This is a genomic window from Streptomyces sp. 7R007 (assembly GCF_054850255.1).
Genome location: NZ_JBTWMV010000015.1, coordinates 165,862 through 217,696, shown reverse-complemented (window position 1 = coordinate 217,696; position 51,835 = coordinate 165,862). Strand labels below are relative to the sequence as shown.

Here is a 51,835-nt window from a genome sequence, read left to right as displayed (position 1 = left end):
CCGCCGAGAGCCGGTTGCGCAGCTCGACCGCGGTGAACAGGACGCCTCTCCCGTGGTGGTCCCTTCGGCCCTGTCTCACAGCGGGAGCTTGAATCCCACGTGTGAGGCCTCGAAGCCCAGTCGCTCGTAGAAGCGGTGAGCGTCGGTGCGGCTGTTGTCCGAGGTCAGCTGGACCAACTGGCAGTTCTGGCGCCGAGATTCGCCGATCGCCCATTCGATGAGCTGTGTGCCCAGTCCGCTGCCACGTTCGTCGGCGTGAACGCGTACGCCCTCGATGATCGAGCGGGTCGCCCCGCGGCGGGACAGTCCGGGAATGATCGTGAGCTGGAGCGTGCCCACGACCCGGCTCTGGCGGACGGCGACGACCAGGTGCTGGTTCGGGTCGGCCGAGAGACGTTCCAGGGCCGCCAGGTAGGGGTCCAGGTCGTCCGGTGACTCACGCCGGGCGCCCAGCGGGTCGTCGGCGAGCATCGCGACGATCGCGGGAACGTCGCCGGGTGTCGCGGGGCGTATCTCAAGATCTCCCATGACCCGCACCTTACGCACAGGACGAGTGAGGCGCCGGGTCGGCGTCAGGTCGCGGCCACTGTCACGGGAGCGAACCGCCTGGTCCAGTCACCGGGAAGCTCAGAGATGCCGTACGCCATCACCGCGTTGAGGGCGACCGATGCGAGGCCCCGTTCCTTCGCCCACGCCAGTAGTTCTTCGTGCCGTACGTCGATGTCGGTGCGCAGCGGACGGTCCGTGTGGGCGGCGAGCGATGTGACGAGTGCCTTGGCCGTCTCCGTGTCCCGAGCGATCAGCGGGCCGACGACATGGGTGTCCATGTTGGGCCAGGCGGCCGCGTAGCCGATGAGCCGGCCGTTCTCTTCCGCGACCCGCAGCCGGTCGGCGAAGGCAGGCAGCCGCGTGACGATATGGGTGCGGTCGACGCCCAGGACCTCCTCGTCGAGGCGGATGAGCGCGGGCAGGTCCTCGGCGGTGGCCGGACGGGTGGGGACCTTGGGGACCGAACCGTCGGGTGTGAAGCGACCAAGCAGCATCTCGGCCCGGCCGGTGAGCTTGAAGCCGAGTTCCTCGTAGAGAGGGCGTCCGTTGGGGGTTGCGTGCAGGGTCAGCGGGGTGGTGCCCATCTCCGCGACGACATGGCGCATCAGGCGGCGTCCGACGCCTCGGCGGGCGTGCCGCTCGGCGACCAGCACCATGCCGAGGGCGGCCAGTTCGGGCCGGTCCTGCGGCCCGTACTCGGTGACGACGCAGGCGCTGACGAGGCCGCCGGCCGGGTCGTCGATGCCGTATCCCTTGCCGGAGGTGAGGAGGAAGCCCCACTTGTGTTCCTCTCGCGCCCACCCCCGGTCCTGAGACAGGTCGGCGCAGGCGGTGAGGTCGCGGAGTGTCAGTCGGCGGATGGGCAGGGAGGCGAGGGCAGGAGTCGGCACGCAGGTCAGGCTGTCGGACCGGCGGCCTTGGCGTCCACCACTTTCCGCGGTGACGCACGAGCTTTTGGCCATGTCGTGGGGAAGAGCACAGCCTGAGGACAGGACGGGCCTGTTTCACGTGAAACATCTGCGGACGGCGACCGACCGGGGAGCTCTGCGCGGGGCCTTTTCCTCATCCCGCTAGCCTCTGGCGCATGCCCAGACTTCACCTCTTCGACCTCGACGGCACACTGCTGCACGGCACCACGGCGCCCGTGGAGATCTCCCGCCAAATCGGCCGGGAAGCCGAGACGGTGGCGCTGGATCGGGCGATCTCGGCGGGGCTGATCGACCCACCGGAGTACGCGACGAGGGTCTACACCCTCTGGGCGGAGCTCACCGAGGCCCATGTGACGGCGGCTTTCGAAGAGGCTCCCTGGCTGGAGCGGATCCGCGAGGTGTGGGCGGAGATCCGCCGGGCGGGGGACTTCTGCGCGGTCGTCTCGCTCTCACCGTCGTTCTTCGTCGAGCGCCTGGCGGACTGGGGCGCACACGCGGCGTACGGTTCGCGGTTCCCGGCCGTGCCGTTCAGCGAGCCGGTGGACCCGGCCGGGGTGCTGAGCGCGGCGGCCAAGGTGGAGATCGCCGACCGGCTGTGCGGGGAGTTCGGCGTGGCACGGACCGACTGTGTCGCCTATGGCGATTCGCTCTCCGACAAGGACTTGTTCGGTGCGGTCCCGGTCTCCGTGGCGGTCAACGCGGACCGTCATCTTGCCGGGCTCGCCACCCACTCGTATCTGGGCCGGGACCTGTGGGAAGCCTACGCGTTGGTGCGTGACGTCTGATCCTCTCCGCCGACCACTGAGAGTCAGCCCAGATCCGGAGCGTGCATGGCGCGTACGCCCTCGATGTTGCCGTCGAGGTAGTGCCGCAGCGACAGCGGTACGAGGTGGACGGAGGCGATCCCGACCCGGGTGAACGGCACGCGGACGATCTCGTACTCGCCGATGGGCTCGTCCACTTCCGGTCCGTGTCGCAGGGACGGGTCCATCGACTCCAGGCGGCAGACGAAGAAGTGCTGCACTTTCACGCCGGTCGCGCCGCCGTCCTCGCCGATGTGCTCGACGGTGTCGACGAAGCACGGGACCACGTCGGTGATCTTGGCGCCGAGTTCCTCGTACACCTCGCGGTGCAGGGCGTCGACGACGGTGGTGTCACCGGGTTCGACCCCGCCACCGGGAGTGACCCAGTAGGGATCGACACCGGGCTTGGTGCGCTTGATCAGGATCAAGTCGTCGCCGTCCAGGAGAACGGCACGGGCGGTGCGCTTGACCACGGGTCGGACGGTCATGGGGGGAATGTGGCCCGGATGGTTCCACGTGAAACATCGCATGACGTCATCGCCCGAGCTCACCCCGTGACGGCCGTAAAAGCCCTGCTCAGCACCAGTCCGTCGCAGCTCGCAGCAGCCATTCGTGGGCCCGTGCGATAGGGGGCATCGCCAGCGTGCCCGTCCGGACCACGAGGAAATACGTCCGCAGCGGCGGGACCGCCGGCTCGTGCAGGGCGACGACGTCCCCCCGGTCCAGGGCGGCCGCGCACAGATAGCGGGGCAGCACGGCGAGCCCCGCGCCCGCGATGGCGCAGGCAAGAACGGCACGTAAGTCGGGGACGATGACCGTGCCCGGGGCGGCCGGGCGGGAGTCGAAGACCGAGGCCCAGTAACGGGAGACGAAGGGCAGCGACTCGTGCACCTCGATGACGGGCACCTTCTCCAGTGCCGGTGCCCCCTTGCGATGCAGCTTGCCGAGGCCCGTCTGTTCGGCCCGGTGGGGGGCGGCGACCAGGACGTGCTCCTCGTCGCACAGCGCAGTCGCCGTGAGCAGGGCGCCGCGCGGCCTGGCCGTACTGATGGCCAGATCGTGATGCCCCGCGGCCAGCCCCTCCAGGGTCTCCTCGGCGTTCCCGAAGGAGGCACGCAAGGCGAATGCCTGACCGTCGTCGCCCGTCAGCTCGGTGAGGGCGGGCAGCGCCCGTTCGGCGGTGAACTCGGGGGGCCCGGCCAGATGGAGGGTCCGTAGCGAGGACTCGTCGTCGAGGCCGCTCTCGGCGATCTCGACGAGGGCGTCGAGGTGGGGAGCCGCCTTGTGCGCGAGTTCGTCGCCGATGGTCGTCGGGGTCACTCCACGGGCCTGGCGCAGGAAGAGAGGGCGGCCCAGTTGCCGTTCCAGGGTCCGGATCTGCGAGGTCACGGCAGGCTGGGACAGGCCGAGCAGGGCGGCGGCGCGGGTGAAGGAGCCGGCCCGGTGCACGGTCACGAAGGTCCGTAGCAAGGCCAGATCCATGGCACGCCCTCCCCTTTCCCTGCCCATGTCCCCGGCCGGCGAGGCGCCCTCGCCCCCGGCCGTCAGGGCACCTTTGCCCTGACCCCGGCAGAGCCCCCAACTATAAATAAGTCGATAGGTCTCTGTCGCTACTGTGATTGGACACTGACGCAGAGTCAACTAGCCTGGTTCGCGCGGTTCTTCGCGCGCGGAACCGAGGACGGTCCGAGCCACGAGGGGGGAGGCTCGGACCGTCCGTTGTGCGTACAGGACCCCTGCGGAGTGTTCGTAATCCGCTCACTCCGCCGACTCCCGCAGCGCGCGCAGCACATCGGCCACCAGGTCTTCCGCATCCTCGGCACCGACCGAGAGCCTGATGAAGCCCTCCGGCACCGCGTCCCCGCCCCAGCGCCCGCGCCGCTCGGCCGTCGACCGCACCCCGCCGAAGCTCGTGGCGTCGTCGACCAGCCGCAGCGCGTCGAGAAAACGGTCGGCACGCGCGCGCGTGGGCAGCGTGAAGGAGACCACGCACCCGTAGCGACGCATCTGCTGCGAGGCGACCTTGTGCGCCGGGTCGTCGGGCAGCCCCGGGTAGCGCAGCCCGGTCACCTCCGGCTGTCCGCGCAGGGCCTCGGCGACCGTCAGGGCGGTGGCGCACTGCCGGTCGACGCGCATCTGGAGGGTCGCGATCGAACGATGGGCGAGCCAGGCCTCCATCGGCCCCGGAATCGCGCCGACGATCTTTCGCCAGCGGCGTACGGCGGCCATGGCCTCCGCGTCGCGGCCGACGACGTAGCCGAGCAGCACGTCCCCGTGCCCGGTGAGCTGCTTGGTGCCACTGGCCACGGCGAAGTCGGCACCGAGCTCCAGCGGGCGCTGCCCGAGCGGCGTCGCGAGCGTGTTGTCGACGGCGACCAGCGCCCCACGCGCGTGTGCCGCCTCCGCGAGGCGCCGGACGTCGCACACGTCGAGCCCGGGGTTCGAGGGCGTCTCGATCAGCAGCAGCTTCGCGCCGTCGAGGGCGTCGAGCTGGGCGTCGCCGGCCGTCGGCGCCGTACGCACCCGGATGCCGTACGCCTCCAACTGCGCGCGCACCAGGGGCAGCGCCTGGTAGCCGTCGCTGGGCAGCACCACGGCGTCCCCGGCGCGCAGCTGGGAGAACAGCACCGAGGAGATGGCGGCCATCCCGGAGGCGAACGCGAGCGTCTGCACGCCGTCCTGCCCGGGAGCCTCCAGCTCGCCGATGGCGCGCTCCAGCAGGGTCCAGGTGGGGTTCTCGTCGCGGCCGTAGGTGTACGGACCCGTCGGTTCACCCGGCAGGTGGTAGTGGGCGGCGAAGACCGGACCGGGCAGGGTCGGCTCGTACTTGACCGGCTCGGGCAGTCCGGCCCGCACCGCGCGCGTGCCGTCGCCCGCGGCTCCCGTGGCGGAATCACTCATGCCGCCTGTCCTTCCACATGTTCACGCACGTCGGCGAGCAGGCCCTCGCTCGCCGCTTCCACCATCCCGAGGCACTCCTCGAAGCCGTCCATGCCGCCGTAGTACGGGTCGGGCACGTCCAGGTCGTCCCCGGCGGCCGGGTCGTACGAGCGCAGCAGCCGTACCTTCGCCGCGTCCTCCGGTGCGGGCGCGAGGCGGCGCAGGGCCCTGAGGTGGCCGGAGTCGAGGGCGATCACGAGGTCGAGCCGGGCGAACCACGACGGCTGGAACTGGCGGGCGGTGTGGTCGCACACGTAACCGCTCTCTTCCAGCACCGAGACGGTGCGCGGGTCGGCGCCGTCCCCCTCGTGCCAGCCGCCGGTGCCGGCGCTGTCGACCTCGACCAGCCCGTCGAGCCCGGCCTCCGCTATACGCGCGCGGAAGACGGACTCGGCCATCGGGGAACGGCAGATGTTGCCGGTGCACACGAAGCAGACGCGATACCTCACCACCCGCTCAGTCCTCGTCGGGCAGGACGACGTGCAGCGCCCAGGAGACGATCGAGATGATCAGGCCGCCGAGTACCGCGGTCCAGAAACCCTCGACGTGGAAGCTCAGGTCGAGCTTTCCGGCCAGCCACGAGGTCAGCATCAGCATCAGCGCGTTGACGACCAGGGTGAACAGACCGAGCGTGAGGATGAGCAGCGGCAGGCTGAGCAGCTTCACGACCGGCTTGACCAGGAAGTTCACGAAACCGAAGATCAACGCGACGATGATCAGGGTGCCGGCCTTCTTGCCCGTGCTGTCACCGGTCAGGGTGATCTTGTCGAGCAGCCATACGGCGACCGCCAGGGCACCCGCGTTGGCGATCGTCTTGACTACGAAATTCTTCATGTGTCTGATCGTGGCAGACCAGATCGACGATGAGCAGCGGGACGAGGGCGGCAAGAACGATGAAGGCTTTCCGGCTGGACGAACTGGAGGCGGAGCGCGCCGCCAACGACGGCGCCTACCTGCAGTTTCTGCGCGAGCGGAACATGTCGGTCGGGCTGTACGCGCTCGACGCCGGCGAGCATGACCCCCAGAAGCCGCACCACCAGGACGAGGTCTACTTCGTCGTCAGCGGCCGGGCCTCGATCACCGTCGGTCTGGAGACCACGCAGGTGGCGCGCGGCAGCGTGGTGTACGTGCCGGCCGGAGTCGCCCACAAGTTCCACCACATCAGCGAGGATCTGCGGGTTCTCGTGGTCTTCTCTCCACCGGAGAGCTGAGGCGCCGTCTCGGGGTTCCCTAGGGGATCAGTCAGGGGAGGACAAGGGATGCGAGGCCCCCGCCGGGGGCCTGGTGCGGCCTAGCATCGATGGCAGGACATCGAATGGGCCCACTGCGCGACAGCAGCGGGGCGGAGAGGTAAGGACGAGGGCGATGCGAGAGATCTTCGCGGGACTGCCGTGGTGGGTGAAGTGGGTCGCGGTGCCGGTCATCGCCCTGGTCGTGTTCGGCGGGCTGATAGCCAGCGTCGTCGGCTTCGTCGTCTACCTGCTGTTCAAGGTGCTGCTCTTCGTGGCGCTGGTCGGCGGACTGGTCTACGTGGTCCGGAAGTTCATGTCGAGCTCCTCCTCACGCAGCGACTGGTGAGGCCGCGGGAGGCCACCGACCGGTAACGGAAATCACCTGTTCCCTCGCGCGAGGGAAGTTTCCGGGACAGGCCGTCCGTCGGCGGTGACGGGCGGTTAGAGTCCGGAGTTCGACGCGGGGACCGCCCCGCGAGCGGCGTACACCCCCACCCGTGTTCCCCCGCACGGGCTGCCCCCTCGCGCTTCGGGAGTGACCCTTGGCCACGGTAGACACCGCACCCACAGACCCCCACGCACCTCCCGCTCCGGTATCACCGGCCCAGCGGCCCCGCGGCATCAGACCACCGGAACAACCCGGCCCCGACACGCAGGACCGCCCACCGCCCACCGCCAGGACATCCCGGCCGCCTTCTCCGGCATCCCCGGGTTCTCCCGCCGCCAGGATGTCGCGGCCGCCTTCACCGAATCCCCCGGCGTCCCCCGACGCCCCGGCTGCCCCCGCCGCCCCGGCCTCAAGGGCGCCGTCGAAACCGCCCGCCCCGGCCTCCCGGGCGCCCGCGCCCCCGACCGCCCCTGACACACAGCCGCAGTCGGCGACCCTCATCGGGTCCGTCCAGCGGGCGATGCGCCTGCTGGAGTGCGTCGCCGACCACGCGAGCGGAGCCCCGGCCAAGCAACTCGCCCGCGAGACCGGCCTGGCGTTGCCCACGGCCTACCACCTCCTGCGCACCCTCGTGCACGAGGGCTATCTGCACCGCGACAAGGGCCTGTTCTTCCTCGGTGACGCGGCCGAGCGGCTGAGCAGCAGCGGAGCACAGCAGAAACGTCGCAGCACGGTGGTCGAGGCGCTGGCCGGCTGGCGGGACGCGATCGGCGTGCCCGTCTACTACGCCGTCTACCGGGACGGCGAGATCGAGGTCCTGTGCGTCTCCGACACCCCGGGCACCCCGGCGGTGGAGGAGTGGGCCGACTTCCGTGAGACCGGGCACGCGCACGCGATCGGCCAGTGTCTGCTGTCCCAGCTGGACGAGGACGCCCGCCGCGACCACCTCGACCGCTATCCCGTGCAGTCCATCACGCCGTACACCGTACGCGACACCCACACACTCCTGCGTCGGCTCGAACGGACCCGTCGCATGGAGGCGGTGACAGAGCGTCAGGAATACGCCCTGGGCACGGTCTGTGCGGCGATCCCGATCACTCTGGGGACCACGGCCGCGACGATGGCCCTCTCCCTGCCCTGCCACCAGGCCGATCGGCTCTTGTCGGCCACACGGCAGCTGCAGAGCGAGATCGGACGGCTGCTGGGCTCGCTCGCGCTCTCTATCAGTATCTGAAAACTCACTCCTTGTGATCTGTTGTGTACGTTCAGCAAGATTCCATGAGGATCAGGGGGGTACATTCCCGGCCAACGGGCACCACAAGACGGGGTAGGCGATGCGCGAGACCGTACAGGCAGAGGTCATGATGAGCTTCCTCGTGTCCGAGGAGCTGTCCTTCCGTATCCCGGTGGAACTGCGGTACGAGACAGACGATCCCTATGCCGTGCGGCTGACCTTCCATCTGCCGGGCGATGCGCCGGTGACCTGGGCGTTCGGCCGTGAACTGCTGATCGACGGAGTGGGTCGGCCGTGCGGCGAGGGCGATGTGCGCATCGCGCCGGCCGACCCCGACTCGCTGAGCGACGTCCTGATCCGGCTGCAGGTCGGCGGCGACCAGGCCCTGTTCCGCTCGTCCACGGCTCCGCTCATCGCCTTCCTCGACCGCACCGACAAACTGGTGCCGCTGGGGCAGGAGGGAGCGCTGGCCGACTTCGACGCCCATCTCGACGAGGCGTTGGACCGGATCCTGGCGGAGGAGCAGAGCGCGGGCTGAGGGCGACGGTCGGCGTGAGTGGGGCCGAACGCTTCAGGAGCGGCCGAGGCTGTGCAGGAACGCTTCTCCCGTCCCCCTTCCCTCACCGCTTACGGCGTCGCCCCCGGCCCGTCCGTGTCGGCGCCGGCGCGGACGCCGTCGCCGCTTCCGGTGCGGGTCGGTCCGCCGCCACCACCAGGGCCGCCAGCGCCGTGGTGACCGGCACGGAGGCGACCAGGCCGATCGAGCCCACGAGGGTGCGTACGATCTCCTCCGCGACCAACTCGCTGTTGGCGACCGTCCCCACGCTGCTCTGCGCGATGGAGAAGAGCAGCAGCAGGGGCAGCGCGGCGCCCGCGTAGGCGAGGACGAGGGTGTTCACGACGGACGCGATGTGGTCACGGCCGATCCGGATGCCGGCGCGGTACAGCCCGCGCCAGCCCATCGACGGGTTGGCCTCGTGCAGTTCCCAGACCGCCGACGTCTGGGTGACCGTCACGTCGTCGAGGACGCCGAGGGAGCCGATGATGACGCCGGCCAGCAGCAGGCCGCTCATGTCGATCGACGGATACAGGCCGTGGATCAGGCCGGTGTTGTCGTCCGTGTTGCCGGTCAGCGCGGCCCAGCCGATGAACACCGAGCCCAGGATGCCGATCAGCACCAGCGAGAGCAGCGTGCCGAGCACGGCCACGGACGTGCGGGCCGACAGGCCGTGGCACATGTAGAGGGCGATCAGCATGATGGCGCTGGATCCGACCACCGCCACGACCAGCGGATTCGAGCCCTGCAGGATGGCGGGCAGGATGAAGAAGTTGAGGATCAGGAAGCTGATGGCGAGGGCGATCAGCGCCATGACGCCGCGCATCCGGCCCACCACCACGACGGCGAGCGCGAAGATGCCGGCGAGCAGTGCCATCGGGAACCGGCGGTTGACGTCGGTGACCGAGTACTGCAGGTCCTTGGGCGCCGAGGGTTCGTAGGCGGCCACCACCTTCTGTCCCTCGTGCAGTTGCCGCGACTGGTCCGGCTGCACGATCTCGGTGAAGGTGCGGCCCTTGTCCTTGCCGGTGTCGACGCGGACGGTCGCCTTCTTGCAGGTGTCGCTCGACTCCTGCTGTGTGGAAGAACTGTCGGTGGTCGATGTGCCGCCGCTCCCACCGGAGGCGTTCACCGACTTGCAGCTGACGCTGACGACCTTGGTGACCGTCGCCTGCTGGGTCTGCCGGTCGAAGCCGACGCCGCTGCGCTTGTGCCCCGGGGCGCCGCCGGGCCAGAGCACCACGAGCCCGACCAGCACGGCCGCGGTGAACGGGATGAGGATGGCCGCGATGACCTTGCGCAGGTGCTTGGAGACCGGGGCGGCAGGGCCGTGGCTGTGCGAATGCCCGTGCCCTCCGCCGGATCCGGAACCGGAACCGTGACCGTGCCCGTGATCGTCGCCACCGCCACCGCCACCGCCACCGCCACCGTTGCCGCTGCCGTGGCCGTCTCCATGACCGTGGCTGTGGCCGTCTCCGTAGCCGGGCACGCCGTCCCGTCTGCGCGGCGGTTCCGGTGGCGGATACGGGTACTGCGGTGTCGTGGTCACCGCCCGATCATCGCAAGAACGGCAGGGGCCCACTGTTCACCGCGCCACATATGACGCTAGCGTGGAGGCACCTTTGCACACGCGGGAGCTCGGAGCACCGGGCTGAGAGGGCGCTGACCTCCGTCCCAGCCATGTTTCACGTGGAACATCACCGGAGTCGAAAGACACCGAGTGATGTTCCGCACGAGACGTGGGCAGACGGAAACCGCTGCGTCGACCGCCGAACCTGTTACCGGGTAATGCCGGCGTAGGGAGTAGGTCTCATGACCAACAAGGACGCACGCACGCCTGCCTCCGACCAGCTCGACGGGGAGGCCGGGAAGTCCATCGGCTGGCACAAGGCGTACGTCGGGGGTTCACGCCCCGATCTGCGGGTGCCGGTCCGTCAGGTGCACCTCACCAACGGGCAGTCGGTCACGCTGTACGACACATCGGGCCCGTACACCGATCCACTCGTCGAAACCGATGTCCGCAGGGGTCTGCCGCCGCTGCGGGAGAGCTGGATCATCGCCCGCGGCGACACCGAGGAGTACGCGGGTCGTCCCGTCCGTCCCGAGGACGACGGCATCAAGCACACCTCGCCGCGAGGTGGCCTGCGCAACCTCGACGCCGTCTTCCCGGGGCGGCCGCGCCAGCCGCGCCGGAGCCGGGACGGCAGCGCGGTGACGCAACTGGCGTATGCCCGCCGGGGTGAGATCACTCCGGAGATGGAGTACGTGGCCATCCGGGAGAACGTCTCCCCCGAGGTGGTCCGCGAGGAGATCGCGGCGGGCCGGGCGGTCCTGCCCGCCAACGTCAACCATCCGGAGATCGAGCCGATGATCATCGGCAAACGGTTCCTGGTGAAGGTCAACGCCAACATCGGCAACTCCGCGGTGACGTCCTCCATCGAGGAGGAGGTCGAGAAGATGACCTGGGCGACCCGCTGGGGCGCCGACACGGTCATGGACCTGTCCACCGGCCGCAACATCCACACGACCCGCGAGTGGGTGCTGCGCAACTCCCCCGTGCCGATCGGCACGGTGCCGCTCTACCAGGCGCTGGAGAAGGTGGACGGCAGGGCCGAGGAGCTGACCTGGGAGATCTACAAGGACACGGTCATCGAACAGGCCGAGCAGGGCGTGGACTACATGACCGTCCACGCGGGGGTCCGCCTCCCGTACGTCCCGTTGACGGCGAACCGCAAGACGGGCATCGTCTCGCGCGGCGGCTCGATCATGGCGGCCTGGTGCCTCGCACACCACAAGGAATCGTTCCTGTACGAGAACTTCGAGGAACTCTGCGAGATCCTCGCCGCCTACGACGTGACGTACTCGCTGGGCGACGGTCTGCGCCCCGGTTCCATCGCCGACGCCAACGACGAGGCGCAGTTCGCGGAGTTGAGGACGCTCGGGGAACTCAACCGGATCGCGAAGCGTTTCAACGTACAGACCATGATCGAGGGCCCGGGACACGTCCCGATGCACAAGATCAAGGAGAACATCGACCTTCAGCAGGAGATCTGCGATGAAGCTCCGTTCTATACGCTCGGCCCGCTGACGACGGACGTCGCACCGGCGTACGACCACATCACCTCCGGCATCGGTGCCGCGATGATCGCCTGGTGGGGCACGGCCATGCTCTGCTACGTCACGCCCAAGGAACACCTGGGCCTGCCCAACCGTGACGACGTCAAGACCGGCGTCATCACCTACAAGATCGCCGCCCACGCAGCCGACCTCGCCAAGGGGCACCCCGGTGCGCAGGAATGGGACGACGCGCTGTCCGACGCCCGCTTCGAGTTCCGGTGGGAGGACCAGTTCAACCTCGCCCTGGACCCGGACACGGCACGCGAGTTCCACGACGAGACCCTGCCGGCGGAGCCGGCCAAGACGGCCCACTTCTGCTCTATGTGCGGGCCGAAATTCTGTTCGATGAAGATCTCCCAGGACATCCGCCGGGAGCACGGTGGGTCCCGGGAGGAGATCGAGGAGGGGATGGCGCAGAAGTCGAAGGAGTTCGCCGCGAGCGGGAACCGGGTGTATCTGCCGATCGCGGACTAGCGGTTCCGCGGGGTCTGGCGGACGAGGACTCAACCGTCGGTCGGCGGGCGGAACGGCTCGCGGCTCGTGGCTCGGCGCGAGTTGCGGGCCGTACTGCCCGGCCCGGGACGCGGCCGGCCGGCAGAGTCAGGGGACGAGGACGAGCTTTCCCGTCGTGCGCTTCGTCTCGATCGTGCGGTGGGCCTCCGCGGCCTCGGACAGTGGGTAGGTGCCCTGGACCAGGACCCGCAGGCGGCCCGCCTCGATGCGTTCGGTGATCTGCCGCAGCAGCGCGCCGGAGGGCTCCGCTGTGACCCAGGTGTAGCGCAGGCCGCGGGCGGTGGCCGTCGCCTCGTCCGTGCCGGGGTCGATCGAGGCCCCGATGAGCAGGCCGCCGGGGCGGAGGACGTCCAGGGAACGCGGGCCGTAGGCGCCGCCGACCAGGTCCAGGACGACGTCCACCCCGGCGACGGCGGTCCGGAAGTCGGTGGTGGTGTAGTCGATCAGCTCGTCGGCGCCGAGTTCGCGCAGGAGGGGGTGGTTGGCCGCCCGAGCCGTGGCCGTGACATGGGCCCCCGACTCCTTGGCCAGTTGCACCGCCACGTGACCCACACCGCCCGCGGCGGCGTGGATCAGCACCCGGTCGCCGGGCTGGACGTCTGCCAGCACGACCAGTGCCTGCCAGGCGGTGACCGCGACCAGGGGCACAGCCCCCGCGTGCGCCAGGTCGAGGTTCTTCGGGGCGAGGGCCAGCGCGTCGGCCGGCGCGGTGGTGAACTCGGCGTAGGCGCCGCGCCGGCTGACGGCCAGCATGCCGTACACCTCGTCCCCCGGCACGAACCTCGTCACGCCCTCGCCGACCCGCTCGACGACCCCGGACACGTCGTTGCCGGGCGTCCACGGCAGGGTGACCAACTCCGGTACCCGGCCTGCGCGGAGCACCGTGTCGCCCGGGTTGACGCCGGCGCCGGCGACCCGCAGCAGCACCTCCCCGGGGCCCGGTTCCGGTACGTCGGTCTCGCGGTACGCGAGCACCTCGGGACCGCCGAACGCGGACTGGATGATGGCGTGCATACGGCCGGACATCAGGAATCCCCGTCCTCGGCGGTGAGTTGCGGTGCGTGCGCTCCATGGTCGGGCCGGAGGAACGCCCCACGGAAGAAGGCACTTGTCTGATATCGAGGTACCTCATGGATACCGGCTTCGACCTGAGGAAATTCGGTGGCGTGGACGTCTTCCTGCGCGACTGCCCCACCCGTTCCGTGCTGGAACTGCTCGCCGGCAAGTGGACCATGCTGGTGCTGGTGGCGCTTGAGGACGGCCGGACCATGCGGTTCGCCGAGCTGCGGCGGCGGTTGGACGGTGTGACACCGAAGGTGCTGACGCAGACGCTGCGGGCGCTGGAGCGCGACGGTCTGCTGACCCGTACCGTCCATCCCACCGTGCCGCCCCGCGTGGAGTACCGGCTGACCGAGCTGGGCCGGCAGGTGGGCGGGCTGATGCAGAGCATCACCGACTGGTCGCAGGCGAACATCGCGGCGATCCAGGCAGCGAGAAAGGACTTCGACGAACGGACGTCCCCATGACCCCCGCTTCACGGCTCGCGCCCGGTGACCTTCGCTTGACGGTTCGCGTCCGGTGACCTTCGCTTGGCGGTTCGCGCCCGGTGATCCCCGTTTCACGGCCCGCGCCCCGTGATCCCGTTTCACGGCCCGTGCCGGTGGCTCTCCGCTCCGGAGCTCGCGCCTGGTGACCACCTATCTGCGCATCTCGGCCCGGCTCCCGGCGACCCCTCGCTTCGATGCTCGCCCCCGTGACCCCGCCACCATCCACAGCCCGCGCCCGTCACCGCCCCGTTCTCGGGGCGGTCGGCGCGGGGGCGGGGGTTACTCCGGCTGGTGTTCCGGGCCTCCGAAGTCCGGGCTGGTGTAGTCGGGGCTGGTGAAGCTCGGCCGTGGTCCGGCGGACGGGCCCGCCTCCGGGCTGCTGAAGCCCGGACGGTCGTAACCGAGGTTCGGCATGCGGCTCGTCGGCGTCGAAGGCGTCGGCTGGTGCAGTGCCGCCGCGGCCGACGGGTCGGCGAGGGCCTCCCGCAGAAACGGCAGGATGCCGCGCTCCAGAAGCGCCTCGCGCCAGGCCTCCCTGGCCCGCTCCACCTCCTCGCCGAGTTCGCCGTACGGACCGGTGTCCAGCGTGGGCCGGTTGTGCAGGGCGGTCAGCAGCAGCCCGACGGCGGCGACGAGGATCGCGGCCGCGGTCACGGCGCCGAACACCCAGCCCGCGGTGAGCATGGTCTGGGCGAACGCCGGCTCGGGGTCGAACATCTTGAGGATGTAGCCGACGAGCAGGAAGATCGCCGCGGCCGTTCCGGCGAGGACGGGCGCCAGGACCGCGAGGACGGCGACCGCGCCGGCGCCGGCGGTGGCCTCGCCGAGGGTGGTGGCGAGCCCCATCGCCTCCACGACCTGCTCCGCCGAGCCGGACTCGTGGTCGGAGGAGGACGTGGACGAGGGGGTGGACGGCGCCGGCCGGCGCAGTTCCTCGCGCACCTTCACGTAGTGCTGGTACTCGGTCGCCGCGGCCACCGTGATGAGCGCGGTGGCGTTCAGCGCCATGGTGCGCAGCTGTTCGGCGTTGAGCCGCTGTCCGACAGCGGCCAGTTCCGGGCGGTGTGGGGCGGAGCGCAGCGCCTCATCGAGGACCCGCTCGTACTCCTGGCGGTCCTCGCTCAGCAGGTGCTGCGGAACGCTGTTCATGTGCATCCCCCGATGCTCCGTAGGGCTTGGGGCTCGCATGCCAACGAGCCGTCGGGCAGAAACGGAGGGGAGCCTGCTACGGATAAACCGATGGTAGAGCGGCGACGGCACGAGGTGACAGGGGGTTTCCGGAAATTGGGCCCTGGCCTGCGCCGTTCCGCCCCCTTCCGCCGCGGGGGTACACCTGCCCCGCGAACGTTCAGATATCCAGCGGCAGTTGCTGGACCAGCAGCTTTCCGGCCATGGTCACGCCGCCGTCCATCGCGATGGCCAGTCCGTCGGCGTAGACGTGCGGTCCCTCGACCACGGGGCCGGCGTCGTCCTCGCCGTCCTCGGAGCCGACCTCGCCCAGGAGGTAGGGGATGGGGCTGTGGCCGTGAACGATGCGCGTGCCGCCGTACGTATCCAGCAGGGAGCGCACGTGGTCGGCGCCGCCCTCGTCGCGGAAGGAGAAGCGCTTGGTGAACTTGCGGAACAGCTCCCAGCACTCGTCCGCGTCGTTGCGCGTGAGCGTCTCGCGGACGGTGTCGTTGACCGCCTCGATCGAGTCACCGTAGTCGAGGTAGGCGGTGGTGTCGGAGTGGACGAGCAGGTAGCCGTCGACCTCCTCGACCGCGTCCAGGCGGGCCATCCACTGCAGATGGTGGTCCTGGAGGCGGTCCATGTCGGTCTTCTGGCCGCCGTTGAGCAGCCAGGCGGCCTGGAAGGTGGCGGTGCCCGCGCCGGAGTTGACGGGGGTGTCGCCGAACCGCTTCGCGCCGAGCAGCAGCAGCTCGTGGTTGCCCATCAGGGCCTTGCAGTAGCCGCCGGCCGCCGCGGCCTCCGCGGACAGCCGCATCACCAGGTCGATGACGCCGATGCCGTCGGGGCCGCGGTCGGTGAAGTCGCCGAGGAACCACAGGCGGGCGGTGCCGGCGCACCAGCGGCCCGCGTCGTCGATGAGGCCCTTCTCGCGCAGGGCGGCCTGCAGTTCGTCGAGGTAGCCGTGCACGTCGCCGACGACGAACAGCGGACCCGGGCCCTCCCCCTGCTGCGGCACCGGCAGTGGCTCGGCCGCCGGCTGGGGCACCTCGCCGCGGCTGATGACGGGCAGGTCGCGCTCGGTCGGCGTGTACCCCTCCGGGTAGCCCTCGGGATACGCCTCCTCGTGCGCCGGTACGACGTCGCCGGGGTGCGTGCTGTGGTCGTACGGACCGGTCTCGTGGACGTACGCAGGCACCCGGAAGTCGCGCAACGTCGCCGTCCGCTCCGTCTCGGGTCCCTGACCGGCCCCCTGAGTCATCAGACCCCTCCACCATCGCGCCGCATCTGCACCGCTTCGGACTGCCTGGTCGCAGCGGCCCGCGGTGTCGTGGGCCCATCATAGGAATGCGGATCGCGCCATGTGATGACCCAGGGGTGGTGAATCGGAGCAAGACTCCAGTTCACCGCGGCATTCGCCCCGATTGGGCAGGGCTTAGGCCGCCTGCTGACGGCCCGTGTTCCTACCCTTCCTCGGGTGATCGCGGCGGGCTGACCGTCGTGCGCTGCGGGCGTCGCTGGGACGAGGTGCGCACGATCAGCTCGGTCGGTATCACCTGCTCGACCGGTTGGTCGGATTCGACCCCCTCGATCGCGTCGATGAGCAGCTGCACCACCGCCGTGCCGATCCGGCGCGGCTTCAGGGAGAGCGTGGTGATGGGCGGTTCGGTGTTGGCGTACACGGTGGACTCGCTGCAGCAGACCAGAAGCAGGTCGTCCGGTACGCGCAGGCCGTAACGACGGGCGGCGGCGAGCAGGTCGGTGCCGTTGGGGTCGAACAGGCCGTAGACGGCGTCCGGGCGGTCCGGGCGGGCGAGCAGCCGGTCGGCGGCCACGGCGCCCGCGCACGGGTCGTGCGCCGGGTAGGCCTCGTACACCGGGTCCTGGCCGACGCGCTCGCACCAGCGCAGGTACGCCGTGGTGGACAGGCGGGTGTAGGTGTCCGTGGTGGTCCCCGTCAGCAGGCCGATCCGGCGGGCGCCGGCGTCGGCCAGATGGTCGAGGATGCCGAGTACGGCGGCCTCGTGGTCGTTGTCGACCCACGCGGTGACCGGCAGCGCGCCGGCCGGGCGGCCGTCGGAGACGACCGGTAAACCCTGCCGGACCAACTCGCTGACCACCGGGTCCTGGTCGGAGGGGTCGATGACGACCGTGCCGTCCAGGGCGACGTTCGACCACACGTCGTGGCGCGAGGTCGCCGGGAGGATCACGAGGGCGTAGCCGCGGGCGAGCGCGGCGGAGGTGGCGGCGCGCGCCATCTCGGCGAAGTACGCGAACTCGGTGAAGGTGAAAGGTTCATCCCCGTACGTCGTCACGGTCAGGCCGATCAGGCCTGACTTGCCGGTACGGAGGGTTCGAGCGGCGGCCGACGGGCGGTAGCCGAGCCGGTCGGCGACCTCGCGGACATGGCGGCGGGTGGCGTCCGGGAGCCTGCCCTTGCCGTTCAGGGCGTCGGAGACGGTCGTGATGGAGACTCCGGCGGCGGCGGCCACGTCTCTGATGCCCGCCCGGCCCGGCCGACTGCCTCGACGTGAGGTTTCCGCGCGGCTCACCTGGTGCTTCCCTGCTGCTGTCATGGCGAGCCGATAGTAGGGCTCATGCGGTGGGGTAGGGCGGGCGCATATGCACGCGTTGACAGGCACGTTTCTGCATGGTCATTTGCGGCCAACTGCCTTAGAAAGAAAGACAGTTGAACGATCCAATGGCACTACGTGACTTGTCGGCACGCATGAGCCTGCCAACTTCCCGATGTTTCGAAGAGGTCTCAACTCACCTGCACGGGTGATGCGCGCCAGGGCGTGAGCCACCGGCGCACAGATATATCTGGCCGCGCCCCTCGATTCGTGCGTCTTCGTGTCGTGTTGCCCGTGATGCGCATGGGGCTGGTGAGGTCGGACCGGGCCGGGATCAGGTCGGTGCTCGCCGGTGCGCAGCGGCGCCCAATCCTCATAAGGTGAGCAGTATTGGAAGCCGGTGGTCATGAGGAGGACTGCGGTGAGCGAGACGAGCCCCAAGCTGCGCGCCGAGTTGGAGGGGATCCCCACCTACAAGCCGGGCAAGCCCGCCGCGGCCGGCGGCCCGGTGGCCTACAAGCTGTCCTCCAACGAGAACCCCTACCCTCCGCTGCCCGGCGTGCTGGAGACCGTGACCGCGGCCGTCTCGTCCTTCAACCGCTACCCGGACATGGCCTGTACGGGTCTGATGAACGAGCTGTCGGAGCGCTTCGGCGTCCCGCTCTCCCATCTGGCCACCGGCACCGGCTCGGTCGGTGTGGCCCAGCAGCTGATCCAGGCGACCTCGGGCCCGGGCGACGAGGTCGTCTACGCGTGGCGGTCCTTCGAGGCGTACCCGATCATCACGCAGATCAGCGGCGCGCGGTCGGTGCAGGTGCCGCTGACGCCCGGTGACGTGCACGACCTGGACGCGATGGCCGACGCGCTCACCGACCGCACCCGTCTCGTCTTCGTCTGCAACCCCAACAACCCGACGGGCACGGTCGTGCGCCGGGCCGAGCTGGAGCGGTTCCTCGACCGGGTGCCGAGCGATGTGCTGGTGGTGCTGGACGAGGCCTACCGCGAGTTCATCCGCGACCCCGAGGTCCCGGACGGCGTGGAGCTGTACCGGCAGCGGCCCAACGTCTGCGTCCTGCGGACCTTCTCCAAGGCCTACGGCCTCGCGGGACTGCGCGTCGGTTTCGCGATCGCCCACGAGCCGGTGGCGGCGGCGCTGCGCAAGACGGCGGTGCCGTTCGGGGTCAGCCAGCTCGCGCAGGAGGCGGCCATCGCCTCGCTGCGGGCCGAGGACGAGCTCCTCGGCCGAGTGGGCTCGCTGGTGTGTGAGCGCACCCGCGTGGTCGACGGGCTGCGCGCCCAGGGCTGGACGGTGCCCGAGTCGCAGGCCAACTTCGTGTGGCTCCGGCTGGGGGAGCGCACGGTTGCCTTCGCGGAGGCGTGTGAGCAGCACGGCGTGGTCATCCGGCCGTTCCCGGGGGAGGGCGTGCGCGTGACGGTCGGGGAGACCGAGGCCAACGACATCTTCCTGAAAGTGGCGGAGGCGTTCCGCAAGGAGCTGTGACAGCAGCCGCATCCAAGACCCATCCCAGGTCGAAGGGCGCTCGTTTTCACGTGAAACCGAGCGCCCTTCGTGCTAGAGGCCGACTGGTCCCCTCCGGGTGTGACCTATCGGACTCTCCTAGGGACCCCCCGCCCATCCAGTCTCGAACGAGCATGCGTCATAATTGCTTGTGAATGTGAACGCGTTCACAAGCGTGTCCCGGTTGCTCCAGTGATGTGCAGGACATAAGGGGCAAACTGCCCGCTACCACGGCGACGTAAGGAGACTGCGACGTGGAATTGGCTCTGGCGCCGGAGACACTGGCGCGCTGGCAGTTCGGCATCACCACCGTCTACCACTTCCTGTTCGTCCCGCTGACGATCTCGCTGGCCGCCCTGACGGCCGGCCTGCAGACCGCGTGGGTGCGTACGGAGAACGAGAAGTACCTCAGGGCGACCAAGTTCTGGGGGAAGCTCTTCCTGATCAACATCGCGATGGGTGTGGTCACCGGCATCGTGCAGGAGTTCCAATTCGGCATGAACTGGTCCGACTACTCGCGCTTCGTCGGTGACATCTTCGGCGCCCCGCTCGCCTTCGAGGCCCTGATCGCCTTCTTCTTCGAGTCCACCTTCATCGGTCTGTGGATCTTCGGCTGGGACAAGCTGCCCAAGAAGCTCCACCTGGCCTGCATCTGGATGGTCTCCATCGGCACGATCCTGTCGGCGTACTTCATCCTCGCCGCCAACTCGTGGATGCAGCACCCCGTCGGCTACAAGATCGACAAGGCCAAGGGGCGGGCCGAACTCACCGACTTCTGGGCCGTCCTGACCCAGAACACCGCGCTCAGCCAGGTCTTCCACACCCTGTCGGCGGCCTTCCTGACCGGTGGCGCCTTCATGGTCGGCATCGCCGCCTGGCATCTGTTCCGCAAGCGGCACGTGGCCGTGATGAAGACCTCGTTGCGGCTGGGCCTGGTCACCGTGGTCATCGCCGGTCTGCTCACCGCGATCAGCGGCGACACCCTCGGCAAGGTCATGTTCAAGCAGCAGCCGATGAAGATGGCCGCCGCCGAGGCGCTGTGGGACGGCCAGGACTCCGCGCCGTTCTCGATCTTCGCCGTCGGTGACGTGGACAAGGGCCACAACGAGGTCGCCATAGAGATCCCGGGCCTGCTGTCCTTTCTCGCCAACGACGACTTCAGCTCGCACGTCCCCGGCATCAACGACGTCAACAAGGCCGAGCAGCAGAAGTACGGGCCGGGTGACTACCGCCCCGTCATCCCCGTCACCTACTGGGGCTTCCGCTGGATGATCGGCTTCGGCATGGCGTCCTTCGCCATCGGCATCGCCGGGCTGTGGCTGACCCGCAAGAAGTTCATGCTGCCGCAGCACCTGCGCGTCGGCGAGGACGAGGTGCCGCACCTGGTGCTGTTCCGGAACAAGGCCCTCAGCCCCAAGCTCGGCCGGCTGTACTGGCTGGCGGCGATCTGGACCCTGGGCTTCCCGCTGATCGCCAACTCCTGGGGCTGGATCTTCACCGAGATGGGCCGTCAGCCGTGGGCCGTCTTCGGCGTCCTGCAGACCAGCAGCGCCGTCTCCCCCGGGGTCTCCCAGGGCGAGGTCCTCACCTCGTTGATCACCTTCACCGTGCTGTACGCCATCCTCGCCGTGGTCGAGGTCAAGCTGCTCGTGAAGTACGTCAAGGCCGGCCCGCCGGAGCTCACCGAGGCCGACCTCAACCCGCCCACGAAGATCGGCGGCGACACCCGTGACGCCGACAAGCCGATGGCCTTCTCCTACTAGGCCAAGGGAGCTCAAGAGTCATGGAACTTCACGACGTCTGGTTCGTCCTGATCGCCGTCCTGTGGATCGGCTACTTCTTCCTGGAGGGCTTCGACTTCGGAGTCGGCATCCTCACCAAGCTGCTCGCCCGCAACCGGCCCGAGCGGCGGGTGCTCATCAACACCATCGGGCCCGTCTGGGACGGCAACGAGGTGTGGCTGCTGACGGCGGGCGGTGCGACCTTCGCCGCCTTCCCCGAGTGGTACGCCACGCTCTTCTCCGGCTTCTACCTGCCGCTGCTGATCATCCTGGTCTGCCTGATCGTGCGGGGTGTGGCCTTCGAATACCGGGCCAAGCGGCCGGAGGAGCACTGGCAGCGCAACTGGGAGACCGCGATCTTCTGGAGCTCGCTGATCCCCGCGTTCCTGTGGGGCGTGGCCTTCGGCAACATCGTGCACGGTGTGAAGATCGACCAGAACCACGAGTACATCGGTGGCTTCTGGGATCTGCTCAACCCCTACGCCCTGCTCGGCGGCGTGGTGACGCTGTCGCTGTTCACCTTCCACGGGGCGGTGTTCACGGCTCTGAAGACCCTCGGCGAGATCCGGGAGCGGGCACGCAAGCTGGCCCTCCAGGTCGGGCTCGTCACGGCCGCGTCGGCGCTGGTCTTCCTGCTGTGGACGCAGATCGACGGCGGGGACGGCAAGAGCCTGGTCGCCCTGGTCGTGGCCGTCGCGGCGCTGGTCGCGGCGCTGGTGGCGAACCAGGCCGGGCGTGAGGGATGGTCGTTCGCCCTGTCCGGCATCACCATCGTCGCCGCCGTGGCGATGCTCTTCCTGACGCTGTTCCCGAACGTCATGCCGTCCTCGCTCAACGAGGAGTGGAACCTCACGGTCACCAACGCCTCGTCGAGCCCGTACACCCTGAAGATCATGACCTGGTGCGCGGCCATCGCCACGCCGATCGTCCTGCTCTACCAGGGCTGGACCTACTGGGTGTTCCGCAAGCGGATCGGCACGCAGCACATCGCCGCCGAAGCCGCTGCCGGAGCCGTGCACTGAGTCCGACTTGGGGCATGTTTCACGTGAAACATGCCCCTTGAGAAGAGGGTGTGTTTCACGTGAAACCGATCGACCCGCGTCTGCTCCGATACGCCCGCGCCACCCGGCTGTTCATGATGGCGGTCGTCGGCCTGGGCGCCGTCGGGGCGGCGCTGGTCATCGCGCAGGCGATGCTCATCGCCGAGGTGGTGGTGGGCGCCTTCCAGCACGGTCTGTCGGTCGGCGGCCTGCGCACTCCCCTGCTGCTCCTGGCGGCCGTGGCGGGCGGGCGGGCGCTGGTCTCCTGGCTCACCGAGCTCTCCGCGCACCGGGCGAGCGCGGCGGTGAAGTCCGAGCTGCGGGGGCGGCTGCTGCAGCGGTCCGTCGAGTTGGGGCCGGGATGGCTCAGCGGGCAGCGGACCGGCTCGCTCGTGGCTCTCGCCACACGGGGGATCGACGCCCTCGACGACTACTTCTCGCGTTATCTCCCGCAGTTGGGGCTGGCGGTGGTCGTGCCGGTGGCGGTGCTGGCCCGGATCGTCACCGAGGACTGGGTGTCGGCGGCCATCATCGTCGGCACGCTCCCCCTGATCCCGGTCTTCATGATGCTGATCGGCTGGGCCACGCAGTCGCGGATGGACCGTCAGTGGCAGTTGCTGTCCCGGCTGTCCGGGCACTTCCTGGACGTGGTCGCCGGTCTGCCGACCCTGAAGGTGTTCGGGCGGGCGAAGGCGCAGGCGGAGTCCATCAAGCGGATCACCGGCGAGTACCGGCAGGCGACCATGCGGACCCTGCGGATCGCCTTCATCTCCTCCTTCGCGCTGGAGCTGCTGTCGACGCTGTCGGTGGCGCTGGTCGCCGTGACGATCGGCATGCGGCTCGTGCACGGCGAGATGGACCTGTACATCGGTCTCGTCATCCTCGTGCTGGCCCCCGAGGCGTATCTGCCGCTGCGCCAGGTCGGGGCGCAGTACCACGCGGCGGCGGAGGGACTGGCCGCCGCCGAGGAGATCTTCGCCGTGCTGGAGACGCCGGTGCCGGCGTCGGGGACCGGTGCGGTGCCCGCGGGCGCCGTGGCCTTCGACGGGGTGTCCGTCCGCTACCCGGGGCGGGCCGAGGACGCCGTGTCGCAGGCGTCCTTCGCCATCCAGCCCGGGGAGACGGTCGCCCTGGTGGGGCCGAGCGGGGTGGGCAAGTCGACGCTGCTGAACGTCCTGCTGGGGTTTGTCCGCCCGAGCCAGGGACGGGTGACGGTCGGGGGAGTCGATCTTGCGGACGTCGATCTCGACGCGTGGCGGTCGCGGATCGCCTGGGTGCCGCAGCGCCCGCACCTGTTCGCCGGCACGATCGCCGAGAACGTACGGCTGGCCCGTCCCGACGCCGACGACGCCGCCGTACGGCGAGCGCTGGCGGACGCCGGAGCGCTGCCGTTCGTGGACGCGCTGCCCGAGGGGACGGCCACCGTGCTCGGCGAGGACGGGGCCGGGCTCTCCGCCGGTCAGCGTCAACGTCTCGCGCTGGCCCGGGCGTTCCTCGCCGACCGGCCCGTCCTGCTCCTCGACGAGCCGACGGCCGCGCTCGACGGGGCCACGGAGGCCGAGGTCGTCGACGCGGTCCGGCGGCTGGCGGTCGGGCGGACGGTGCTGCTGGTGGTGCACCGGCCGGCGTTGCTCGCGGTGGCGGACCGGGTGGTGCGGTTGGCGCAGCGCCCGGCTCCCGCCTCCGTGGACGGCCGGGCGCCCGAGGTCCGCCCGGCCGCACCGCAGGCGTCCGCAGCCCCTGTTGCTCACGAGCAGGAAGCCGACGCACCCGCCAGGAACACCGGCCGGGTCCTCGCCCGCGTCCGCGCCATGTCCGGCCCCCGGCGCAGTCGGCTCGTCCTGGCGCTGCTGCTCGGCTCGCTCGCGCTGGGCAGTGCCGTCGGGCTGATGGCGACCTCCGGCTGGCTCATCTCGCGTGCCTCGCAGCAGCCGCCGGTGCTGTACCTGATGGTGGCGGTGACGGCGACGCGGGCCTTCGGCATCGGGCGGGCCGTCTTCCGGTACGCCGAGCGGCTCGTGTCGCACGACGCCGTGCTGCGGATGCTGGCGGACACCCGGGTCGCCGTCTACCGGCGGCTGGAGCGGCTGGCGCCCGCCGGGCTGCGCCGCACCCGCCGGGGCGATCTGCTCTCGCGGCTGGTGGCCGACGTGGACGCGTTGCAGGACTACTGGCTGCGCTGGCTGCTGCCCGCCGGGGCGGCGGCCGTCGTCTCCGCCGGGTCCGTCGCCTTCACCGCCTGGCTGCTGCCCGAGGCCGGCGCCGTCCTGGCCGCCGGACTCCTCGCCGCCGGCGTCGGCGTCCCGCTGGTCACCAGCGCCGTGTCCCGGCGTGCCGAGCGCCGGCTCGCTCCCGCCCGGGGGGCGCTGGCGACCCGTGTGACCGACCTGCTCACCGGCACCGCCGAACTCACCGTCGCCGGCGCCCTGCCCGCCCGTACCGCCCAGGCACGGCGCGCCGACTCCGCGCTCACCCGCATCGCCTCCCGCGCCGCCACCGCCACGGCGCTCGGTGACGGACTCACCGCGCTGCTGTCCGGGCTGACGGTCACCGCCGCCGCCCTCGTGGGCGCCCAGGCGGTCGCCGCGGGACGGCTGGGCGGCGTGACGATGGCCGTCGTCGTCCTCACCCCGCTGGCCGCCTTCGAAGCCGTGCTCGGGCTGCCGCTCGCCGCGCAGTACCGGCAGCGGGTGCGCAGGAGCGCGGAGCGCGTGTACGAGGTGCTGGGCGCGCCCGAGCCGGTGCGTGAGCCGCAGCGGCCGCGGCAGGCGCCCGCCACCCCCTTCCCGCTCGTCGTCAAGGGCCTGACCGCCCGGCACGCGGGCCAGGACCGGGACGCGCTCGCCGGCCTCGACCTCACCCTCGACCAGGGCCGCCGGATCGCCGTCGTCGGGCCCTCCGGCTCCGGCAAGACGACGCTGGCCCAGGTGCTGCTGCGGTTCCTCGACCCGGACGCGGGCTCCTACACGCTGGCCGGTGTGGACGCGTACGCGCTGGATGGCGACGACGTACGGCGGCTGGTGGGGCTGTGCGCCCAGGACGCGCACCTCTTCGACAGCTCCGTGCGCGAGAACCTGCTCCTGGCCCGCAGGGACGCGACGGAGGACGACCTGCGCGAGGCCCTCGGACGGGCCCGCCTGCTGGACTGGGCCGACAGCCTGCCCGACGGGCTCGACACGCTGGTCGGCGAGCACGGGGCCCGCCTGTCGGGCGGCCAGCGGCAGCGGCTCGCGCTGGCCCGCGCCCTGCTCGCCGACTTCCCCGTGCTGGTCCTCGACGAGCCCGCCGAACACCTCGACCTGCCGACGGCCGACGCGCTCACCGCCGATCTGCTGGCCGCCACCGAGGGCCGTACGACGCTGCTCATCACCCACCGGCTGGCCGGACTGGAGGCGGTCGACGAGGTGGTCGTGCTGGACGGGGGACGGGTGGTGCAGCGCGGTGCGTACGCCGAGCTGGCCGCCGTGGACGGGCCGTTGCGGGCCATGGCGGAACGGGAGGAGGAGGCGGAGCTGCTCATGGCGGCGCGCTAGCCGTCTGATCCGACTTTCCGGTGCAAATGGGACTTATTAGGCTCAGGTCATGTCCGTTTCCCCGCCGTCCGGTTCCCCGGCGCCCGCCTCCGGCCTCTCCGCCGGGCCGGCCCTGCGCGTGCCGGAACTGCTGGAGGCGATGCGGTCCGTCGGCAGCGGTCTCGAACTGCACTCCACGCTGGAGCGGATCTGCGAGACCGCGGCCTCTCTGACCGGCGCCCGCTATGCGGCCCTGGGGGTGCTGGACGAGGACGGCGACGGCCTCGCCGACTTCGTCTACCACGGCGTCGACTCGGCGACGGCCCGCCGGATCGGCCGGCTGCCGGACGGGCGCAAGGGGCTGCTCGGCGCACTCATCGTCCCGCAGCCACCGCTGGGTCCGGCGGAGGGCGCCCCCGCCCCGGAACCGGTGCGGCTGGCGGATCTGACCGAGGACCCGCGCTCGTGCGGCTTCCCCGAGCACCATCCGCCGATGCACAGCTTCCTGGGACTGCCCATCCGGGTCCAGGGCGAGATCTTCGGCAACCTCTACCTGACGGAGAAACAAGGGGGCCGGCCGTTCGACGACGACGATCTGGACATGGTGCGGGTGCTGGCCACCGAGGCGGGCATCGCCATCGGCAACGCCCGCCTGTACGAGGCCGCCCAGCAGCGCGAGCGCTGGATCGACGGATCGGTGGCGGTCACCACGGCCCTGCTGGCGGGCGGTGACGTGGACGACGCCCTCCAGGTCGTCGCCGAGCAGGCGCGCGCCCTGTCCGGGTCGGCGGCCGGCGTCGTGCTGCTGCCCGCCGACGAGGGCGGCCTGGAGGTCGCGGCGGTGGCCGCTGACCGGCCCTCCACCATGCTGGGCGCGGTCGTACCGCCGGAGAGCGAGCTCGTCGCCGAACTCCTCGGCGGGCACGCCGTGTTCGTCGACGACGCCGCCACCGACCGGCGCGTGGTCACCGCGCACGGGCGGGCCTACGGGCCGGTCATGCTGCTGCCCCTGCAGAGCGGCGGCCGTGTCCTGGGCGCCCTCGTCACCCCTCGCGCGCGGGGCGAGCGCGCCTTCACCGAGACGGAGCGCACCCTCGCGGTCCAGTTCGCCTCGCAGGCGGCGCTCGCGCTGATGATGGCGGAGGCGCAGCGCGACCGGGAGCGGCTCGCGGTGTTCGAGGACCGTGACCGGATCGCCCGTGACCTGCACGACCTGGTCATCCAGCGGCTGTTCGCCACGGGGATGATGCTGGAGAGCGCGCAGCGCAGGTCGCTCGTGCCCGAGGTGCGGGCGGGTGTCGGCAAGGCGGTCGACGAACTCGACATCACCATCCAGGAGATCCGCACCGCCATCTTCGCGCTCCAGCAGGACCCCGCCGAGAGGCCCGCGGGGCTGCGCACGAACGTGCTGCGCGAGATCACCATGGCGGCGGTGCCGCTCGGCTTCACGCCCTCGCACCGCTTCGTCGGCGCGGTCGACACCCTGGTCGGCGACGTCGTCTGCAAGAACCTCGTCGCGGCCCTGCGCGAGGCCCTGTCCAACGCGTTCCGGCACGCCGGCGCCTCCCGGATCGACGTCGTCGTCGACGCCACGGCGACCCTGCCGGACGGCCGCCCCGCCGTCCGGCTGACCGTCGCCGACGACGGCGTCGGCATCCCGGAAGGCGGCCGGCGCAGCGGTCTGCGCAACCTTGAGCGGCGGGCGGAGTCCGTGGGCGGCGGCAGCTGGTACGGGCCGGGCATCGGGCCGGACGGAGGCGGCACGACGGTGGTGTGGCAGGCGCCGTACTGAACGGCATGAGGGTCTTGCCGACCGGGCGTACTGAGCCATCCGGGGGCACTCGTCCCCCGTGCGTACGACTTGAACGCGACCTGCGGCGAGCTCCGGGGCCACGATCGCTGACATGCCCTCATCTCGCCGTCGCCCGCTGCTCGTTCCGGTGCTGGTGTGCGCGCTGGCGGTGTTCGTGGCCCGCCCGACCGACGCCGCGGACGGGGACGACGAACCCGGGATCAGCGAGCAGGTCGCGCGGCTCTACCAGGACGCGGCGGTGGCGACGCAGCAGTACGAGACGGTCCGGCAGCAGGCCGAGGGGCAGCGGGTGCAGGCCGAGCGGGCGCAGGCGCAGCTGGCCCGGGTGCGGCAGGAGGTCGCCGGGCGGCACGACGGGTTGGGGCGGATCGCGCGCGCCCAGTACCGCGCGGGCGGCGGGCTGCCGCTGACCGCGCAGATCCTGCTCGCCCGCAGCCCGGAGGAGCTGATGCGCGGTCAGCACGTCTTCTCCCAGGCGACCCTGGCCCTGGACAACGCCCTCGACAAGAGCCGGCGGGCCGAGGCGCGGCTCGCCGCCGATGAGGCGCAGGCGACGGCGGCCTGGCAGGCGCTGGAGAAACGGAACACCGAGCTGGCGGCGATCAAGGACACCATCGAGCGCCGGCTCGAAGAGGCGCGCGGACGGTTGCAGAGCCAGGCGGACGCCTCGGTCGCGGCCGGCAGCTGCCGCGGCGCGGTCCGCCTCGACCAGCCGCCGACCCGCACCACGCAGCCGTGGGTCACACCGGTGGAGACGTACGAGCTGTCCGCGGGCTTCGGCAGCGGCGGTGACCGGTGGGCGAACCGGCACACCGGGCAGGACTTCGCGGTGCCGGTCGGCACGCCGGTACGGGCGGTCGGCGCGGGCCGGGTGGTGAAGGTGGCGTGCGGAGGCCCCTTCGGCATCGAGGTCGTGCTCCAGCACCCGGACGGCTATCTCACGCAGTACGCCCACCTCGCCGCGGTCACCGTCGACCAGGGCGAGCGGGTGGACACCGGGCAGTGGATCGGCCAGTCCGGGACCACGGGCAACTCCACGGGCCCGCATCTGCACTTCGAGGTGCGGGTCACGCCGGAGGCGGGGTCGGCGGTGGACCCGGTGCCGTGGCTGGCGGCGCGGGGCGCGCCCGTCGGCTGAGTCAGCGCCGCTCGGCCAGCATCCGCTCGATGACGACCGCCACGCCGTCGTCGTTGTTGGCGACGGTCCGCCCCGAGGCCGCGGCGATGACGTCCGGGTGCGCGTTGCCCATCGCGTACGACCGTCCCGCCCAGGTCAGCATCTCGACGTCGTTCGGCATGTCCCCGAAGGCGACGACCTCCTCGTGCGAGATGCCGCGCTCGGCGCAGCAGAGGGCGAGTGTGCTGGCCTTGGAGACGCCGGGGCCGCTGATCTCCAGCAGGGCGCTGGGGCTGGAGCGGGTGACGTTGGCGCGGTCGCCGATGGCGAGGCGGGCGGTGGTGAGGAAACCGTCGGGGTCGAGCGAAGGGTGGTAGGCGAGGATCTTCAGCACCGGTTCGGCGGCCCCGGGACCGTCGGGTGCGAGCAGGTCCTCGGCGGGCCGGAGCTCGTCCGGGATCTCCATGTGCAGCTTGGGATACTCCGGCTCCTGGTGGAAGCCGTACGTCTGCTCGACCGCGTACACCGTGCCGGGCGCCGCCTCGCGCAGCAGCCGTACGGCGTCCAGCGCGTTCTCCCGGGCCAGTTCACGCACCTTCACGAACCGGTGGGCGCCGGGACCGCCGTGCAGGTCGACCACGGCGGCGCCGTTGCCGCAGATCGCCAGGCCGTGGCCGTGCACGTGGTCGCTGACGACGTCCATCCAGCGGGCGGGGCGACCGGTGACGAAGAAGACCTCGATGCCCGCCTCCTCGGCGGCGGCGAGGGCGGCGACCGTGCGCGGGGAGACCGACTTGTCGTCCCGCAGCAGGGTGCCGTCGAGATCGGTGGCGATGAGCCGTGGCTGGACGGCGGGGGCCGGGGTCTCGGGCTGTCGAGTCGCTGAGGTCACCCGGCCATTCTCCCGCATATGCCCGCACGCCTGTGCGGGAGGCCGCACAGGTGAGGCACAGACGACACTTGACGGGTTCAACGCAGCTGTGCGGGCGCCTCCATGGCGATCTGCTCGAAGACCTTCTCGTCAGCGGCGAAGACGGTCCCGGGGATGGGCCAGTGGATCACGATCTCGGTGAAGCCCAGCTCCTGGTGGCGGCCCGCGAACTCGACGAACGCGTCGAGCGACTCCAGGGGCCGGCCGCGGTCCGGGGTGAACCCGGTGAGCAGGATCTTGTCCATCACGGCCGCGTCCCGCCCGATGCCGGCGCAGGCGTCGGCGAGCTTTGCGACCTGGCCGCGAATGGCCTGAACCGACTGTTCAGGAGTGCCGTTCTCGTACAGCTTGGCGTCGCCGGTGGTGACCCATGCCTGCCCGTGGCGGGCGGCGAGTTCCAGCCCGCGCGGGCCGGTCGCGGCGACCGCGAAGGGCAGCCGGGGCCGCTGCACACAGCCGGGGATGTTGCGCGCCTCGTGCGCGGAGTAGAAGCGGCCGTCGTGCGACACCTCGTCCTCGGTCAGCAGCCGGTCCAGCAGGGGCACGAACTCCGCGAGCCGGTCGGCCCGCTCGCGCGGTGTCCAGGGCTCCTGGTCGCTGCTCAGCAGGGCCGTGGCGTCGAAGCCGGTGCCGCCGGCGCCGATGCCGAGGGTGAGGCGCCCGCCGGAGATGTCGTCGAGGGAGATCAGTTCCTTGGCGAGGGTCACCGGGTGCCGGAAGTTCGGCGAGGTCACCAGCGTGCCCAGGCGAAGCCGCTCGGTGACGGCCGCGGCCGCGGTGAGCGTCGGCACGGCACCGAACCAGGGACCGTCGCGGAACGGGATGCGCCAGGAAAGGTGGTCGTAGGTGTACGCGGTGTGGAAGCCGAGCTGCTCCGCGCGCTGCCATGTCTCACGCGCCCCCTCGTGCCATCGGCGGTACGGGAGGATCACGGTGCTCAGGCGCAGACTCATGCGTCGAGCGTATGCGGCCGAACGGGTTTCACGTGAAACAGTGACGCTCGGTCCTGCGGCGAGGACGCTCGGTCACGGGCGCGAACGGGGAGCGGAAGCCTCAGCGGCCCCGCGGAAACCGCAGGTACTGCGGAGGCACGGCCTTCGTCAGCCACACGCCGTTCGCGCTGACGTGGAAGACGTGGCCGTCGTGGTGCATCGCGGCGGCGTCCACGCCCAGCACGACCGGCCGGCCGCGCCGGGCGCCGACGCGGGTGGCCGTCTCGTGGTCGGGCGAGAGGTGCACGTCGTGGCGGTTCATGGGCCGCAGCCCCTCGGTGCGGATGGCGTCCAGGTAGCGGTCCACGGTGCCGTGGTAGAGGTACGGCGGCGGGGTCGCCGGGGGCAGGGCGAGGTCGACCTCGATGCTGTGGCCCTGGCTGGCGCGGATGCGGGTGCCCTCGACGGCGAACCGCTTCTTGTCGTTCGTGGCGACGACGTGGTCCAGTTCCTCGCGGGTGAAGCGGAAGCCGTGCGCGGCGGCCGCGGCGATCAGCGCGTCGATCTCGACCCAGCCGGCCTCGTCGAGGGTCAGACCGATTCGCTCGGGCTGGTGGCGCAGGTGTTTGGAGAGGTACTTCGACACCTTCACGGTGCGTCTTTCGTCCATCCACTCAGCATGACGGGAGAGACGCGCGTCACGCATTTTGTTTTGGCCCGGAGGTTTGATCCACAACCAACTGTAGTTATCCACAGGCTACTTGGCGCTTCTGTGGACAACTTCCCGACATGTCAGCCCCGTTCGTCAAGATCGACTGGGGGCCATCCTCTTGACGTGAGCGCGTCCAACGCCCTTGCCCGCACCTCCCGTTCAGCCGCCAGCGCCACGAACTCGGCCACCCGCTCCGCCCCAACCAGCCTCTCGACGGCCCGTATCGTCTCCTCGGGCAGTTGCACGGAGCGTGACGCCGGCCCGGTCCGCACGATGTCGTCCGCACCGAGGTGCCGGCGCAGCTGACGCACGGCCAACAGGCGCATCGCCCGGGCCAGTTCCGCGTCCACCGTCTGCTGGGCGAGCGGCCGCAGCCGTCGTACCAGAGAGGCCGCCTCGGCCGCGTCGGCGTCCGTCGGACGCTCGGGTCCGTCGAGGTAGCGGGCGAAGACGTGCTCGGTGGTGAACTCCAGGAAACGGGCGGCGATGTGCTCAACCTGTCCCCTCAACTCCCGTAGGTGACCGGAGATCGCGGACAGCGGTACCCCGGCCTCGTGCAACTCCACGGCCACCGCGAGTTCTTGGGGGCTCGGCACGAGGTAGGACTCCTCGTCGCCGGGCACCGGTTCCAGCACCCCGAGCTCCACGGCCTCCGCTACCGCCGCGTCGTCGGGGGAGCCGCCGAACCGCTCGTCCAGCTCGGCGCGGGAGATCCGTACCGCCTGCTCGTCGGTCCACGGCCCGTCGACCTCCGCGGCCAGCCCCAGCACCCCGCCCAGGCCGCGCCCGGTGTCCCAGGCTTCCAGGAGCTCCTTGATGGAGGCGAGGGTGTAGCCGCGGTCGAGGAGGTCGGCGATCTGGCGCAGGCGGAGGAGGTGGGCGTCGGCGTAGACGTTGGCCCGGCCGCGGCGCTCGGGGCGGGGGAGGAGACCGCGGTCCTGGTAGGCGCGGATGGTGCGGACGGTGGCACCGCTGAGATGGGCGAGATCCTCGATCCGGTAGCCCCCGCTCGCCCGACCCCCGTGCTCATGATGACGGTCGCCGCTCGCGCGACCCCCGCGCTCTTCCTGCCGGTCGCCGCCCACCCGGCTGCCGTGCTCATGGTGCCGGTCGCCGCTCGCCCGACCGCCGCACTCTTCCTGCCGGTCGCCGCCCACCCGGCTGCCGCGCTCATCGTGCCGGTCGCCGCCCACCCGGCTGCCGCGCTCTTCCTGCCAGTCGCCGCCCACCCGGCCGCTGCCCTCCCCCCGCCGGTCGCCGCTCATGCTCCCGCTCTCATCGCCGTATGCCCCCCTCATGCCGCCCCGCTCGTGGCCGGGGACCTCCTCAGGTGGGTCCAGTCGAAGCGGACCCGGCGTGCGGTCACAGGGGTGGCTCCAGCCGTGCGATGGCCCGCAGGGCGCGCGGGGCGAACCGGGACAGCAGGCGGGCTCCCCGCGCCTCAGGAGTGACGGGCACGACGGCCTCGTTGCGCACCACCGCCCGCAGGATCGCGTCGGCGACCTTCTCCGGCGGGTAGTTGCGCAGCCCGTAGAGCCGCGCCGCCCTCTTCTGCCGCCGCTTCTCCTCCTCGGCGCCGACGCCGGCGAAGCGGGCGGTGGACGTGATGCCGGTGTTGACGAAGCCGGGGCAGATCGCGCTCACGCCGATGCCCTGCCCGGCCAGTTCCGCACGCAGGCACTGGCTGAGCATCAGCACGGCCGCCTTGGAGGTGCTGTAGGCGGGCAGCGCCTTGGAGGGCTGGAACGCGGCCGCCGACGCGGTGTTGACGATGTGGCCGCCCTGTCCGCGCTCGGCCATCTGCCGGCCGAAGAGACGGCAGCCGTGGATGACGCCCCACAGGTTGACGTCGAGGACCTTCCTCCAGTCCTCCGGGGTGGTGTCGAGGAAGGAGCCGCCCAGGCCGATCCCCGCGTTGTTGACCAGGACGTCCACCACGCCGTACTCGGCGGCGACCTTGTCGGCCAGCTTCTCCATGGCCTGTTCGTCACTGACGTCGACCGTCTCCGCCCACGCCTCGGGGGCGCCGATCAGGCGGGACAGCTCGGCGGTGCGCGCCGCGGCCTCCGCGTCCCGGTCGACGGCCACCACGCGCGCGCCGGCCTCGGCGAAGGCGAACGCGGTGGCCCGCCCGATGCCGCTGCCCGCGCCGGTGACCAGGACGAGCTGTCCGCCGAAGCGGTCGGCGTGCTTGCCGGCGGCGGCCGGGGCGGTCCGGCCGCCCTCCACGGCGGTGACGAACTCGGTGACCCAGGAGGCCAGTTGGTCCGGCCGGGTGCGCGGTATCCAGTGCCCCGCCGGGAGGGTGCGCCGGGTCAGCCGGGGGACCCACTGCTCCAGGTCGTCGTAGAGCCGCTGGGACAGGAACGCGTCGCCCAGGGGCGTGATGAGCTGCACGGGCGCGTGCGCGTACGCGTCGGTGCGCGGCCTGCGCAGCCGGGCGCGGACGTTGTCCCGGTACAGCCAGGCGCCGTGGGCCGCGTCGGAGGGCAGCGAGGGGGTGGGGTAGCCGTCGCCGGGCACCTTCTCGAACCGGCGCAGGGCGGCCGGCCAGCGCTTGCCGAGGGGGCCGCGCCAGGCCAGTTCGGGCAGGACGGGGGTGTGCAGCAGGTACACGTACCAGGACTTGGCGCCCTGGCCGAGGAGCTGGCCGACCCGGCGCGGAGTGGGGTTCTTCAGGCGGCTGCCGATCCAGTGGCCGAAGTGGTCCAGGGACGGTCCGGACATCGACGTGAAGGAGGCGACACGGCCCTCGGTGCGTGCGACGGTGACGAACTCCCAGGACTGCACGGAGCCCCAGTCGTGGCCCACCAGGTGCACCGGCCGGTCCGGGCTGACGGCGTCGATCACCGCCAGGAAGTCGTCCGTCAGCTTCTCCAGCGTGAAACCGCCGCGCAGCGGGCGCGGGGCGGTCGAGCGGCCGTGGCCCCGGACGTCGTACAACACGACGTGGAAGCGCTCCGCCAGCCGGACGGCGACCTCGGACCACACCTCCTTGCTGTCCGGGTAGCCGTGCACCAGGACGACCGTCGGCTGCGCGGGATCCCCCAGCTCGGCGACGCACAACTCGATGCCGCCGGTCCGCACGCGACGCTCCCGCGCACCCGCCAATCCCACCTCGGACCCGCCCGCCCCCGAAGCGCCCTTCTCTCCGAAGCCCGTCACTTGTCCTCCGCCCAGCGCCGCACGTGCGGCAGATCGTCGTCCAGCCAGAAGGCGCTCTCCTCGGGGTCCCCGGAGTCGGTGACGACCAGGATCTCCTCGAACTTGGCGCCCGTGCCCCGGAAACCGAGGTGGGGTTCGACCGCCCACAGGCCCGGCTGCGGCGGGTGGTCGGAGAAGCGGTACGGCGACCACAGCGGCGACCAGCCCTCGCGGTGGCCGTGCAGCGCGTCGGCGGCGAGGCCCTTGAGGGACTGGGTGCCGAACCCGAACAGATGGGGTGACCAGCGGCGCTCCCGCACCCGGTCGACCTTGTGGGCGATCACCCCGAAGGGATACGCGCGGTGCCGGTTGGCGTACCCCTGGCGGACCATGAGACGGTCGACGTCCTCGTAGATCTCCCGCAGCGGCCGCCGCTCGCGCACCTCGCGCAGGATCAGCTCGCGGTGCGCCTCCAGGTCGGCCATGAGCCGGTCCTGCACGGGGTTGATGCCCAGGGAGCCCGAGTAGCCGATGTCGGCCGTGTAGCCCTCGTACACCGGGGCCATGTCCAGGATGAACGGCATCCCGGGCTCGAGCCGCCGGTTCGTCGGGAAGAACTGCAGCGGGACGCGGAAGCCGACGAACGCCGTGCGCTCGCCGAACCAGGCGAAGGGCAGGTGGAACCAGTCCCGCACGCCCCGCTCGCGCAGCCACGCGCGCTGCATGCGCGCCGCCTCGCGCTCGGTGATCCCCGGTTCCAGCCGGGCCGCGACCGCCTCCGCGCACTCGTACGCGAGCCGCTGGACTCGCCGGAACCCCCGCAGTTCCGCCGCGCGTCCGCCCCTCACTGCCGTCGTCATCCGCCCCGCCCCGTCCCGTCCTCGTGTGCGTCGACTGCGGTACGTGCCCGTAACTTGACACTGATGAATGTGACAGTCGTCAGAGGCGGCGTCAAGAGGCCGGGTTCCGCCTGTGGACAACTCTCCGTAGCTCTCAGGCATGGCATCCCCTACGTACCCGTACGCCTGGAGTCGGACGGCAATACGGCTCCACGGTCTGACGACCGCAGTGGCGCGCGTCACTACCTTCGGATGCGTGACTGTGATCGCGACCGAAAGCCTGAGCAAGCGGTTCCCCCGGGTGACCGCGCTTGACCGGCTCTCCGTCGACGTCGGACCCGGTGTGACCGGGCTCGTCGGAGCCAACGGAGCCGGCAAGTCCACACTGATCAAGATCCTGCTGGGTCTGTCCCCCGCCTCCGAGGGCCGTGCCGAAGTGCTCGGGCTCGACGTCGCGACCAAGGGCGCCGCCATCCGCGAGCGCGTCGGCTACATGCCGGAGCACGACTGCCTGCCGCCGGACGTCTCGGCGACCGAGTTCGTCGTGCACATGGCCCGGATGTCCGGACTGCCGCCGACCGCCGCCCGCGAGCGCACGGCGGACACACTGCGTCACGTCGGTCTCTACGAGGAGCGCTACCGCCCCATCGGCGGCTACTCGACCGGCATGAAGCAGCGCGTGAAGCTCGCGCAGGCCCTCGTCCACGACCCGCAGCTGGTCTTCCTGGACGAGCCGACCAACGGCCTCGACCCGGTCGGCCGCGACGAGATGCTCGGCCTGATCCGCCGCATCCACACCGACTTCGGCATCTCCGTCCTGGTCACCTCGCACCTCCTGGGCGAACTGGAGCGCACCTGCGACCACGTCGTCGTCATCGACGGCGGCAAGCTGCTGCGCTCCAGCTCCACCACCGACTTCACCCAGACCACGACCACCCTCGCCGTCGAGGTCACCGACACCGACGAGCATCCGGACGGCACGCGCGCGGTGCGCGAGGCGCTGCACGCGCGCGGGGTGAGCGTCGAGGCCGGCAGCGGCCTGCCGGGCGCCGGCCACATCCTGCTGCTGACGGCGCAGGGCGAGGAGACCTACGACCTCGTCCGGGACGTCGTCGCCGACCTCGGCCTCGGCCTGGTGCGCATGGAGCAGCGCCGGCACCACATCTCCGAGGTCTTCACCAGCGAGACCGGCGAGGAAGAGCAGCGGAAGGAGGCGGCCGTCCATGGCAGTTGAGCACCCCGTAGCGGCCACGCCGGGTGACCAGACCCGCATCCACAACATCGGCTACCGCAACTACGACGGCCCCCGCCTCGGCCGCTCCTACGCCACCCGCTCTCTCTACTCGCAGTCCCTGCGCGGCGCCTACGGCCTCGGACGGTCCATCAAGTCCAAGGTGCTGCCGATGCTGCTGTTCGTGGTGATGTGCGTGCCCGCGGCCATCATGGTCGCCGTCGCGGTCGCCACCAAGGCGCACGACCTGCCGGTCACCTACACGCGCTACGCGATCATCATGCAGGCCGTCATCAGCCTGTACGTCGCCTCGCAGGCACCCCAGTCCGTCTCACGCGACCTGCGCTTCAAGACCGTGCCGCTGTACTTCTCGCGGCCGATCGAGACCGCCGACTACGTGCGCGCGAAGTACGCGGCGCTGGCCTCGGCGCTGTTCGTCCTGACCGCGGCGCCCCTGATCGTGCTCTACGTGGGCGCGCTGCTGGCGAAACTGGACTTCACCGACCAGACCAAGGGATTCGGGCAGGGACTCCTCTCCGTGGCACTGCTCTCGCTGCTGTTCGCCGGCATCGGCCTGGTCATCGCCTCGGTCACCCCGCGCCGCGGCTTCGGCATCGCGGCCGTGATCGCCGTGCTGACCATCTCCTACGGGGCTGTCTCCACGCTCCAGGCCATCGCGGACGCCCAGGGCACCACCGGGGCCATCCCGTGGATCGGCCTGTTCTCGCCCGTGACGCTCATCGACGGCGTCCAGTCGGCCTTCCTCGGCGCGCACTCGTCGGTCCCCGGGGAGATCGCCCCCACGAACGCCCAGGGCGTCGTCTACGTCCTGGCCGTCCTGGGCCTGATCGCCGCCGCCTACGGCCTGCTGCTGCGCCGCTACAAGAAGGTGGGACTGTGACCACGCTCTCCATCGACCACGTCTCCCGCTGGTTCGGCAACGTGGTCGCCGTCAACGACATCACCATGACCATCGGCCCCGGCGTCACCGGCCTGCTCGGCCCGAACGGCGCCGGGAAGTCCACCCTCATCAACATGATGGGCGGCTTCCTCGCCCCCTCCACCGGCACCGTCACCCTCGACGGCCGGCAGGTGTGGCGCAACGAGGAGATCTACCGGCACATCGGCATCGTCCCCGAGCGCGAGGCGATGTACGACTTCCTCACCGGCCGCGAGTTCGTCGTCGCCAACGCCGAGCTGCACGGCCTGGGCGCCAAGGCGGCCCAGAAGGCGCTCGCCACGGTCGAGATGGAGTACGCGCAGGACCGCAAGATCTCCACCTACTCCAAGGGCATGCGCCAGCGCGTGAAGATGGCGTCCGCCCTGGTCCACGACCCCTCGCTGCTCCTGCTGGACGAGCCCTTCAACGGCATGGACCCGCGCCAGCGCATGCAGCTGATGGACCTGCTGCGGCGCATGGGCGACGAGGGCCGCACGGTGCTGTTCTCGTCCCACATCCTCGAAGAGGTCGAGCAGCTGGCCTGGCACATCGAGGTCGTCGTGGCCGGCCGGCACGCGGCCAGCGGCGACTTCCGCAGGATCCGCCGCCTGATGACCGACCGCCCGCACCGCTACCTGGTGCGCTCCAGCGACGACCGCGCGCTCGCGGCGGCGCTGATCGCCGACCCGTCGACGTCGGGCATCGAGGTCGACCTGGCCGAGGGCGCGCTGCGCATCCAGGCCGTCGACTTCGGCCGCTTCACGGCCCTGCTGCCCCGGGTCGCCCGCGACCACGGCATCCGGCTGCTCACGGTCTCGCCGTCGGACGAGTCCCTCGAGTCCGTCTTCTCGTATCTGGTCGCGGCGTAGGAGGCCGAAGATGTACGACCCCACAGTCGCCCGGCTCACCTACCGGGCCCTGCTCGGCCGCCGCCGGGCCCTCATCCTGGGCGCGCTGCCCGTCCTGCTGGTCGTGATCGCGGTGATCGTGCGCGGACTGGTCGGCGCCGACGACCAGACGGCCTCGGACCTGCTCGGCGGGCTCGCGCTCGCCACGATGGTGCCGATCATCGGCGTCATCGCGGGCACGGGCGCGATCGGGCCGGAGATCGACGACGGTTCGGTGGTGTACCTGCTGTCCAAGCCGGTCAAGCGGCCGACGATCATCTTCACCAAGCTGATCGTGGCGATCGCGGTGACCATGGTCTTCTCGGCCCTGCCGACCCTGATCGCCGGGTTCATCCTCAACGGCAACGGCCAGCAGATCGCGGTCGCCTACACGGTCGCCGCCCTGGTGTCCTCCATCGCCTACGCCGCGCTCTTCCTGCTGCTGGGCACGGTGTCCCGGCACGCGGTGGTCTTCGGTCTCGTCTACGCCCTCGTCTGGGAGGCCCTGTTCGGCTCCCTGGTGCCGGGCGCGCGCACGCTGAGCGTCCAGCAGTGGTCGCTGGCGGTCGCGCACAAGGTGGCCGGCGGCGACCTGGTGACCTCGGACGTCGGGCTGACCACGGCGACGGTGTTCCTGGTCGCGGTGACGGTCCTCGCCACCTGGTACGCCGGGCAGAAGCTGCGCTCGCTGACGCTGGCGGGCGAGGAGTAACGCGGCGCTTACTGACGGGGACTTCACCCCTGTCCGGGCACACTGGGCAAATGGGAAGGCCGGGCTGAGAGGAATGGGGATGGCAGACGACTGGGACGACCTGGTCCTGGACGAGGACTTCATACGGTCCGCCGGGACGACCGAGCCCTCAGCCCGCGCCCGCATGCTCGCCGCCCGCTGGCGCGAGGAGGAACCCGAGCCGCAGCCGTGGCGCTCCGACGAGCCGCCGGCCGGCTGGTTCTTCAGCAAGGGGCGCCGGCGGAAGTGGCGGCGGCGGTAGGCAGACCGGCGGCCGCCTTTTAATCAGTGGCGCCCAACGCGTCGTACAGGCAGGATGGTTGTGTCCACCCCGCCGGAAACCGTCCGTGGGTACGGCGGCTTCGGCGCCACGTTCTGGGAGAGGAGCCGGGCGATGTCCATGCACGACAGGACGTCCAGCTCCCGTCAGGGCAGTCCGCGGAGGACTCCGGTGTAGTTACGCCACCGTCGAGTCACCCCCAGGAACTGCCCGGGGCGGCCGCTTCGAGCACGCGATGTCGCTCTCGCGTGGGCCGCCCACCCGGAGGATTGGCCGAGTGGTAAGGCACTGGCTTGCTAAGCCAAGGTCGGGCCTGGAAAGCCCGCGCACGTTCGATCCGTGCATCCTCCGCAGAAGACGACCGACAGCGGCCGACAGGTCAGCCCAGCAACCGCTCCAGCACCACCGCGATGCCGTTCTCCTCGTTCGAGGCCGTCACCTCGTCCGCGACCGCCTTCAGCTCCGGGTGGGCGTTGGCCATCGCCACGCCCCGGGCCGCCCAGGCGAACATCGGGATGTCGTTGGGCATGTCGCCGAAGGCGATGGTCTCGGCCGCCTTCACGCCGAGCCTGCGCGCGGCCAGGGACAGCCCCGTCGCCTTCGACAGGCCCAGCGGCAGCAGTTCCACGATGCCCGCGCCCGCCATCGCGACCGTGACGAAGCCGCCCGCGGCCCGGCGGGCCGCCTCGGCCAGCTCGTCGTCGGTGAGCGTCGGATGCTGTATGTAGATCTTGTTCAGCGGGGCGGCCCACAGGTCGGCCGCGTCCGTGAAGGGAACGGCGGGCAGCGAGCCGGTGACCGCGTAACCCGGTCCGACCAGCACGTCACCGTCCAGTCCGTCCCGGCTCGCCGCCAGGTGCAGCGGGCCGACCTCCGCCTCGATCTTGGCCAGGGCGACGCCCGCCAGCTGCCGGTCCAGGGTCACGGACGTCAGCAGCCGGTGCTCCTTGGCGTCGTAGACCTGTGCGCCCTGACCGCAGACGGCGAGGCCGTCGTAGCCGAGGTCGTCGAGGACGTGCCGGGTCCACGGCGCTCCGCGGCCGGTGACGACGATGTGCACGGCCCCCGCCGCGATGGCCGCGGCGAGGGCGTCACGGGTGCGGCGCGAGACCGACTCGTCGGAGCGCAGCAGCGTCCCGTCGAGGTCGGTCGCGATCAGCCGGTAGGGGAAGTCGGTCACTTGGCGACCGGCTCCAGGACCTCCCGGCCGCCCAGGTACGGGCGCAGCACGGGCGGCACGTACACGGAGCCGTCGGCCTGCTGGTGGTTCTCCAGGATCGCCACGATCGTGCGCGGTACGGCGCACAGCGTGCCGTTGAGCGTCGCCAGCGGCCTGACCTGCTTGCCGTCACGGAAGCGGATCGACAGGCGGCGGGACTGGAACTCGGTGCAGTCCGAGGTCGACGTCAGCTCGCGGTACTTGCCCTGCGTCGGGATCCACGCCTCGCAGTCGAACTTGCGGGCGGCGGAGGCGCCGAGGTCGCCGGTGGCCACGTCGATCACGCGGAACGGCAGCTCCAGCGAGGTCAGCCACTCCTTCTCCCACTGCAGCAGGCGCTGGTGCTCGGCCTGCGAGTCCTCCGGAGCGACGTAGGAGAACATCTCCACCTTGTCGAACTGGTGGACGCGGAAGATGCCCCGGGTGTCCTTGCCGTGCGAGCCGGCCTCGCGGCGGAAGCACGGCGAGAAGCCGGCGTAGCGCAGCGGCAGGCGGTCGACGTCGAGGATCTCGTCCATGTGGTACGCGGCGAGGGGGACCTCGGAGGTGCCGACGAGGTAGAGGTCGTCGGCGTCGAGGTGGTAGACGTCCTGGGCGGCCTGGCCGAGGAAGCCGGTGCCCGCCATCGACTGCGGGCGCACCAGCGCGGGCGTCAGCATCGGGGTGAAGCCGGCCGCGGTGGCCTGCGCGATCGCGGCGTTGACGAGCGCGAGCTCCAGCAGGGCGCCGATGCCGGTGAGGAAGTAGAAGCGGGAGCCGGAGACCTTCGCGCCGCGCTCCACGTCGATCGCGCCGAGGAGCGTGCCGAGCTCCAGGTGGTCCTTGGGCTCGAAGCCCTCGGCGCCGAAGTCGCGGATGGTGCCGTGCGTCTCCAGGGTGACGAAGTCCTCCTCGCCGCCGACGGGCACGTCCGGGTGGACGAGGTTGCCCAGCTGGAGGAGGAGCTCCTGGGTCTCGGCGTCGGCCGCGTCGCGCTCGGCGTCGGCGGCCTTGACGTCGGCGGCGAGCTGGCTCGCCTTCTTCAGCAGCTCGGCCTTCTCGTCCCCGGAGGCCTTGGGGATGAGCTTGCCGAGCGACTTCTGCTCGGCACGCAGCTCGTCGAAGCGGACGCCGGACGACCTGCGCCGCTCGTCGGCAGACAGGAGAGCGTCGACGAGCGCGACGTCCTCTCCACGGGCGCGCTGGGAAGCGCGCACACGGTCGGGGTCCTCACGGAGCAGACGAAGGTCAATCACGCGGCCAAGGCTACCGGTGCGGGGTGACGGCTCACGACTCGGTATTCCGAATCACCGCTTACGTACCGTTATGGGGTAATTGCGTGCCGTGTCGGGAGAGGTCAATAAAGGACGTCTCACTCCCCGGGACGGGGCACGGCGTGAGGCGTCGGGTTGACTCGAATCCCTTGTGGAGAACGGGACTTGGGGCGCCGTTGTCCACAGCTGTCCACAACCCCCGAAGAGTTATCCACAGGGTGTGCGGAAGATCTGTGGATTCCGGAATTGATCACTCCGAAACCGGACCGTCACGCCCTGGATTCCCCGTGCAAAACCTCATTTACCACCCCTTTCGAGTGGTAACTGGTCATCCTCGGTCGCCCCAAAGGGTTGAGCAAAGGAAAAGAGTGGACGAACGGTGACCTGCGCGACGGTGGATGAAGGAGGGGTCTGTAGGCCGATTTGTCGACAGGGTGGCGATGTGTTGTCGACTTGTCCCCAGGTCGAGAAGCGGACCTGTGGATAACTCCTGTGGATAACGAATATCAGCAGGTAGGACTAGACCTAGAAGCGGCCGTCCTGGCAGCGGGCCACCCAGTCCGAGGCCGCCGCGAACTCCTCGTCCGAGGTTCCGGGCCGCGGCGCGCTCACGTCCTCCACGCCCGCGTCCGCCCTCGGGTACGACCCCAGGAACCGCACCTCCAGGCAGATCCGCTTCAGCCCCATCAGGGCCTCGGCCACCCGGCGGTCGGCGATGTGGCCCTCGGCGTCGATGCAGAAGCAGTAGTTGCCGATGCCGGCGCCGGTCGGGCGGGACTGCAGCAGCATCAGGTTGATGCCCCGGGTGGCGAACTCGCCGAGCAGGTCACGCAGCCCGCCGGGGTGGTCGTCGCGCTGCCACAGCACGACGGAGGTCTTGTCGGCGCCGGTCGGCGCGGCGGGCCGGGCGGGCCGGCCGACGAGCACGAACCGGGTCTGAGCGTTCTCCGCGTCGTGGATCCCGGTCTCCAGGGCCTCCAGGCCGTAGAGGGCGGCGGCGAACTCGCCGGCGAAGGCGGCGTCGTACTGGCCCTCCTGGACCAGCCGGGCGGCGTCCGCGTTCGAGGCGGCCGACTCCCAGTCGGCGTCCGGGAGGTTCTCGCGCAGCCAGTTGCGCACCTGCGGCTGGGCGGCCGGGTGTGCGGAGACGGTCTTGATGTCCGACAGCTTCGTGCCGGGCCGCACCAGCAGCGCGAAGGTGATCGACAGCAGCACCTCGCGGTAGATCATCAGCGGCGCGCCCGCGACCAGCTCGTCCAGGGTGGTCGTGATGCCGCCCTCGACGGAGTTCTCGATCGGCACGAACGCCGCCTCGGCCTCGCCGCCGCGCACCGCGTCCAGCGCGGACTGCACCGACACGTACGGGATCAGCTCCCGTGTGGCCGCCTCGGGAAGGGTGCGCAGGGCCGCTTCGGTGAAGGTGCCCTCGGGGCCGAGATACGCATAGCTCGCTGGCATGCCCTCACCCTAATGGCCCTTGCGCGGCCCGGCGTGCGCGTCTCAGGACGGCCGCCCCAAGGAGTGACCGTCACCCCTCCAGCAGCGCCTGGCCCACGTACTCCCCCTTCGCCGCCCCGCCCGGCACCGCGAACAGGCCGCTGGCCTCGTGGCGGATGTACTTCGACAGGGCGTCTCCGCGGTCGAGCTTGCGCTGGACGGGCACGAAGCCGCGCAGCGGGTCCGCCTGCCAGCAGACGAAGAGCAGGCCCGCGTCCGGGGTGCCGTCCGCGTCGATGCCGTCGTGGTAGGAGAAGGGGCGCCGCAGCATCGCCGCGCCGCCGTTCTGGTCGGGACGGGTGATACGCGCGTGGGCGTTGACCGGGACGACGTATTCGCCGTTGGCGTCGGTCTTCTCCAGGTCCATCGCGGTCGTCTCGGTGCCGCCGGACAGCGGCGCCCCGTTCGCCTTGCGGCGCCCGATGACGTTCTCCTGGGCCTTGAGCGAGAGCTTCTCCCAGTCGTCGAGGAGCATCCGGATACGGCGTACGACGGCGTAGGAGCCGTTCGCCATCCACGCGGGCGTGCCGCTGGATGGCACGAAGACGCGCTGGTCGAAGTCGGCGTCGGTCGGCTTGGGATTGCGGGTGCCGTCGATCTGGCCCATGAGGTTGCGTGCCGTCATGGGGTGGGCGGTGGCGCCCGGCGAGCGGTTGAAGCCGTTCATCTGCCAGCGGACGCGGGCCGCGCTGCCCGCGTCCTTCTGGATCGCGCGCAGGGCGTGGAAGGCGACCAGGGCGTCGTTGGCGCCGATCTGCACCCACAGGTCGCCGTCGCTGCGGGACTTGTCGAGGTGGTCGGAGGAGAAGTCGGGCAGCGGGTCGAGGGCGACGGGGCGCTGTTTCTCCAGACCGGTGCGGGAGAAGAAGCTGTGGCCGAAGCCGAAGGTGATCGTCAGCGACGAGGGCCCGGCGTCGCGCGCCACGTCCGTGTCGTCGCTTCCCGTCGGCTCGCCCGCCATGAGCCGCTCGGCCGTGGCCGACCAGCGGCGCAGCAGCGCGGCGGCCTCCTTGCGGCCGGCGCCCGCCGTGAGGTCGAAGGCGACGAGGTGGCCCTTGGCCTGGAGGGCGTCGGTGATGCCGGGCTGATGTTTCCCGTGAAACATTGCCATGTCCGCGCCGAGGGAGGTCAGCGGAGTGGCCTCGGAGGGGGCGGCGGCGTACCCGACGGCCGCTCCGGCCGCGCCGAGCACGAGCCCGGTGGCGCCGGCGGTGCCGAGGAGGGCGCGGCGTGAGAGGCCCGCGGCGGCGGGGGCCGGCCGGGTGGCGCCCTCGTCGGGGGCGGCGGTCCGGGCCTCCGGGATGGACTGTTCTGCCATGGTGCGGTTCAGCCGATCTGCGCGTTCTTGGAGACGGTCACCTGGTCGATGTCGGAGGTCCGCACGGTGACGGCTACCTTCCAGTCGCCGGCCATCGGGATCTGCACCCCTTCGGCCGCCCAGTGTCCGGTGGTGACGTGGTCGGGATTGACGGGAAGCGGCCCGATCTTCTTCGTCTCCAGGGTGAAGGCGACCTTCACCTCGGGGACGTCGAAGGCGCGGCCGTTGGGCCGGGTGACGTAGACGTGCATCTCGTTGCCGCCCACGCGGGCGGGGTCGAAGTCGACCGAGACGACGCCCTTGCCGTCGGTTCCGCCGGTGTCGAAGGGCATGGTCAGCGTCAGCGCGCCCGAGGAGGAGTCGGCCGAGGAGGCGGACGACGAGGAGGACGCGGTGGCCGCCTTGGCCTCCTCCGCCGTGCGGCCCGGCTCGGTCTGCGTCAGCACGGTGGTGACGGCGAGGAGGACGACGGCGACGCCGGCCTCGGCGAGCACGGAACGCCGCAGCCCGAACCGGTCGGGATCGGCGTCCCGCCGCTTCTTCTGCCGCGCGGCATCGACAGCGGCCCGCTGCCGCGCAAGCTGAACGGCCCGCCGAGAGTCACCGACGGCCTTGGATCCGACGCCGGCCTGGGACTCGCCGGGGCCCTCGGACCGACCGGAGCCCTTGGTCGCACCGGTGTCCTCGGACCCAGGGGAGCCGCCGGAAACGCCGGCGCTCACCGAGTCGCCGCGGCCCTCGGGATCGCCGTAGCTCACGGAGTCGCCGGCGGCCTCCGCTCCCACGGCGGCCTCGTTCCCGCCCGTCGCCACGGTGCCCTTCGCGCTCACGCTCGCCGGTTCCTTGCCGGTCTTCGCCGCGGGCTCCTCGCCGACCTCGGTCGTGCCCTCCTGGTCGGTTTCCGTCACCGCCGGGTCCCCCAGCCGTGCCGTCCAGCGCCGCGAGATCGTCGCGAGGCCGACGAGCAGGGTCACGAGGCCGATCTTGACGAGGAGCAGTTGCCCGTACGAGGTGTCGGTGAACGCCGACCAGGAGCCGAGCTGGCGCCAGGACTGGTAGACGCCGGTCGCGACCAGCGCGCAGACGCTGCCGAAGGCGACGCGGGAGAACCGCCGTACCGCCGCCGCCTCCACCGGAGTCTCCGAGCGGTACAGCGCGACGAGCAGCGCGCACAGCCCGCCCAGCCACGCGGCGACCGCCAGCAGGTGCACCACGTCGACCGGCATCGCGATGCCCGGCTGGAGGCCGGTCGAGGCGTGCTCGGCCATCGCCCAGCTCGCCGCGAGCCCGGCGGAGACGACGGCCCCGCCGATCGCCAGCCCGAAGGTCAGGTCCCGCTTCTCCTCGTCCTCGCGCTTGTCGTACGCCCCGAACAGCACGGCGATGAACAGCGCGGCGGCGGCGAGCAGCAGCAGCCGGGAGACCAGCGCCGCGCCCGTCTTGGTCTGCAGCACCTGCCCGAGCAGGTTCAGGTCGAAGACGTCGCCGACCTTGCCGGAGGTGGTGTAGGAGCCGCGCAGCAGGAGCAGCAGCAGGGTGGCCGAGGTCAGCGCCAGCCACCCGGAGACGACCAGCCGCTGCACCGGCCGTACGCCCGAGCCGCGCTGCCAGCAGGCCAGGACGAAGGCGGCGCCGCCGGCCATGACGATGAAGCCGCCGTACGACACGTACCGTCCGAAGCCGTACAGCCAGCCCACGATCCCGCCGCCCACGGTCTGGTCGCCGACCGAGACGGTGGTCGTGGAGGGGGCGCCGATGGAGAAGGTGAACGCGCCGGCGACCGGGTGGCTGTCGGCGGAGACGACCTGCCAGGAGACGGTGTACGTGCCGTCGGCGAGGCCGCTCCTGAGCTGCACGGCATACGTCGTGCCGCTGATGTTGGACGGCTTGCCGGTGTCGACGCGGGTGCCCTTGGGGTCGAGGACGCGCAGGGAGTCGTCCGAGGTCGCGACCTTCTCGGAGAAGGTGAGGGCGACCTCGGTCGGCGCCTGCTTGACCACCACCCCCTGCGCGGGGTCGCTGCCGGTCAGCGCGGCGTGCGCGGAGGCCGGGCCGGCGGCGGCGAGGACCGCGCCGACGACGGCCAGGAGCAGCAGCATCAGGCTCCGCACGCGGCGGGGGGTGATGGTCTGCGTCACGGTGGTCCCTCCCTCAGTGGCCGGTCGCAGGGTTGTACGTGGCCGACTTCACCGGTATCTCGACCGTGAGGGGGCCGGACTTGGCGAAGTGCAGTTCGACGGTCACCTTCTCGCCCTGCTTCGGCTCGTGCTTCAGCTTCTCGAACATCAGGTGGTTGCCGCCGCTCTTGAACACGAGTTGACCGTGTGCCGGTACGTCGAGGGAGGTGACCTCCTGCATGGACTGCCCGACCGTCTCGTGCATCGTGACGGTGCCCAGGGTGCTGGTGACCGAGGTCAGCGCGTCCTTCTCGTCGCCCTTGTTGGCGACGGTCAGGAAGCCCGCGGCCATGTCGGAGACCGGCTGGGGCATGTAGGAGGAGCCCACGGACAGCTCGGGCCCGGAGTCGGCGCAGCCCGCGAGCGCGAGGGCGCCGGTGAGGACCAGGGCCGCCGGGGCGAGTCGCCTCACGGGTTCTCACCCTTGATGATCTTGGGGAGGTCCCTGGTGTAGTCGTCGACGGTGGTGTCCTCGCCGTAGAGGACGTAACCGCCGTTCGTCTTCGGCGAGAAGGCGATGACCTGGGTGCCGTGCACCGAGACGGTCTTGCCGGTCTTCTTGTCCTTGTGGGTCGGCTCGATGGAGATGCCGAGGGTGCGGGCGCCGGCCTGGATGGTGGAGAAGTCGCCGGTCAGGCCGACGATCTGCGGGTCGATGCCCTTGAGCCACTTGCCGAGCTCGGTGGGGGTGTCGCGGGCCGGGTCGGTGGTGACGAACACGATCCGCAGCTTGTCCTGTTCCGCCGCGGGCAGCTGCTTCTTCGCGACCGCGAGGTTGTTCATGGTCAGCGGGCAGATGTCGGGGCAGTGGGTGTAGCCGAAGTAGATCAGCGTCGGCCTGCCGGCCGTCTCCTTGCGGAAGTCGTACTTCTTGCCCTGGGTGTCGGTCAGGACCAGGTCGGGCTTCTCGAAGGGCTGGTCGAGGATGGTCGCGGCCTTCTGCGAGGTGTCCTCGGAGACCACGGAGACCGGGTCCTTGCCGTCGTCGCCGCTGCCGCAGGCGGAGAGGGTCAGGGCGGCGGCGGCGAACAGCGCGGCCGTGGCGAACGTCTTCTTGCGCATAGAAAAATGTCCCAGATGTGAGAGCCGCGGTGTGCGCCGGGGTCGCGCCCCGGCGCACACGCCGATCAGAGTCCTCAGGCGGCGGTACGCCGACGCCCGGCCAGCACGCCGTAGGCCACGCCCAGCGCGCCGACGGCGATGCCGACCACGCCGAGCACGCGCGCGGTGGTGTCGCCGCCGTCGGAGGAGGAGCTGTCGGAGGCGGCCGTGGTCGTCTTGTCGGAGGCGTCCTCCGCCGTGGCCGAGCCGTGCGCGTGCCCGTCGTCGGAGGCGGCGGACAGGGCGAGCACCGGCGCGGGGTTCTCCGGCTCCTCCTGGCCGTCCTGCTGGACCTCGATCCAGCGCACGACCTCCTTGTTCGAGTACGTCTGCAGCGCCTTGAAGACGAGTTCGTCGGTGTCCTCGGGCAGCGCGCCGACCGAGACCGGGAACTTCTCGAAGTAGCCCGGTTCGATGCCCTTGCCGTCCGCGGTCCAGGTGATCTTGGAGACGGCCTCGGTGATCTTCTCGCCGTGCAGCTCGACCGGCTTGGCCAGCGTGGACTTGGTGACCTCGATCTTCCAGCCGGCCATCGGCTCCGGCATGGCGGAGGCCAGCGGGTGGTCGGTGGGGAAGGTGACCTCCAGCTTGGTGGTCGAGGCGTCGTCGCGCTCGTTGGGGACCTTGAAGTCGACGACCGCGTAGCCGCCCTTGGCGGCCGTGCCCTCGGGCTGGACGCTGACGTGGGCGAAGGCGGGCGAGGACAGGACGACCACGGCGGACGCGGCGACGGCGCCGGTCGCGGCGAGACGGGAAGCCTTCATGACAGGGGAACACTCCACTTCGGGTGGGGTCGGGTGAGCAGGACGCGCGCACGCGCGTGTGCCGCACGACGGCGGCCGGCTCCCTCTGTGGAGTGCGGGTCGCGTCGCGTCAGGCGGCGAGAGCGAGAGCGGGTGCGGCGGCCGGCGGGCCGCGCCTGATCACCGAGTGCTGGAGTGCGGTGGTACGGGGCTTCGGCGGGGCGAGCAGGGCCGTGCGCGGCGGACGCGGAGCCGCCTCGGGGGCGTACGGGAGCCCGGCGCGCAGGGCGCGCACCAGCGCGAGCGCGGCGCGCAGGGACCGTCCGGGCGCCCCCTCGGTCCGGGAGAGCTCGACCAGCCTGAGCAGTGCCAGGTCGCCCCGGCGCAGCAGCCACCCCGCGGCGACGGCCGCGAGGACGTGCCCGAGCAGCATCGGCAGCGACGGCAGCAGCGAGGCCGAGGCGCCGGTGGCGTCCGCGGTGTGGTGCATGGAGCTCATGTCCATGCCGGTGCCGGTGCTCACCGGCAGCCGGGCGTCGGCGAGGATCCTGCGGGCCTGGGCAGGGCTGATCGCCGCCGCCGTGGTCCCGCACACGAGCCGCGCGGCCCGCTCGACGAGGGCCGCGTCGGACACGGACCGCAGGGAGGACACGGACGGCATCGAGGACATCGGCATCGACGACATCGAAGACATCGACGGCATCGACATGGCGGCCGACGCCGACGTCTCCTGCCCGAGCCCGAACAGCGTGTGCAGCACGGTCTGCCCGAGCGCGAGCAGCGCCGCGATGCCCGGCAGCGACCGCGCGCGCCCGGCGAGCGGCACCACGACCAGCGCGGTCCCCAGGAACCCGGCGCCCAGCGTCCACAGCGGAACCGTGGCGCAGGAGGCGAGCGTGTGACCTGCCGCGGCCAGCACGACGCAGACCGCGGCGAACACCGCGGCCCGCAGAATCCGGACGTCGTGTCCGGCGCGCGCCGTGCGCTGGTGGGGGGCAGTCATGGCGGGCTCATCATCGCACTGGCCTGACGGGCGCCATACGGCAGGTCCACAAGGTTCCGTACGATCCGAAGATCACTTTCTGGCGTGAACCGCCCTCACATACACCGATTCCACCCCGTACGCATCGCCCATATGGGCGGCATCACGTCAACTCCACGCTTACACGCGGCCACGGGCGGCAATAAGAAACGGTATGTCGAGCCGCGGCCGGGAGGCTGGAGCATGAGCATCTGGTGGTCACTCCATCTGCGGCGCGACGCTGCGAGCGTTCCGCTGGCCAGACGCCTGCTGCTCGGCACGATGGAGACGGCGGGCGTCGACCCGGACGTCTCCTACGACCTCTCCGTCGCCCTCAGCGAGGCCTGTGCCAACGCCGTCGAGCACGGCGGGGGCACGGCGGTCGGCGGTTCCTCGGAGGCGTACCGCGTCACCGCCTACCTCGACGGCGAGAAGTGCCGCATCGAGGTGGCCGATTCCGGCCCGGGCTTCGCCCCGCCGCCGACCACGCGCCCCGCCCGCTCGGACGCCGAGCACGGCCGGGGCCTGTGCCTGATCGAGGAGCTCGCCGACCACGTCCACATCGGCAACCGGCCCGGGCGCGGAGGCGCGGTGGTCAGCTTCGACAAGATCCTCAAGTGGCGCGAGGACGCGCCGCTGATGGCGGTGTGAGAGACAGGACGACCGGCGGGCTTCAGCCTTCTCATCATTCACAGCCCCTTCTTACGTCCGTCCTACGTCCCTGACGGCCGCCCTCCCTACGTTCCCGATCATGACGGGAAAACACAAGAACACCTCCATCACGCGGCGCCGCGCCCTCGCGGTGACCGGCGGCACGGTCGCGGCCGGCGGCCTCGCCGTCGCCGGTTACCAGTCGGCGTTCGCGGACACCACCACCGGCGCCGGGGCGACCGCCACGGCCGACGCCTCCAGCGGCGCATGCATGACCCTGATGTCCAGCGTCACCGAGGGCCCCTACTACCTGGACGGCGCCCTGGTCCGCAAGGACATCACGGAGGGCAAGGCCGGCGTCCCGCTGACCCTGCGCCTGACCGTCGTCGACGCCACCGACGGCTGCACCCCGGTCTCCGGCGCGGCCGTGGAGATCTGGCACTGCGACGCCTGGGGCTACTACTCCGGCTACACCACCGCCAACCCCGGCGGTTCGGCCCCCGCCGAGAGCGAGGAGGGCGACTCCGCGAACGACGCCACGTACCTGCGCGGCTACCAGATCGCCAACGCCAACGGGGTGGTCAAGTTCGAGACGATCTTCCCCGGCTGGTACACCCCGCGCACCTGCCACATCCACGTGAAGGTGCACACGGGCGGCGAGAAGGAGGACGGCACCTACGAGGGCGGCAAGGTCAACTACACCGGCCAGCTCTTCTTCGACGACGACATCGCCCAGGAGATCTTCACGCTGGACCCCTACTCCAAGCACACCGGCACCTACACCACCCTCGCCGACGACATGGTGTACGACGGCGGCGGCGCCGCCAGCGGCCTGCTCACCCTGAAGGCGGTGCACAAGAGCGACCCGTCCAAGGGCTACAAGGGCTTCCTGACCCTCGCCGTCGATCCGGACGCCGAGAACACCGGCGCGGGCAGCGGCAGCGGCGGCACCCCGCCGAGCGACGCCCCGACGGGCACCCCGCCGAGCGGCGCTCCGACCGAAAGCGCCACTCCCTCGGCGTCGGCGTCCTCCTAGAGTGCGGCCATGAGCAGCCGCGAGGACGAGACGCTTGCCCAGGCCGCCGTGGAGGCGCTCACCGGTCAGCTCGACCTGGCTCCCAAACCGGGCCTGCCCGACCCGCGTGACCTCGGTGTGCCCGCCGCCCGCCCGGACCACCGCGCGCTGCGCTGGTCGGCCAAGGCGCTGGCGCCCGGCCTCGCGGCGATGGCCGCCGCCGCCCGCCGCATCGGCGAGCCCACCCCCGCGCTGCGGGCCGAACTGGGCGCGATCGGCCGGTCCACGGAGCACTCGGTGCGCCTGGCGGGCGGCGGCCACCGCGGCGCCCTGTGGGCGCTCGGCTTCCTGGTCGCCGCGGCCGCGCTCGACCCCCGCGCCGGGGCCCGGGACGTGGTCGCGACGGCCAAGCGGATCGCCGCCTTCAACGACAAGGGCGCCCCGCGCAGGCCGTCGCGCGGTTCGTCGGTCTCGGTCAGGTACGGCGCCGCCGGCGCCCGCGGCGAGGCCCGCGCCGGCTTCCCGCACGTACGGCGGGCGTGGGAGGCCCTGACCACGGCCCGCTCGGCCGGCGCCACCGAGACCCAGGCACGGCTGGACGCCCTGCTCACGGTGATGTCCACCCTCCAGGACACGGAACTGCTCCACACGGCGGGCCCGATGGGGCTGCGCCATGTCCAGGCGGGCGCCCGTGCGGTCCTGGAGGCGGGCGGTACGGCGACGGAGGCGGGCGCGGCGGCGCTGGCGGCCCTCGACACCGACCTGCACGCGCGCGCGTGGAGCCCGCGGGGGAGTGCGGGGCTGCTGGCGGGGGCGCTGTTGCTGGACGCCGTGCCGGTCACCGTACGAGCGGCGGCGGTCTGAGCTCCGGGGGACGGCCG

General features: G+C 71.1%; 48 protein-coding genes and 1 tRNA gene. 22 read left to right on the top strand and 27 right to left on the bottom strand.

From position 1 onward, the window contains the following. Nucleotides 1-75 precede the first annotated feature (75 nt). On the bottom strand, nt 76-528 hold the full coding sequence (locus tag ACYF6T_RS21750; RefSeq protein WP_461698453.1) for a GNAT family N-acetyltransferase: 453 nt from the start codon (nt 526-528) through the stop codon (nt 76-78). Between the two features lie 44 nt (nt 529-572). Next, nucleotides 573-1,439 carry a GNAT family N-acetyltransferase gene (locus ACYF6T_RS21745; protein ID WP_461698452.1) on the bottom strand — a complete coding sequence of 289 codons (867 nt, stop codon included), beginning with the start codon at nt 1,437-1,439 and terminating at the stop codon, nt 573-575. Nucleotides 1,440-1,633: 194 nt separating this feature from the next. On the opposite strand from ACYF6T_RS21745, the gene ACYF6T_RS21740 reads away from it, so the two are divergent. Next, nucleotides 1,634-2,263 (top strand): HAD family hydrolase, encoded by a 630-nt coding sequence (locus ACYF6T_RS21740; RefSeq protein ID WP_461698451.1) that lies wholly within the window; start codon nt 1,634-1,636, stop codon nt 2,261-2,263. 23 nt (nt 2,264-2,286) lie between these two features. Here ACYF6T_RS21740 and ACYF6T_RS21735 read toward each other — a convergent pair whose 3' ends face one another. From ACYF6T_RS21735 to ACYF6T_RS21715, 5 genes are all read right to left on the bottom strand, one after another. Continuing rightward, nucleotides 2,287-2,769, bottom strand: coding sequence for an NUDIX hydrolase (locus ACYF6T_RS21735; RefSeq protein WP_461698450.1), 483 nt, complete (start codon nt 2,767-2,769; stop codon nt 2,287-2,289). Between the two features lie 88 nt (nt 2,770-2,857). Next, on the bottom strand, nt 2,858-3,763 hold the full coding sequence (locus ACYF6T_RS21730) for a LysR family transcriptional regulator (protein ID WP_461698449.1): 906 nt from the start codon (nt 3,761-3,763) through the stop codon (nt 2,858-2,860). 276 nt (nt 3,764-4,039) lie between these two features. After that, nucleotides 4,040-5,182 carry a cystathionine gamma-lyase gene (locus ACYF6T_RS21725; RefSeq protein ID WP_461698448.1) on the bottom strand — a complete coding sequence of 381 codons (1,143 nt, stop codon included), beginning with the start codon at nt 5,180-5,182 and terminating at the stop codon, nt 4,040-4,042. Beyond that, the gene (locus ACYF6T_RS21720; RefSeq protein WP_461698465.1) at nt 5,179-5,670 is read right to left on the bottom strand and encodes a low molecular weight protein-tyrosine-phosphatase; all 492 of its coding nucleotides are present in this window, start codon (nt 5,668-5,670) and stop codon (nt 5,179-5,181) included. The genes ACYF6T_RS21725 and ACYF6T_RS21720 overlap by 4 nt, the downstream gene beginning before the upstream one ends. A gap of 7 nt (nt 5,671-5,677) precedes the next feature. Further along, nucleotides 5,678-6,055, bottom strand: a complete 378-nt coding sequence (locus ACYF6T_RS21715; protein ID WP_461698447.1) for a phage holin family protein — start codon at nt 6,053-6,055, stop codon at nt 5,678-5,680. A gap of 59 nt (nt 6,056-6,114) precedes the next feature. Here ACYF6T_RS21715 and ACYF6T_RS21710 point away from each other — a divergent pair, with 59 nt between their 5' ends. From ACYF6T_RS21710 to ACYF6T_RS21695, 4 genes are all read left to right on the top strand, one after another. Continuing rightward, nucleotides 6,115-6,432, top strand: a complete 318-nt coding sequence (locus tag ACYF6T_RS21710) for a cupin domain-containing protein (RefSeq protein WP_461698446.1) — start codon at nt 6,115-6,117, stop codon at nt 6,430-6,432. Between the two features lie 154 nt (nt 6,433-6,586). Further along, nucleotides 6,587-6,799, top strand: coding sequence for a DUF5326 family protein (locus ACYF6T_RS21705; protein ID WP_461698445.1), 213 nt, complete (start codon nt 6,587-6,589; stop codon nt 6,797-6,799). A 382-nt stretch (nt 6,800-7,181) separates the two neighbouring features. Then, a complete protein-coding gene (locus tag ACYF6T_RS21700; RefSeq protein ID WP_461698444.1) occupies nt 7,182-8,075 on the top strand; it encodes an IclR family transcriptional regulator in 894 nt (297 codons plus the stop codon). A gap of 100 nt (nt 8,076-8,175) precedes the next feature. Beyond that, a complete protein-coding gene (locus ACYF6T_RS21695; protein ID WP_461698443.1) occupies nt 8,176-8,613 on the top strand; it encodes an SsgA family sporulation/cell division regulator in 438 nt (145 codons plus the stop codon). A gap of 82 nt (nt 8,614-8,695) precedes the next feature. Here the strand turns inward: ACYF6T_RS21695 and ACYF6T_RS21690 are convergent, their stop codons facing one another. Further along, a complete protein-coding gene (locus ACYF6T_RS21690) occupies nt 8,696-10,180 on the bottom strand; it encodes a YibE/F family protein (protein WP_461698442.1) in 1,485 nt (494 codons plus the stop codon). 263 nt (nt 10,181-10,443) lie between these two features. On the opposite strand from ACYF6T_RS21690, the gene thiC reads away from it, so the two are divergent. Further along, complete coding sequence (gene thiC, locus ACYF6T_RS21685; RefSeq protein ID WP_461698441.1) at nt 10,444-12,222, top strand: phosphomethylpyrimidine synthase ThiC; 1,779 nt, start codon at nt 10,444-10,446, stop codon at nt 12,220-12,222. 126 nt (nt 12,223-12,348) lie between these two features. Here thiC and ACYF6T_RS21680 read toward each other — a convergent pair whose 3' ends face one another. Further along, complete coding sequence (locus ACYF6T_RS21680) at nt 12,349-13,287, bottom strand: NADP-dependent oxidoreductase (protein ID WP_461698440.1); 939 nt, start codon at nt 13,285-13,287, stop codon at nt 12,349-12,351. Between the two features lie 104 nt (nt 13,288-13,391). On the opposite strand from ACYF6T_RS21680, the gene ACYF6T_RS21675 reads away from it, so the two are divergent. Then, nucleotides 13,392-13,787 (top strand): winged helix-turn-helix transcriptional regulator, encoded by a 396-nt coding sequence (locus ACYF6T_RS21675; protein ID WP_461698439.1) that lies wholly within the window; start codon nt 13,392-13,394, stop codon nt 13,785-13,787. 300 nt (nt 13,788-14,087) lie between these two features. Here the strand turns inward: ACYF6T_RS21675 and ACYF6T_RS21670 are convergent, their stop codons facing one another. The 3 genes from ACYF6T_RS21670 to ACYF6T_RS21660 all read right to left on the bottom strand — a co-directional run bounded on the left by ACYF6T_RS21670 (nt 14,088) and on the right by ACYF6T_RS21660 (nt 17,554). Then, a complete protein-coding gene (locus ACYF6T_RS21670; RefSeq protein ID WP_461698438.1) occupies nt 14,088-14,963 on the bottom strand; it encodes a hypothetical protein in 876 nt (291 codons plus the stop codon). A 193-nt stretch (nt 14,964-15,156) separates the two neighbouring features. Further along, nucleotides 15,157-16,239, bottom strand: a complete 1,083-nt coding sequence (locus tag ACYF6T_RS21665) for a metallophosphoesterase (protein ID WP_461698437.1) — start codon at nt 16,237-16,239, stop codon at nt 15,157-15,159. Nucleotides 16,240-16,441: 202 nt separating this feature from the next. Then, nucleotides 16,442-17,554, bottom strand: a complete 1,113-nt coding sequence (locus ACYF6T_RS21660; protein ID WP_461698436.1) for a LacI family DNA-binding transcriptional regulator — start codon at nt 17,552-17,554, stop codon at nt 16,442-16,444. Nucleotides 17,555-17,972: 418 nt separating this feature from the next. Here ACYF6T_RS21660 and hisC point away from each other — a divergent pair, with 418 nt between their 5' ends. The 6 genes from hisC (at nt 17,973) to ACYF6T_RS21630 (ending at nt 28,354) form a co-directional block, all read left to right on the top strand. Next, complete coding sequence (hisC, locus tag ACYF6T_RS21655; protein ID WP_461698435.1) at nt 17,973-19,052, top strand: histidinol-phosphate transaminase; 1,080 nt, start codon at nt 17,973-17,975, stop codon at nt 19,050-19,052. 272 nt (nt 19,053-19,324) lie between these two features. Then, complete coding sequence (locus ACYF6T_RS21650; protein WP_461698434.1) at nt 19,325-20,833, top strand: cytochrome ubiquinol oxidase subunit I; 1,509 nt, start codon at nt 19,325-19,327, stop codon at nt 20,831-20,833. Between the two features lie 20 nt (nt 20,834-20,853). Then, a complete protein-coding gene (gene cydB / locus ACYF6T_RS21645; protein WP_461698433.1) occupies nt 20,854-21,873 on the top strand; it encodes a cytochrome d ubiquinol oxidase subunit II in 1,020 nt (339 codons plus the stop codon). 59 nt (nt 21,874-21,932) lie between these two features. After that, on the top strand, nt 21,933-25,424 hold the full coding sequence (gene cydD, locus ACYF6T_RS21640) for a thiol reductant ABC exporter subunit CydD (protein ID WP_461698432.1): 3,492 nt from the start codon (nt 21,933-21,935) through the stop codon (nt 25,422-25,424). 49 nt (nt 25,425-25,473) lie between these two features. Next, the gene (locus tag ACYF6T_RS21635; protein ID WP_461698431.1) at nt 25,474-27,195 is read left to right on the top strand and encodes a sensor histidine kinase; all 1,722 of its coding nucleotides are present in this window, start codon (nt 25,474-25,476) and stop codon (nt 27,193-27,195) included. 112 nt (nt 27,196-27,307) lie between these two features. Beyond that, nucleotides 27,308-28,354, top strand: a complete 1,047-nt coding sequence (locus ACYF6T_RS21630; RefSeq protein WP_461698430.1) for a M23 family metallopeptidase — start codon at nt 27,308-27,310, stop codon at nt 28,352-28,354. A 1-nt stretch (nt 28,355) separates the two neighbouring features. Here the strand turns inward: ACYF6T_RS21630 and ACYF6T_RS21625 are convergent, their stop codons facing one another. From ACYF6T_RS21625 to ACYF6T_RS21600, 6 genes are all read right to left on the bottom strand, one after another. Further along, nucleotides 28,356-29,243, bottom strand: a complete 888-nt coding sequence (locus ACYF6T_RS21625) for an HAD-IIB family hydrolase (RefSeq protein WP_461698429.1) — start codon at nt 29,241-29,243, stop codon at nt 28,356-28,358. Between the two features lie 59 nt (nt 29,244-29,302). After that, nucleotides 29,303-30,217 carry an LLM class flavin-dependent oxidoreductase gene (locus ACYF6T_RS21620; protein WP_461698428.1) on the bottom strand — a complete coding sequence of 305 codons (915 nt, stop codon included), beginning with the start codon at nt 30,215-30,217 and terminating at the stop codon, nt 29,303-29,305. Between the two features lie 100 nt (nt 30,218-30,317). Further along, nucleotides 30,318-30,866 carry an RNA 2'-phosphotransferase gene (locus ACYF6T_RS21615; RefSeq protein WP_461698427.1) on the bottom strand — a complete coding sequence of 183 codons (549 nt, stop codon included), beginning with the start codon at nt 30,864-30,866 and terminating at the stop codon, nt 30,318-30,320. Nucleotides 30,867-30,988: 122 nt separating this feature from the next. Continuing rightward, a complete protein-coding gene (locus ACYF6T_RS21610; RefSeq protein ID WP_461698464.1) occupies nt 30,989-31,903 on the bottom strand; it encodes a MerR family transcriptional regulator in 915 nt (304 codons plus the stop codon). Nucleotides 31,904-32,270: 367 nt separating this feature from the next. Further along, the gene (locus ACYF6T_RS21605) at nt 32,271-34,025 is read right to left on the bottom strand and encodes an SDR family oxidoreductase (protein ID WP_461698463.1); all 1,755 of its coding nucleotides are present in this window, start codon (nt 34,023-34,025) and stop codon (nt 32,271-32,273) included. 44 nt (nt 34,026-34,069) lie between these two features. After that, nucleotides 34,070-34,912 carry a M24 family metallopeptidase gene (locus tag ACYF6T_RS21600; RefSeq protein ID WP_461698426.1) on the bottom strand — a complete coding sequence of 281 codons (843 nt, stop codon included), beginning with the start codon at nt 34,910-34,912 and terminating at the stop codon, nt 34,070-34,072. A 241-nt stretch (nt 34,913-35,153) separates the two neighbouring features. On the opposite strand from ACYF6T_RS21600, the gene ACYF6T_RS21595 reads away from it, so the two are divergent. The 6 genes from ACYF6T_RS21595 to ACYF6T_RS21570 all read left to right on the top strand — a co-directional run bounded on the left by ACYF6T_RS21595 (nt 35,154) and on the right by ACYF6T_RS21570 (nt 39,310). Next, nucleotides 35,154-36,125, top strand: a complete 972-nt coding sequence (locus ACYF6T_RS21595; protein WP_461698462.1) for an ABC transporter ATP-binding protein — start codon at nt 35,154-35,156, stop codon at nt 36,123-36,125. Further along, a complete protein-coding gene (locus tag ACYF6T_RS21590; RefSeq protein WP_461698425.1) occupies nt 36,115-37,023 on the top strand; it encodes an ABC transporter permease in 909 nt (302 codons plus the stop codon). Before ACYF6T_RS21595 ends, ACYF6T_RS21590 begins: the two co-directional genes overlap by 11 nt. Further along, complete coding sequence (locus tag ACYF6T_RS21585; protein WP_461698424.1) at nt 37,020-37,931, top strand: ABC transporter ATP-binding protein; 912 nt, start codon at nt 37,020-37,022, stop codon at nt 37,929-37,931. Before ACYF6T_RS21590 ends, ACYF6T_RS21585 begins: the two co-directional genes overlap by 4 nt. A 10-nt stretch (nt 37,932-37,941) precedes the next feature. Beyond that, nucleotides 37,942-38,661, top strand: coding sequence for an ABC transporter permease (locus ACYF6T_RS21580; RefSeq protein WP_461698423.1), 720 nt, complete (start codon nt 37,942-37,944; stop codon nt 38,659-38,661). Nucleotides 38,662-38,740: 79 nt separating this feature from the next. Continuing rightward, nucleotides 38,741-38,941: an SGM_3592 family protein gene (locus ACYF6T_RS21575; RefSeq protein WP_461698422.1), complete on the top strand. Its 201-nt coding sequence runs from the start codon at nt 38,741-38,743 to the stop codon at nt 38,939-38,941. A 281-nt stretch (nt 38,942-39,222) separates the two neighbouring features. Continuing rightward, a tRNA-Ser gene (locus ACYF6T_RS21570) sits at nt 39,223-39,310 on the top strand. A gap of 28 nt (nt 39,311-39,338) precedes the next feature. Here the strand turns inward: ACYF6T_RS21570 and ACYF6T_RS21565 are convergent. The 9 genes from ACYF6T_RS21565 to ACYF6T_RS21525 all read right to left on the bottom strand — a co-directional run bounded on the left by ACYF6T_RS21565 (nt 39,339) and on the right by ACYF6T_RS21525 (nt 49,270). Beyond that, entirely contained in the window at nt 39,339-40,139 is an 801-nt protein-coding gene (locus tag ACYF6T_RS21565) for an HAD family hydrolase (RefSeq protein WP_461698421.1), read from the bottom strand. Next, nucleotides 40,136-41,413, bottom strand: coding sequence for a serine--tRNA ligase (gene serS, locus ACYF6T_RS21560; protein WP_461698420.1), 1,278 nt, complete (start codon nt 41,411-41,413; stop codon nt 40,136-40,138). The genes ACYF6T_RS21565 and serS overlap by 4 nt, the downstream gene beginning before the upstream one ends. 543 nt (nt 41,414-41,956) lie before the next feature. Further along, nucleotides 41,957-42,889, bottom strand: coding sequence for a prephenate dehydratase (gene pheA / locus ACYF6T_RS21555; protein ID WP_461698419.1), 933 nt, complete (start codon nt 42,887-42,889; stop codon nt 41,957-41,959). 70 nt (nt 42,890-42,959) lie between these two features. Beyond that, entirely contained in the window at nt 42,960-44,246 is a 1,287-nt protein-coding gene (efeB, locus tag ACYF6T_RS21550) for an iron uptake transporter deferrochelatase/peroxidase subunit (protein ID WP_461698418.1), read from the bottom strand. Between the two features lie 8 nt (nt 44,247-44,254). Further along, nucleotides 44,255-46,384 (bottom strand): copper resistance CopC/CopD family protein, encoded by a 2,130-nt coding sequence (locus ACYF6T_RS21545; protein ID WP_461698417.1) that lies wholly within the window; start codon nt 46,382-46,384, stop codon nt 44,255-44,257. Between the two features lie 13 nt (nt 46,385-46,397). Continuing rightward, entirely contained in the window at nt 46,398-46,835 is a 438-nt protein-coding gene (locus ACYF6T_RS21540; RefSeq protein WP_461698416.1) for a copper chaperone PCu(A)C, read from the bottom strand. Then, nucleotides 46,832-47,485 (bottom strand): SCO family protein, encoded by a 654-nt coding sequence (locus ACYF6T_RS21535; protein WP_461698415.1) that lies wholly within the window; start codon nt 47,483-47,485, stop codon nt 46,832-46,834. Before ACYF6T_RS21535 ends, ACYF6T_RS21540 begins: the two co-directional genes overlap by 4 nt. Nucleotides 47,486-47,559: 74 nt before the next feature. Continuing rightward, nucleotides 47,560-48,288, bottom strand: a complete 729-nt coding sequence (locus tag ACYF6T_RS21530) for a YcnI family copper-binding membrane protein (protein ID WP_461698414.1) — start codon at nt 48,286-48,288, stop codon at nt 47,560-47,562. Nucleotides 48,289-48,397: 109 nt separating this feature from the next. Continuing rightward, nucleotides 48,398-49,270 (bottom strand): hypothetical protein, encoded by an 873-nt coding sequence (locus tag ACYF6T_RS21525; RefSeq protein ID WP_461698413.1) that lies wholly within the window; start codon nt 49,268-49,270, stop codon nt 48,398-48,400. 222 nt (nt 49,271-49,492) lie between these two features. Between ACYF6T_RS21525 and ACYF6T_RS21520 the strand changes: the two genes are divergently transcribed. From ACYF6T_RS21520 to ACYF6T_RS21510, 3 genes are all read left to right on the top strand, one after another. Then, nucleotides 49,493-49,939 (top strand): ATP-binding protein, encoded by a 447-nt coding sequence (locus ACYF6T_RS21520; protein WP_461698412.1) that lies wholly within the window; start codon nt 49,493-49,495, stop codon nt 49,937-49,939. 100 nt (nt 49,940-50,039) lie between these two features. Beyond that, nucleotides 50,040-50,975, top strand: coding sequence for an intradiol ring-cleavage dioxygenase (locus ACYF6T_RS21515; protein WP_461698411.1), 936 nt, complete (start codon nt 50,040-50,042; stop codon nt 50,973-50,975). A 9-nt stretch (nt 50,976-50,984) separates the two neighbouring features. Continuing rightward, nucleotides 50,985-51,818, top strand: a complete 834-nt coding sequence (locus tag ACYF6T_RS21510) for a triphosphoribosyl-dephospho-CoA synthase (protein WP_461698410.1) — start codon at nt 50,985-50,987, stop codon at nt 51,816-51,818. Nucleotides 51,819-51,835: the final 17 nt, after the last annotated feature.

Coding starts and splice junctions, on each gene's coding strand:
- ACYF6T_RS21750 (WP_461698453.1), bottom strand. CDS start 528: ATGGGAGATCTTGAGATACGCCCCGCGACACCCGGCGACGTTCCCGCG.
- ACYF6T_RS21740 (WP_461698451.1), top strand. CDS start 1,634: ATGCCCAGACTTCACCTCTTCGACCTCGACGGCACACTGCTGCACGGC.
- ACYF6T_RS21735 (WP_461698450.1), bottom strand. CDS start 2,769: ATGACCGTCCGACCCGTGGTCAAGCGCACCGCCCGTGCCGTTCTCCTG.
- ACYF6T_RS21730 (WP_461698449.1), bottom strand. CDS start 3,763: ATGGATCTGGCCTTGCTACGGACCTTCGTGACCGTGCACCGGGCCGGC.
- ACYF6T_RS21725 (WP_461698448.1), bottom strand. CDS start 5,182: ATGAGTGATTCCGCCACGGGAGCCGCGGGCGACGGCACGCGCGCGGTG.
- ACYF6T_RS21715 (WP_461698447.1), bottom strand. CDS start 6,055: ATGAAGAATTTCGTAGTCAAGACGATCGCCAACGCGGGTGCCCTGGCG.
- ACYF6T_RS21710 (WP_461698446.1), top strand. CDS start 6,115: ATGAAGGCTTTCCGGCTGGACGAACTGGAGGCGGAGCGCGCCGCCAAC.
- ACYF6T_RS21705 (WP_461698445.1), top strand. CDS start 6,587: ATGCGAGAGATCTTCGCGGGACTGCCGTGGTGGGTGAAGTGGGTCGCG.
- ACYF6T_RS21700 (WP_461698444.1), top strand. CDS start 7,182: ATGTCGCGGCCGCCTTCACCGAATCCCCCGGCGTCCCCCGACGCCCCG.
- ACYF6T_RS21695 (WP_461698443.1), top strand. CDS start 8,176: ATGCGCGAGACCGTACAGGCAGAGGTCATGATGAGCTTCCTCGTGTCC.
- thiC (WP_461698441.1), top strand. CDS start 10,444: ATGACCAACAAGGACGCACGCACGCCTGCCTCCGACCAGCTCGACGGG.
- ACYF6T_RS21680 (WP_461698440.1), bottom strand. CDS start 13,287: ATGTCCGGCCGTATGCACGCCATCATCCAGTCCGCGTTCGGCGGTCCC.
- ACYF6T_RS21675 (WP_461698439.1), top strand. CDS start 13,392: ATGGATACCGGCTTCGACCTGAGGAAATTCGGTGGCGTGGACGTCTTC.
- ACYF6T_RS21670 (WP_461698438.1), bottom strand. CDS start 14,963: ATGCACATGAACAGCGTTCCGCAGCACCTGCTGAGCGAGGACCGCCAG.
- ACYF6T_RS21665 (WP_461698437.1), bottom strand. CDS start 16,239: ATGACTCAGGGGGCCGGTCAGGGACCCGAGACGGAGCGGACGGCGACG.
- ACYF6T_RS21660 (WP_461698436.1), bottom strand. CDS start 17,554: ATGACAGCAGCAGGGAAGCACCAGGTGAGCCGCGCGGAAACCTCACGT.
- cydB (WP_461698433.1), top strand. CDS start 20,854: ATGGAACTTCACGACGTCTGGTTCGTCCTGATCGCCGTCCTGTGGATC.
- ACYF6T_RS21635 (WP_461698431.1), top strand. CDS start 25,474: ATGTCCGTTTCCCCGCCGTCCGGTTCCCCGGCGCCCGCCTCCGGCCTC.
- ACYF6T_RS21630 (WP_461698430.1), top strand. CDS start 27,308: ATGCCCTCATCTCGCCGTCGCCCGCTGCTCGTTCCGGTGCTGGTGTGC.
- ACYF6T_RS21625 (WP_461698429.1), bottom strand. CDS start 29,243: ATGCGGGAGAATGGCCGGGTGACCTCAGCGACTCGACAGCCCGAGACC.
- ACYF6T_RS21620 (WP_461698428.1), bottom strand. CDS start 30,217: ATGAGTCTGCGCCTGAGCACCGTGATCCTCCCGTACCGCCGATGGCAC.
- ACYF6T_RS21615 (WP_461698427.1), bottom strand. CDS start 30,866: ATGGACGAAAGACGCACCGTGAAGGTGTCGAAGTACCTCTCCAAACAC.
- ACYF6T_RS21600 (WP_461698426.1), bottom strand. CDS start 34,912: ATGACGACGGCAGTGAGGGGCGGACGCGCGGCGGAACTGCGGGGGTTC.
- ACYF6T_RS21590 (WP_461698425.1), top strand. CDS start 36,115: ATGGCAGTTGAGCACCCCGTAGCGGCCACGCCGGGTGACCAGACCCGC.
- ACYF6T_RS21580 (WP_461698423.1), top strand. CDS start 37,942: ATGTACGACCCCACAGTCGCCCGGCTCACCTACCGGGCCCTGCTCGGC.
- ACYF6T_RS21575 (WP_461698422.1), top strand. CDS start 38,741: ATGGCAGACGACTGGGACGACCTGGTCCTGGACGAGGACTTCATACGG.
- pheA (WP_461698419.1), bottom strand. CDS start 42,889: ATGCCAGCGAGCTATGCGTATCTCGGCCCCGAGGGCACCTTCACCGAA.
- efeB (WP_461698418.1), bottom strand. CDS start 44,246: ATGGCAGAACAGTCCATCCCGGAGGCCCGGACCGCCGCCCCCGACGAG.
- ACYF6T_RS21535 (WP_461698415.1), bottom strand. CDS start 47,485: ATGCGCAAGAAGACGTTCGCCACGGCCGCGCTGTTCGCCGCCGCCGCC.
- ACYF6T_RS21530 (WP_461698414.1), bottom strand. CDS start 48,288: ATGAAGGCTTCCCGTCTCGCCGCGACCGGCGCCGTCGCCGCGTCCGCC.
- ACYF6T_RS21525 (WP_461698413.1), bottom strand. CDS start 49,270: ATGACTGCCCCCCACCAGCGCACGGCGCGCGCCGGACACGACGTCCGG.
- ACYF6T_RS21520 (WP_461698412.1), top strand. CDS start 49,493: ATGAGCATCTGGTGGTCACTCCATCTGCGGCGCGACGCTGCGAGCGTT.
- ACYF6T_RS21515 (WP_461698411.1), top strand. CDS start 50,040: ATGACGGGAAAACACAAGAACACCTCCATCACGCGGCGCCGCGCCCTC.
- ACYF6T_RS21510 (WP_461698410.1), top strand. CDS start 50,985: ATGAGCAGCCGCGAGGACGAGACGCTTGCCCAGGCCGCCGTGGAGGCG.